Source organism: Amycolatopsis plumensis (assembly GCF_042652605.1).
Taxonomy (GTDB): domain Bacteria; phylum Actinomycetota; class Actinomycetes; order Mycobacteriales; family Pseudonocardiaceae; genus Amycolatopsis; species Amycolatopsis plumensis.
Map to the genome: position 1 here is coordinate 3950107 of NZ_JBHSJY010000001.1, position 53654 is coordinate 4003760.

The following is a 53654-nucleotide window of genomic DNA, read 5'->3' on the forward strand; positions in this document are numbered from 1 at the left end:
GCACCAGGTGCCGAAGAAGGACTTCGAGCGCGAAGGCGTCTACGACGACACGGCCGGGCCCGAGCTGCGGCTGATCACCTGCGGCGGCGTCTTCGACCGGAGCGCGCACAACTACGTCGACAACATCGTCGTCTACGCCCGGCTGGTCCAGGCCTGATTTTCGGGTTTTGTCGGTGCCCGGTGCCAGACTGTGCCCGTCGTCACCGCCAGGTGGCGCGGACGAGGGTTGGGAGTCGACATGGTGTTCCGGGACGAAAGATGGCCCGACGGCACGCCGGGCTGGGTGGACCTGATGGTGCCCGATCAGGCGAAGGCGATCGCCTTCTACGGCGGCCTGTTCGGGTGGGACGTGGAGCGCGGCGGTGCGGAGACCGGCTTCTACGGCATGGCGCAGCTGCGGGGGCGCCCGGTCGCCGGCATCGGGCAGACCCCACCGGGCCAGGACGTCCCGCCGTTCTGGACTACGTACCTCGCGGTGTCCGATGTGGACCGCACGGCCGCGGCCGTCACCGAGGCGGGCGGGCGGATCGTGGTGCCGGTGAGGGAGGTGCTGAAGGAGGGCCGGATGGCGATCGCGGCCGATCCCGCGGGGGCCGTCTTCGGGCTCTGGGAGGCCGGCAACCACATCGGCACGCAGGTCGTGGCGGCCCCGGGCGCCCCGGCCTGGAACGAGTGCCACAGCCGCGACTACGCGGCGGCGAAGCCGTTCTACGAGGAGGTCTTCGGCTACGGCTTCCAGGACATCTCCGGCGACGACTTCACGTACGCGGTACTGCTGCTCGACGGGCGCCCGGTCGGCGGCCTCGGCGCGGTACCCGGCTCGGCGCCACCGGAGGTGCCGTCGTACTGGTCGGCGTACTTCTGGGCGGCCGACGCCGACGCGGCCGCGGCCAAGGTGGCCGAGCTCGGCGGCTCGGTCGAGGGGAAGCCGTTCGACTCGCCGTACGGGCGGCAGGTGCGCGCCACCGACGACCAGGGCGTGCCGTTCATGGTCATCGCGCCCAACGAGCAGTCGGGCGAGCCGGAGGGCTGGGCGGTGTGAGCGGGCGGGCCGGGAGCGCCACGAGGCGGCACCCCCGGCCGTCGCCGGTCCGTCCGCTCAGTCCGCTGAGTCTTCTTCGGAGACCCAGTCGAAGGTCTTGGTGACGGCCTTCTTCCAGTTGCGGTACTCGCGCTCGCGGCGGGCGTCGTCCATCGACGGGTCCCACTGCTTGTCCTGGGCCCAGTTGGTGCGGATGTCGTCCTCGGACTTCCAGAACCCGACGGCGAGACCGGCGGCGTAGGCGGCGCCCAGCGCGGTGGTCTCGTTGACCACCGGGCGGATCACCGGCACGCCGAGGATGTCGGCCTGGAACTGCATGAGCAGCTCGTTGACGACCATGCCGCCGTCGACCTTGAGCGACTTCAGCGGGACTCCGGAGTCGGCGTTCATCGCGTCGATGACCTCGCGCGACTGGAAGGCGGTCGCCTCCAGCACCGCGCGGGCGAGGTGGCCCTTGTTGACGAACCGGGTGAGCCCGACGATCGCGCCGCGAGCGTCGGAGCGCCAGTAAGGAGCGAACAGACCCGAGAACGCCGGGACGAAGTACGCGCCGCCGTTGTCCTCGACGCTGCGCGCGTGCTCCTCGATCTCGGCCGCGGTCGTGATCATGCCGAGGTTGTCGCGCAGCCACTGCACCAGCGAACCGGTGACGGCGATGGAGCCTTCCAGCGCGTAGACCGTGTCGTTCGAGCCGATCTTGTAGCAGACCGTGGTGAGCAGCCCGTTCTGCGACATCACCTTCTCGGTGCCGGTGTTGAGCAGCATGAAGTTGCCGGTGCCGTAGGTGTTCTTGGCCTCGCCGGGCGAGAGGCAGGCCTGGCCGAACGTCGCGGCCTGCTGGTCGCCCAGGATGCCCGCGATCGGGACGCCGGCCAGCGCGCCCTTCTCGCGGACCTTGCCGTACTCCTCGGACGAGGAGCGGATCTCCGGCAGCATCGAAAGGGGGATGCCCATCTCGCCGGCGATCTCGGCGTCCCACTGCAGGGTGTCGAGGTCCATCAGCATGGTGCGGGAGGCGTTGGTCGGGTCGGTGACGTGCACGCCGCCGTCGGCCCCGCCGGTCATGTTCCACAGCACCCAGGTGTCCATGTTGCCGAACAGCAGGTCACCGGCCTCGGCCTTTTCGCGCGCGCCCTCGACGTTGTCGAGGATCCACTTGACCTTGGGCCCGGAGAAGTAGGTCGCGAGCGGGAGGCCGACCTTGTCGCGGTAGCGCTCCTGGCCGCCGCCGAGGTTGCCGAGCTCGGTGACGATCCGGTCGGTGCGGGTGTCCTGCCAGACGATCGCGTTGTACACCGGCTTGCCGGTGGTCTTGTCCCAGACGAGGGCGGTCTCGCGCTGGTTGGTGATGCCGACGGCGGCGATGTCCTTCGCGGTCAGGTCGGCCTTGGCCAGTGCGCCCGCGGCGACCCGGCGCGTGTTCTCCCAGATCTCTTCCGCGTTGTGCTCGACCCAGCCGGCGCGGGGGAAGATCTGCTCGTGCTCGCGCTGGTCGACCGAGACGACCCGGCCCTCGTGGTTGAAGATCATGCACCGGGTGGACGTGGTGCCCTGGTCGATCGCGGCTACGTACGAAGTCATGTGTGCTCCCGGAATTCCGTCGATCGGGCGATCAGGTCAGGTTGTGGACGACGAGGTAGAGGAGGGCGGCGAGCGCGCCGCCGACGAGCGGGCCGACGACCGGGATCCACGAGTAGCCCCAGTTGGCGTTCGCCTTGTTGCGGATCGGCATCAGGAACGCGTACGCGATCCGCGGGCCGAGGTCGCGAGCCGGGTTGATGGCGTACCCGGTCGGACCACCGAGGGAGGTACCGATCACGAGGACGACGAACGAGACACCCGCGTAGCCGAGGGCGGAGTTGCCGAAGTTCGGCGTCCCGCCGTCACCGGCGGCGTAGGTCGGGCTGAGCAGGATCCAGGCGACCAGCACGAAGGTGCCGATGATCTCGGTGACGAGGTTCCAGGCGACGTTCGGGATTTGCGGGCCGGTGGAGAAGATGCCGAGGGTGTTTTCGGGTTCGGGGTGGTCGTCGAACTGCAGCTTGTAGGTGGCCCAGCAGAGCATGGCGCCGATGATGGCGCCGGCGAACTGGCCGATGAAGTAGAACGGGACGTCGGCCCACGGGGTCTTGTCGGCGATGGCGAGGCCCAGCGTCACCGCCGGGTTGAGGTGCGCGCCACTGGGCGCGGCGATGCTGGCACCGGTGAAAACGGCGAACGCCCAGCCGAAGTTGATGAACAGCATGCCGCCGTTGTTGCCGTTGGTTTTCCGGAGGACGTGGTTCGCGACCACACCGTTGCCGAGCAGGATCAGGGCGGCCGTTCCCAGTAGTTCCCAGACGATTATTGCCCCAGCACTCACCGCTGCACCTCCACACTGGACACTCTGCGCAGGGTCGATCACGGCGTGCCACGGCACCGTTGCCGACCCACGTTCGCGCGACGTTACCGGGGCGTAGAAGCTCCTTCCAAGCACCGGAGAGCCGAATTCTTTCAAGATCCCGGTCAAGATCGCGGAGGGTTACGCCACAAGTGTCATCCGTGGACGGGCGGATGATCACCGGGTCGTGCGATGCTGGAGGCCTCGCCGGCACGAGGAGGAATGTCACGTGGCGCAGCACGCAGCGGAGACGAACCCGGCTCGACTGGGCCCGGTCAAGCGGGAAGAGACGTGGCAGCGGCTCGGCGAAGAGACGTTCGACCTCGTCGTCATCGGCGGCGGCGTGGTCGGGGCGGGCACCGCGCTGGACGCCGCGACGCGCGGCCTGCGGGTCGCGCTCGTCGAGGCGCGTGACCTCGCGTCCGGGACGTCGAGCCGGTCGAGCAAGCTCTTCCACGGCGGCCTGCGGTACCTGGAACAGCTGGAATTCGGCCTGGTCCGGGAGGCGCTGCGCGAGCGCGAGCTGATGCTGACGACGATCGCGCCCCACCTGGTGAAGCCGGTCAGCTTCCTCTACCCGCTGACGCACCGCGTGTGGGAGCGGCCGTACACCGCGGCGGGCCTGCTGATGTACGACACGATGGGCGGCGCCCGCAGCGTCCCGGGTCAGAAGCACCTGACCCGCGCCGGCGCGCTGCGCATGGTGCCCGCGCTCAAGCGCTCGGCGCTGATCGGCGGGATCCGCTACTACGACGCGCAGTCCGACGACGCCCGCCACACGATGACGGTGGCCAGGACGGCGGCGCACTACGGCGCGGTCGTGCGCACCTCGACCCAGGTCGTCGGCTTCCTGCGCGAAGCCGACCGGGTGTCCGGCGTGCGCGTGCGCGACGTCGAGGACGGCCGCGAAACGGAGATCTCGGCGGCCGCGGTGATCAACTGCACCGGCGTCTGGACCGACGAGCTCCAGCGCCTGTCGGGCGGCCGCGGCCGGTTCCGGGTCCGGGCGAGCAAGGGCGTGCACATCGTCGTCCCGCGCGACCGGATCGTCTCGGAGTCGGGGATGATCCTGCGCACCGAGAAGTCCGTGCTGTTCGTGATCCCGTGGGGCAACCACTGGATCGTCGGCACGACGGACACGGACTGGGAGCTCGACCTGGCCCACCCGGCGGCGACGAAGCACGACATCGACTACATCCTCGAGCACGTCAACACGGTCCTCGCGACCCCGCTGACGCACGACGACATCGAAGGCGTGTACGCGGGCCTTCGCCCGCTGCTGGCGGGGGAGAGCGAAGAGACGTCGAAGCTGTCGCGCGAGCACGCGGTGGCGCGGGTGGCCCCGGGCCTGGTGGCGATCGCGGGTGGCAAGTACACGACCTACCGGGTGATGGCGGCGGACGCCGTCGACGCGGCGGCGGTGGACCTCCCGGGCCGTTCCCAGCCGTCGATCACGGACAAGGTCCCGTTGCTGGGCGCGGACGGCTACCACGCGCTGGTCAACCAGGCCGACCACCTGGCGGCCGAGCACGGGCTGCACCCGTATCGGGTGAGGCACCTCCTGGACCGCTACGGCTCACTGGTCCACGAGGTCCTGGCTTCGGCGGAGGGCCGCCCGGAGCTGCTGAAGCCGATCGAACACGCTCCGGATTACCTGGGCGTGGAGGTGGTGTACGCGGCTTCGCACGAAGGGGCGCTGCACCTGGAGGACGTCCTCGCCCGCCGCACGCGCATCTCGATCGAGTACGCGCACCGAGGAGTGGACTGCGCTGAGCAGGTGGCCACCCTGGTGGGCGAAGTCCTGGGCTGGTCACCCGAAACGGTGAAGCACGAGGTCGAGGTCTACCGCGCGAGGGTGGAGGCGGAACGCAAGTCCCAGTCCCAGCCGAACGACGAGGCGGCGGACGCGTTGCGGTCGGCGGCTCCGGAGGCCCGCGCGGGGATCGTGGAGCCGGTGAGCTGAGGGGACGTCAGGACGTCCGGTGCCAGCGGATCAGGCGCTCGCCCGTCGGCGCCCGCTCCGCCTCCGGGCCGACCAGCGTGAACCCGCAGCGCTCCGCCACGATCGCCGAGGCCGCGTTGCTCTCCTCGTACCGGTAACTGACCTCGGTCAGGCCCAAGCCGCCGAAGCCGAACCGCAGGGCGGCGTTCAACGCCGTCGTCGCGATGCCCTTGCCGCGCTCCGCCGGGTGGACCCAGATCGTCGCCTCCGCGTACGACGCGTCCAGGTTCAGCTCGCGCAACCCGACCTCGCCCAGCAGCCTGCCCGAGGTCGGCTCGGCGATCGCCCAGGAGCAGCGCTCGTCGCCGGCCCACTGGGCGGCCCGCAGGGCCACGTACTCGGTGGCCTCGTCGAGCGTGCGCAGGCGGTAGTTCAGCACGTACTTGCGGTGCGTCGGGTCGGCGAACGCCTCCATCAACAACGGGCGGTCGTCGATGTGGCGATCGGCGCGCAGCTGGCGCAGGTAGTAGGTGCCCGCGTTGATCTCCACCGGTTCCACTCCGCCCAGCCTAGCCAGGCCGGGAGCACGCCGCTCCCGGCCTGGCGATCACAGCGGGCTCACCGGGTGAAACGCCAGATCACCGGCACTCCGCCCTCGTCGAGCGGGCCGTTCGACGCCGACCCGACGAGCACTCCGTCGTCGCTGACGTGGCTGGGCTGGTAGCCGGTGTAGGTGCCCGGCTGCTTCAGCTCGCCGTCCGGGCTCGTTCCCCGCCACGCCACCGGCTTGCCGCGGAAGGACCCCGGGACCGGGGCCAGCCCGGCCGTCAAGCCGCGCGCGTTCAGGTCGATCGCGTACTCGCCACCGGTCAGCGCGAGCGGCTTCTCCGGCGTGGTCCACCGCACCGCCTGCGACGCGTTGCCGTTCGACGCGAAACCGACCACGACGCCGTTGCGGATCGCCGAACCGTGCGGGTACGAGAAGCCGGCGATGTCGGCCAGCGGCCGGCTCACCCCGTTCTTCCAGACGACGTCGCGTTCGAACCCGCTGAACAGGATCGAGCCGTCGTCGTCGATGTCGATCACGTTGTCCGTGCCCGGCGGCAGCGGGAAAACCGTCGCCGCGCCGGCGCCGGCCGGCCAGATGGCCGCCGCGTTGGCCGCCGGATCGTCGGTGAAGCCCATGCCGACCGCGTCGCCCCGCCGGTTGACCGCCCGCATCTGGAACGTCCGGTAGCCGGGCGGGTTGTCGCGGAGGTGGAACCCCGCGGCGTCGAGCACGAACGTGCGGTCGGCGCCGCTGTCGTAGTCGAGCGCCTGGCCGTAGATCCGGCCCCGGCCGTCCTCCCCTTGGGCCATCGCCCACTCGAAGCCGTCCGGGACGCCGCGCAGCACCGGCTGCCCGCCGCGCCAGCTCACGACCTGCATCTTGCCGTCGACCATGAACGACCCCGTGTACTCGCCCCAGCCGTTCGAAGCCGTCAGGTAGCCGTGTCCCGCGGGGTCGGCTCCGGCCGGCAACGGCAGCACCGTCGGCTGCCAGCCCGGTCGCCCGGCCTCGGCCTGCGCCGGTCCCGCCGCCAAGGCCGCGACGGCGATCGCCACGGTGGCGAGCACCCCCGATCGCGCCCACATCTTTCCCATGGATCCTCCCTTTCCCCCGACCTGCGTGATCACCACGCTGGAGCGCGGGAGCAGGTTGCCCGGCAAAGGGAGCAATCACGAACGGCGGCGGCGAGCCCCGGCGATCATCGCGACGACCAGCGGCAACGCGACCGAAATGATCAGCAGCCTGCCCCGGGAGAGGATCAGCACCGCGATCGCGAGCACGATCGCGATCGGCACCGCGCCCGCGGTCAGGAACCGCACCAGCGCGTTGTCCTCCGAGGACGCCACCGGGACGCCGGGCGCGGAAACCCCGTTCAGCAACGCGCTCGGGCGGGGCGACGGCAGGTCGTCGAACAGCGGGACGAGCTCGCTGACCCGCTTGGCCGCGGTGACCTTCGCGGACCGGGCGCCGTACTCGTCGATGTCGAGCCGTCCGGTGCGGACGTGCTCTTCGAGGACGTCCAGGGCGTCCTGGCGTTCGGCGTCGCTCAACCGCATGTCGCCCACGGCGGGATCAGCGGCCCAGCTCGCGCCGGTAGGAGTCACGCAGCTCGCGGCGGCGCTCGCGGTCACGCAGGTGCCGCTCGTGGCGACGGCGGTGCTCCACGTCGTGGTTCCAGTCGTGACCCCACATCGACTTGCCGAACACCGTCAGCCCGATCGGGACGAAGATGATCGGCCACGCCAGCGTGCCGGTGGCGATCAGCGCGATCGCGGCGATGAAGGCCAGCGGCACGATCGCGGCGAGGAACCGCTGCGGCGGCGACCAGTTGTCCGGCTGCCGCGACGCGGGCGCGGCCGCCGGCTCCGGCGGCGCCGCGACGGGCTGGGGGACGTCCTCGTACCGCGGATGCGGGGCGGGGAGGTCCGCGAAGATCTCGCCGAGCTCGCCGCGCGTCTTGGCCGCGGTGATCCGGGCCGAGCGCTCGCCGTACTCGTCGATGTCGATCCGCCCCGCGCTCATGTGCTCGCCGAGGGCGGACAGCGCGGACTCACGGTTCTGGTCGCTGATCCGCAGCTGCGGAGACGGGACTTCGGTCACGTAGTCGATGGTAGGCCGCCTCGGGGGCGGCCCACCACGACATCGGTCACGAACCGCGCTACTTGATCTCCAGCAGCTGTGTGCCCTGCGTCACGGCGGCGCCGACCTCGACCGCCAGGCCGGTGACGGTGCCCGCTTTGTGCGCGGTGACCGGGTTTTCCATCTTCATCGCCTCGAGGACGACGATCAGCTCGCCGGCTTCGACCGTCTGGCCCTCTTCGACGGCCACCTTGACGATCGTGCCCTGCATCGGCGCCGTGACGGCGTCGCCGCTGACCGCGGCCTTGGTGCCGCCGGCCCGCTTGCGCGGCTTGGCCTTGACGGCGGTGCCGCCGCCCCCGCCGCCGCCTTCGAGCGCGAACCCGCCCGGCAGCGAGACCTCGAGGCGCCGCCCGCCGACCTCGACGACGACGTTCTGCCGCGGTTCTTCTTCGGGCGTCTCGACGTCCGGCGCCACGAACGGCTCGATCCGGTTGTCGAACTCCGTCTCGATCCAGCGCGTGTGCACGCTGAAGCCGTTCTCGTCGCCGATGAACGCGGGGTCGTTGACGATCACGCGGTCGAACGGCAGCACCGTCGCCATGCCCTCGACGACCATCTCGTCGAGCGCGCGGCGGCTGCGCTCCAGCGCGTTGTTCCGGTCCGACCCGGTGACGATCAGCTTGGCCAGCATCGAGTCGAACTGCCCGCCGATGACGCTGCCGGATTCGACGCCGGAGTCGACGCGCACGCCCGGCCCGCTCGGCGCGACGAACTTCGTCACCGTGCCCGGCGCGGGCAGGAAACCGCGGCCGGCGTCCTCGCCGTTGATGCGGAACTCGATCGAGTGGCCGCGCGGCTCGGGGTCCTCGGTGATCCGCAGCTTCTCGCCGCGCGCGATGCGGAACATCTCGCGGACGAGGTCGAGCCCGGTCGTCTCCTCCGACACCGGGTGCTCGACCTGCAGCCGGGTGTTGACCTCGAGGAAGGAGATCGTGCCGTCGGTGGCCACGAGGTACTCGACCGTGCCGGCGCCGTAGTACCCGGCTTCCTTGCAGATCGCCTTCGCGGACTCGTGGATGCGCTTGCGCTGCTCGTCGCTCAGGAACGGCGCGGGCGCCTCTTCGACGAGCTTCTGGTGGCGTCGCTGCAGCGAGCAGTCGCGCGTGCCGACGACGATCGCGTTGCCGTGCATGTCGGCCAGCACCTGCGCCTCGACGTGCCGCGGCTTGTCGAGGTAGCGCTCCACGAAGCACTCGCCGCGGCCGAACGCCGCGACCGCTTCGCGCGTGGCCGATTCGAACAGCTCGGGGATCTCTTCGCGGGTGCGCGCGACCTTCAGGCCGCGGCCGCCACCGCCGAACGCGGCCTTGATGGCCACGGGCAGGCCGTGCTCGTCGGCGAACGCGACGATTTCGGCGGCGTCCTTGGCCGGCTCCTTCGTGCCCGGCACCAGCGGCGCGCCCGCGCGCATGGCGATGTGGCGGGCGGTGACCTTGTCGCCGAGGTCGCGGATGGCCTGCGGGCTCGGCCCGATCCAGGTGAGCCCGGCGTCGAGGACGGCCTGCGCGAAGTCGGCGTTCTCGGAGAGGAAACCGTAGCCGGGGTGCACCGAATCGGCGCCCGACCGCTTGGCCGCGTCCAGCAGCTTGTCGAAGTTCAGGTAGCTCTCGGCGGCCGTCGTGCCGCCGAGGGCGAAGGCTTCGTCGGCCAGCCGGACGTGTGGCGCGTCGCGGTCCGGGTCCGCGTACACCGCGACACTGGCCAAGCCAGCGTCCTTCGCGGCTCTGATGACGCGTACCGCGATTTCGCCACGGTTGGCGACCAGGATCTTGGTCACCGGACCACCCGTGGTTTCGCCGACCTGCTCGGCCACCCCGCACCTCCTGCGTCCGACAGCTGCATTGCTGACCGCCCACGCGGCATCAGGGAAGTCTACGGATATGACGTCGCGAGTCTCTTGAGTGAGAGGTGAACCACGCTCAGACGTGGTGGCGCAGCTCCTCGGGCAGCGGCGAATCGAGCACGATCACGTCGTACGGGTTGGCGGAGTGCACCTTCGGCAGGTGCTCGGTGTTCACCAGCACCCACGGCTGGTGCTCGCCGCAGCAGTCGATCAGCCGGTCCAGCGCGGTGAAGGCGACCAGCGCGGTGCGGCCGTCCGGCGTGCGGCGCAGCTCGATCGACGCGCCTTCGGCCTCGGGGTCGACCGGGCCGGTCGGGAGGTACAGGGCGGGCGGCAGGTTCGGGTTCGTCACCGGGACAACATAGACGGACACTTTCCGCTACTCGTGACCCCGTGGGGTTGAACCCACCACATCGTGCCGGGGCGCTGCCGACACGCGGTCGCGAAGCGGCTTACGCTCTGCTTCATGCGGACTACGGCAGCGCGGACGCCTCGGTCGGCGCTGCTCACCGCGGTGCTGGCCGCGGTGATCACCGTGGGCGCGATCGGTGCGGTGTTCCTGCTGCGGCCGCGCCCCGAGGCCGCTCCCGGGCTCGCCGAACCCGCCGCCACCCCGGTGCCACCCGCGGTGACCTGCGGCGGCGGCCCGTGCCGCCAGCTCGCGGCCGTGACCGTCGGGGGCACCCCGGTGGTCCTGCTGACCGACTCGGCCGGCGGTTCGGCGCGCCTGCGCGTCGGGCCGGAGCCGGGCACGGTGTTCGAGCTGTCGATCGCCCAGCTGGGCGTGCGGCTGGACCAGGACTCGCTGCGCTGCATCGACGGCCCGTCCCCGGCCTGCCTCGTCCGCGGCGACGTCGGCGAGGACGGCACGACCGCGTACGGCGAGCTGCTCGTCGGCAGCGGGGGCGTGTGGCGCGACCCGGGCAAGCCGTTCTACGCGGACGCCGGGACGCTGTCGCTCTACGACGTCACGGCCGACGCGGTCCCCGACGTGATCGTGGTCCGCCACGACTGCCCGGACGCCGCTTCCGGCACCCCGAAATGCGTGGCGGCCCCGGTGCTCGGCGAGGTGTACGACCTGGCCGGCCGGTCGGTGGGCTGCACGCGGCGGGTGACGTCGCCGTCGGACCTGCGCGGCTGGCCGGACATCCGCCTCACCCGCGCCGACCTCCGCGCCTGCCCCTCCTAAGAGCATCACTTTCACGTGAAAGTGACCCGGAGGGGCGGCCTCCGGATCACTTTCCCTATGAAAGTGCAGCGGGTCAGGCGGGGGCGGGTTCGGCGTGCCGGGCCGAGGTGCCGTCGTCGCTGTGCTCGGGGCGGTCGGTGGGGGCGTTGAGGACCTCGTCGTCGAGGAGGCCTTCGCTGCGCGCCACGATCGTCGGCACCACGATCTGGCCCGCCACGTTCGTGGCCGTCCGCATCATGTCCATGATCGGGTTGACCGAGTAGATCAGGGCCAGGCCCAGCGCCACCTGCTTGGCGTCCAAGCCGATGAACGACGTCGTCAGCGTGAACGCCGTCAGCCAGCCCGTGGTCCCGGCGGTCGCCAGCGCACCGACCACGGCCACCACCACGATGCCCACGTACTGCCAGAAGTTCAGCGACACCCCGGCCAGGTTCGCCACGAAGATCGCCGCGATGGCCGGGAACACCGCCGCGCAACCGTCCATCTTGGTCGCGCTGCCGAGCGGGGTCGCGAAGGCCGCGTACGCCGGCTGGACGCCGAGGTTGACCGCCGACTGGCGGGTCAGCGGCAGCGTCGCGGCCGAGGACTGCGAGGCGAACGCGAACTGGATCGCCGTGCCGGCCTTCGCGAAGAACTTCAGCGGGCTGACCTTCGCCACGAACTGCAGCAGGATCGGGTAGACGACGAACAGCACGAGCAAGCAGCCGACGTACACCGCGAGCGTCGTGGAGAACAGCGGCCGGAACAGCGCGTCGCCGTAGTTCGACACCGCCGCGCCGATCAGGCCGATGATGCCGATCGGGGCCAGCCGGACGATCCAGCCGAGGTAGCGCTGGATGATTTCGAACACGCTGGTCGTGAAGTCCACGAACGGCTTGGCCTTGTCACCGAGGCTGTAGGCCGCCGCGCCGATGACCAGCGCGAGGAACAGCACCTGCAGCGTCTCGCCGTCGGAGAACGCTTTCACGAAGTTCTCCGGCAGCAGCCCGTTGACGAAGGCGTCCCACGAGCCCCAGTGGTCGACGCTCTTCGCTGCCTTGTCGGCGTTCTTGGCGGTCGCCTCGACGCCGCCGAGCCCGCCGGCGCCCGGGTTGAAGATCCGGCCGACCGCGATGCCGATCAGCGAGGCGATGAACGACGTGATCGCGAACCACAGCACCGTCTTGCCGCCGAGGCGCGCGGCGGTGCGGCCGCCGCCGAGCTTCCGGAGACTGTTGATGCCGACCACGATCGCCGTGAAGACCAGCGGGATCACCGCGATCTGCAGCAGCGTGGTGAAGATGGTGCCGATCTGGTCCAGGAGATCGGTCAGCCAACCGGCCTCGGTCTGCCGCGCGACGACACCCAGCAGGGCGCCGACGACGAGCGAGCCGAGAACCGCGGCCGCGAACACCCGCGGCTTGGTGTATGTCCGTACGAAAGACACGGGGCGACTCCGGTGCTCGAAAGTGTCTGGTCTTGCCGGGTAAAGAGAACGTCAGGCAAGGGAGCACTCTTCCGGATCACCCGATGGTGTGGTGTCTTTCTCAGGATGCGGGAGGCTGCCAGAGATCCACGACACCCACGCCGACCTCGGCCAGCAGCCGGCGGGTCAGCGGCAGGCTGATTCCGATGACGCTCGTGTGTCCGCCGTCGAGCCCTTCCACGAACCAGCCGCCCCGGCCGTCGATCGTGAAGCCGCCGGCGACGTTGAGCGGCTCGCCGCTGGCGACGTAGGCGTCGATCTCGTGCTCGCTCGGCGTGCCGAACCGCACGGTGGTCGATTCCCAGCCGGCGGTCTCCTTCGCGCGCGTGCCGCCGTCGAGCCGGACGACGGCGTGCCCGGTGAGGAGTTCACCGGATGTCCCCGCCATCGCGGACCACCGCTGGCGCGCGACGTCCGGCGAACCGGGCTTCCCGACCATCTGCCCGTGGATCGAAAGCATCGAATCGCACGCGACGACGACGGCGTCCGGGTGCGCGGCGGCGACCTGGTCGATGACCGCCTCGGCCTTGGCCGCGGCGAGGGCCATGACCAGCTCGGACGGCGACGGATCGGTGAGCGACGCGGCGACCGCGTCCTCGTCGACACCGGAGACGAACACGGCGGGGTCGAGGCCCGCGGCGCGCAGGAGGGCGAGGCGGGCGGGGGACTGGGAGGCGAGGACGAACTGCACGACTGAAACTTACTTGACCAGGCGGTCGTGACCGAATTGTGACCGGCGTCACTCTGCAGGAGAGCTAATTTGTTTTGGCTCGCAACTTATGGATCGACGGATTGTCACGGAGAGAACACATGCCGCTCCTCCGCACCACGAGATCACTGCGCGCCACTCGAACCAGTGTCCTGGCGGGCCTGCTGCTCGCCGGCACCGCCTTCGTCCCGATGGCGTCCGCCACCGCGACGCCGCTGTACCAGAACCCGCGCGCTTCCGTGTCCGACCGCGTCACCGACCTGATGGCGCGGATGACGCTCGACGACAAGGTCGGGCAGATGACGCAGGGCGAGCGGGGCTCCGCGACGCCCACTCAGGCCGCCGCCGCCCGGCTCGGGTCCGTCCTCTCCGGCGGCGGTTCGACACCCACCCCGAACACCCCGCAAGCGTGGGCGGACATGATCGACGCCTACCAGCGGGCCGCGACGTCGACCGGCCTCGGCATCCCGATCATCTACGGCTCCGACAGCGTGCACGGCCACAACAACGCCTACGGCGCCACGATCTTCCCGCACAACATCGGCCTGGGTGCCGCGAACGACCCGGCGCTGGTCCGGCAGATCGGCGCCGTGACCGCCCAGGAGACCGCCGCCACCGGCGTCAAGTGGGCCTTCGCGCCGTGCCTGTGCGTGGCCCGCGACGACCGTTGGGGCCGCACGTACGAGTCCTTCGGCGAGGTTCCCGCCAATCCCGTGGCGAACTCCGTGGTGATCGAGGGCCTGCAGGGCAGTTCGCTCGCCGCCCCGGCGTCGGTCCTGGCCACGGCCAAGCACTTCATCGGCGACGGCGGCACCACCGGCGGTGTCGACCAGGGCAACACCCAGATCAGCCTCGACGAGCTGCGGAAGATCCACCTGCCGCCGTTCCAGGCCGCGATCGCCCATGGCGTCGGCTCGGTGATGATCAGCTTCAACAGCTGGAACGGCGTCAAGGACCATGGCAACAAGTTCCTCATCACCGACCTGCTCAAGGGCGAGCTGCGCTTCTCCGGCTTCGTGGTGTCCGACTGGAACGGCATCGACCAGATCGACGGGCAGGCGGGCTTCACCGCCGCCGAGGTCAAGCAGGCCGTCAACGCCGGCATCGACATGGTCATGGTCCCCAACGACTACGCGAAGTTCGTCAGCACGCTGAAGGCCGAAGTCCTCAACGGACACGTCCCGATGTCGCGCATCGACGACGCCAACCGGCGGATCCTCACGAAGAAGTTCGAACTCGGCCTGTTCGAGCACCCGTACACCGACCGCTCGCTGCAGCAGGACTTCGGCAGCGCGGCGCACCACGCGCTGGCGCGGCAGGCGGCACGCGAGTCGCAGGTGCTGCTGAAGAACGACGGCGTGCTGCCGCTGGCCAAGGCGGACAACCGGATCTTCGTGGCCGGCAAGAACGCCAACGACATGGGCAACCAGGCGGGTGGCTGGACGCTGACCTGGCAGGGCCAGAGCGGCGAGCGGGTCATCCCGGGCACGACGATCCTCGACGGCATCAAAGCGGGTGCCGGGAAAGGCACGGTGGTGACCTATGACCGTGCGGGTGGCGGAATCAACTCGAGCTACAAGGTCGCCGTCGCCGTGGTGGGCGAAACGCCGTACGCCGAAGGGCAGGGAGACCGGCCGGGCGGAGTCGTCCTCGACGCCGAAGACGTCGCCCTCATCGGCAAGCTGAAGGCCTCGGGCGTGCCGTTGGTCGTGGTGACGGTTTCCGGACGGCCGCTGGACATTTCCGCGCAGCTGCCCTCGATCCGGGGCCTGGTCGCCGCGTGGCTGCCCGGCTCGGAGGGCGCGGGTGTCGCGGACGTCCTCTACGGCGACTACAACCCGACCGGGAAGCTGAGCTTCACCTGGCCGAAGAGCGCTTCCCAGCAGCCGATCAACGCCGGCGACGGCAAGCAGGGCCTGTTCCCGTACGGGTACGGCCTGTCCTACAGCCGCCGCCACTGAGCGGGTGGCTCGTGAGTGGGAAACAGGGTTAGAACACTGTTTCCCACTCACGACCAGCCGCGGCAGACCACCGCTCCCGCGGTCCGTGCAGGCCCCCGATCCGGTACCCGACGCCGGAACGGGGGCCTGCGCGGTGCTACGCCGCGGCCGCTTCGGGCACCGGGGCTTCCCAGCGCGGCTTGACCCGCTGCATCACCGCGGCGGAAATCACGCCGAGCAGGAGCACGCCCATCGGCAGCAGCATCGTCACGCGGGCCGCGTCGGTCAGTCCACTGTGGACCGCCGTGGTGGCCAGCTTTCCCGCCTGCGCGGCGATCTCCGCGGGCAGCCCCGGCATCGGCGCCGGGCCGCCGGCCGAGCCGAACTCCCCGGTGCTCGCCGCCGCGTGCGCGATCCCCTCGGCGAACGGCGCCCGGTACGGCTCCGGCAGCTGCGCGGCCGCCTTCGTCGCCTCGTCCGCGATGGACGCGCTGATCCGCGCCTGCAGCAGCACGCCGATCGCCGCGCTGCCGAGCACCCCGCCCACCTGGCGCGCGGTGTTGAAGATGCCGGACGCGGTCCCGGCCAGCCGCGGCTCGACCGAGCCCATGGTCAGGTTGCTCATCGGCGAGAAGATGCAGCCGATGCCGAGCCCGCACACCAGCAGCGCCGGGACGAACGACCACGCGTTGCTGTCCGGCGTCGCCTGCAGCGCGATGATCCCGAGCCCGGCCGCGAGCGCCGCCAGGCCGAACATCACCAGGTACTTGCCGTTCACCTTGTCCGACGCGCGCCCGACGAACGGCGCGATGATCCCGGACAGCAGCGACATCGGCGCGGTGAGCAGGCCGCCCATGGTCGGGCTAAGTCCGAGCACCGACTGGATGTAGATCACCAGCGGCAGGAACATGCCGGTCATCGCGAAGCCGACGGTGGCCGCGGTGAGCGTCCCGGCCGAGAAGTTCCGGTTCGAGAACACCTGCAGCGGCAGCAGCGGCTCCCGCTTGTTGAAGCGCTGCCACACCAGGAACGCGATCATCAGCACCACGCCGGCGCCGATGATCTCGAACACCGTGATGCCGCCGAAGACCGTGCCCCAGTCGTACTGCTGGCCGTTCTGGACGCCGAACACGATGCACAGCAGCGCTGCGCTCGAGAGCACGATCCCCAGCAGGTCGAACGAGTGCGAGTGCTTCGGCTGCCAGTCCGGCACCAGCAACAGCGTGAGCACGACGGCGACCGCACCGATCGGCACGTTGACGTAGAAGATCCACTCCCAGCCGAAGTGGTCGACCAGCACCCCGCCGAGCAGCGGGCCGGCGATCGTCGCCAGCCCGGCGACACCGCCCCACATGCCCATCGCCGGGCCGCGCTTGGCCGGCGGGAACAGGTGCGTGATGAACGCCAGCGTCTGCGGCGTCATCAGCGCGGCGCCGAGCCCCTGCACGGCCCGCGCGGCGATGAGCATCTCGGCGTTGCCGGACAGGCCGCACCACAGCGACGCGCCGGTGAACACGATCAGCCCGGCGAGGAACACGCGCTTCGGGCCGAACCGGTCACCGAGCCGGCTGGTGAACAGCATCGGCACGGCGTAGGTGAGCAGGTAGACGCTGATCACCCAGACGATCGAGTTCAGCCCGGCGCCCAGTTCGCGCAGCATGGTCGGGATCGCGATCGACACGATCGTCGTGTCGAGCAGGATCATGAAGAAGCCGAGGCACAGCGCGCCCAGCGCGGCCCACGGGTTAGCTTGTCTTGCGTTCATCGTCGTCTTCCCTGGTGATGAGCGTGAGCTTGGGTTGTCCGTTGTCCTTGAAGGCGATCCGCCCGGACCGCAGGTCGTCGTGGAGCCGTTCGGTCCACTCGAGCTCGAACTTCCGGTGGTCGCACTGGTAGCGCCAGTCCAGCCAGTAGATCGGCGGCGTCTCGTCCTCGGCCAGCCGCTGCAGCACCGCCTCGTCGCCGGCCACCGCGGCACGCAGCCGGGTGATCCGGTGCTCGAGCTCGATCAGCGAGGCTTCCCGCCCCAGTTCGTCGATCACCCCGAGCCCGGACAGGTAGGCCGGGAACTCCGTGGCGAGGTCGCCGAGCAGTTCGCGGGCGCGCTGGGTGAACTCGTCCAGCCCGGTCTGGGTCATGCCGTAGACCGTCCGTTCGGGCCGCCGTCCGTCACGTTGGGTGTCGACGACCTCGATGAGTCCGTCCCGCAGCAGGCGTTCCACGGTGTGGTAGAGCGAGCCGGCCTTCACGTTGACCCGCATGTGGACGTACCGCTCGCGCATGAGCTGAGCCATCTCATACGGGTGCATCGGCCCCTCGTGGAGCAGCTCCAGCACGGCGATGCCGAGCGGGGTCAGCTTGGGCGAGGCCATGATGAGATCCCTCCACGTCGTTTATTCCACGTGGACTATACGGGGTGGGCTAGGGGGTGGTCCACGGTCATTCTTGTGACGGTCCGTACACAGCGTGCAGGCCCCCAAGCTCTCGTCATGGGGGCCTGCACGGCGTCTCTCAGAACGGCCAGTCGGCCTTCTCGCCCCGCTCGAGCAGCGGGATCATCCGGAAACCCTGGTCGGTCAGGCCGCCGAAGGTGTGCCGGTGCCCGCTGCCGGACGGTGCGTGGCCGGCCCGGTAGCCCGCGAGGTTCCAGGTGTACAGCGGCACGTGGGCGGGCAGCGCCTGCCCGACGTCGCCGTACGCGGCCTGCTCGTCGGTGAGGATCACGACGCGGTCGTGGTTCGCGAAGTGCTTCTTCACCGCGCCCGCCGTGTCGGTGCCGCCGCCGATGAAGAACCCGCCGGACTTCCAGCGCTCGACGTCGCTCAGCAGCGACCCGCCCCGGCGCAGCTTGAACACCTTGGTGCCCTGCCGGTGGTCCCAGTAGCCGTCCGAGAACGACACGACGTCGGCCTTCGCGCAACGCCGGCCGAGCGCCAGTCCGAACACCGCGGCCGCGTCCCAGCGCATCAGGCTGCCGTCCTTGCTGAACCGGTCGTTCATCGACGCCGACGTGTCGACGAGGACGAGCGTCCGGCCGGCCAGCACCGGCACGTTGGCCAGCGCGTGCGCGATCGTTCGCTCGAGCGCCCACGCCCACCGCAGCGACGGCGCCGCGCGGTAGGCCGCGAGGAACCGCATCGGCAGCTGCCGCGACTTGGCGACCTGCACCGGGTCAGCGAGGCGCTCGGCGACCCGCTGGGCGACCTCGTCCGAGACGCCGGCCTCGTCGAAGTTGCGAAGGTTCCGCAGGCAGTTGCCGGTCACCACGCCGTTCGCGACGAAGAGGTGAGAAGGACCGACGGTCACGCAGTAGGCCCGGACCTCCCCGGCAGCCTCGATCGCGACAACCCGATCGAGGGTTACCGAGGGGTCGTACCCGTGCATCTCGCTCGCTGCGGGAGCAACGTGCGCCAGACCGGCCGCGGCGCGGGCAAGAGCCGCCGCCTTGTACCCGATCCGGAGGTCGAGGAGCTCGGCAAGGCGACGGACTCCCACGGCGCGGCTCACTTCGACGGTGAACAGCGGGTGTCGGCCGATGACCTCGCGCCCGGCGATGAGGCTCTTGCCGGTTCGTGGAGCACGTTCGACGATCCTCGACGGGACTCCCAGGCGAAGTAGCGCGTCCGCGACCTGACCGGCGAGCCGTCGGCTGACGGTCGCGTACTCCACTGAGGCGTGGTACGTCTCCTTGGCGTTTCGGCGCTCTCGCACACAGCCGTCCGTGTCGATGAGCCCGGAGAGCACTCCGATCCAGAACTCGCGGCTGAACGCGCGATCCGGAAGGGCCTTCACCTCGGCTCGCTTTCCCCAGACTTCGTAGGCGCGCAGCACGTCGGCCAGCGGGTTGCGGCGCCAGCGGGCGAAGGGGAACCGCATCCGGACGATCTTGCCCCTCGGGTACTCGCGCACCCCACAGCCGTGCTTGCCGGCGTAGTCACGCATGAAGGCACAGGCGCCATCGGCCGGGTCACCGTGGAACTCGGGCGTCACGGACGTCATACCGCCGTCGCCGAGCATCGCTCCGACGAAGTAGCCGTCCCAGGCGTCGCCCTCGGTTCCGAAGTACGACGCACTGAGCGGAGCCGGGATGCGGTCGCCGACTACGAGCTCGGCCGTCGTCGTCCACTCCCACGCCTGTCGGCCGCGAGCCCGCTGACGGACCCAGCGGTGATCGTGCGTCGCCGTGATCTCACGACCTGATGCCAGGCGAACCGTCGACGCGGGGCGTGAACCGGCGTCGATCCAGTCCGACGGCACCGTCGGAACCAGGCGGCCGACGGACCGCTCGCGCGGCTGCTGACCAGGGCCGTAGCGTACCGGGCGCGTGTCCCAGGGACGGTCGTAGGCGAGGACCGGCAAGCGACGGTGCACCACTTCCTCGATCGGAGCCGTGGTCCCGTCCGGGAGCCAGACCGGGGTGCCCTCGGCGAGACAAGCCATGTAGCCCATCGACGGGATCAGCGCCTCCCAGACACGCGCGTCCAGCGGGCCCTGCAGCCACCCGGCGACGGACTCCCACGTCATGCCCGCCGCGCGCAGCACGTCCGCGGCGTCGGGCCGGGTGAACAGCGCCCGACGGCGATCGGCGTCCCAGGACAGCAGCTCGGCGCGGGCGCGCAGGGTCGCCAGGGACTCCGGGATCGCGTTGCCGCGGTCGTGCCGCTCGTCGAGGATGTGCTTGAACAGCTCACCCCCGCCTGCCGGGTGGGTCAGCTCGAGGACGTCGGCGAACCGGAACGCCCGCGCGGCGGAGTCCCACTTGGCGTACGACCGCTCGTCGTAGAGCTTCACCGCGGCGTCGGCGATCCCGCGCTTGACCGGCTTCGGCACGGCGCGGCCGTGCACAGACGTCCAGTACGCGAGCAGCTCACCGGGCTCGTCGGCCCGCTGCAGCACGTCGGCGACGACCTGACGGCTCAGGCCGTCGAGGCCGGCGTCCCGGCGCGCCTTGGCGAACTCGGCCGCGCCGACGAGCGACGCCGTGCGCAGGTTCGCGCCGGAGCGCAGCCAGCGCAGGAACCGGGCCGTCCACTGCGGATCGTCCAGTGTGGACTGGCGGACCAGCTCGGCGTAGCGCGTGTCGCGCGTGTCCGCGGACTCGTAGAAGGCGTTCTCGCCGACCATGTTGGCCACCGCGAGCAGGAAGAGCTCGGACTTGGTGTCGCGCGCGTAGCCGGCACCGCCCTCGTGGGTGACGGTGGACGGCGTGGCCTCGCCGCGGACCGGAGAGGTCGCGGCGGGCGCTCGTGCGGTGTTGAACTTGCTCATTTCTCCCCCTGTTTTTTTGGAGGGAGCCACGGCCACAGCGATGCCCGAGATCGAAGTCGGTGAAGGTTCACAGCTGCTCTAGGCCACTGAGCTACCGGACCGCAGGTGTGGTCCGGGAGGGATTCGAACCCCCGACCTGCCCATTAGGAGTGGAAGTAACCCTCGCCTGCGCACCGGGCACCGGTGTGGCCGTGGCTCCCGAGATCGGTGACGCACCGGGAGTGCGGATGAAGTTGGGTGCCCGAGGTCTCGGGTGGAGAAGGTGCGTTGACCGGCCATGGCCGGTTCCTGGATTCGAACCAAGTGATACCGAAGTAACCTTCCCCGTCGCACCGGGCGGAACCCAAGGTAGCAAGCGATCACCGGGGGTGCGACCGGTTTTCCGGGCGCGGCTCCGGCCCCGCAACGCAAGTAGTTCGTATCAAGAACTACCTGTGATATGTTCGTAGTACGAACTAACTGGGAGGAATCATGACGTACTTCGGCATCGGTGTGTCCACGGCCGTCACCGCCGTCCCGGACACCCTGGAACTTGCCGTCCGGGCCGACCGCGGCGGGCTCGACCTCATCACCGTCTCCGATCACCCCTACCACGCCGACCGGCTCGACGCGTACGCCGAACTCGGTGTCCTGCTCGGCAGGACCGAACGCATCTCCGGCCTGGTGAGCGTCACCAACCTGCCGACGCGGCCGGCGTCGATGCTGGCCCGCACGGTCACGAGCCTGTCCGCGCTGACCGGCGGCCGGATCGTGCTCGGCATGGGCGTCGGCGGGCTGTGGGACGACATCGCGCGGCTCGGCTTCACGAAGCTGACGCCGGGGCAGGCCGTCCGGGCCTTCGAGGAAGGCATCCGGCTCGTGAAGCTGCTCGGCGGAGGCGGCGATCCGGTCACCTTCGACGGCGAGTTCTACCAGGTCACCGACCTCGAACCCGCCGCGGTGGCGATGCCGCCGGTGTGGACCGGGTCCGTCGGGCCGAAGTCCCTGTCCGTCACCGGGCGGGTGGCCGACGGGTGGATGCCCGGGCACGCCGCCGACTGGCTCAGCGAGCGGTACCGGACGTCCCGGCCGCTGATCGACAAGGCCGCCGTGGACGCCGGGCGCGATCCCGCCGAGATCGCCACCGTCTACAACTTCCCGGGCCGCATCACGGCGGAGCCGCTGGCCAGGACCCGCACCGGCGACGGCCGCTGGATCGGCGGCTCGCCGGACCAGTGGATCGAGGAACTCACCGGCGCCGTGCTGGAGCACGGCGCCGCCGGGTTCGTGCTCTTCGGGCCGGGTGGCAGCACTCCCGACGCCGTCGCCACCGCGCGCTGGGCGGAGGAAATCGTGCCCGCGGTGCGGGAAGCCGTAGGCTGATCGGATGGGGAAGAGCGGGGCGGACCTCGGTGTGGTGGCGGGACTCGTGCGGGCGTCGTTCCTGGTGAACGCCGTCTACGCCGAGTCCGCCCGTGAGTACGGGCTGACCGTGCAGCAGGGCCAGCTGCTGTGCGTGCTGATGGGCCGTCCGTACGGCATGGGCGACCTGGGCGCGACGCTCGGCCTCGAAAAGTCCAGCCTCACCGGCCTGGTCGACCGCGCGGTCCGGCGCGGGCTCGTCCGCCGCGAGCCGGACCCGGACGACCGCCGGGCGGTCCAGGTCCTGCTGACCGGCGAAGGCAGCGAGCTCGCGGAGGACTTCTACGCGGCAACGTGCCGCCGGGTCGACGAGCTCGCCGCGAGCCTGAGCACGCCGGAGCGCGACCGGCTCGCGGCGTTGCTGGGCACGATCGTGCGGGACAACGAAGCCCCGACGGTGTTTCTCGACGCCCTTCAGGCCTGAGGCGCCGTTATCGGTGTCGGCGCAGCAGTGACGGCAGGAACCGGCCGAGGATGAAGGTCAAGCGCCGATGCGCTGCCAGCTGATAGGCGAAACGACTCCCGGCATCGATGACCTCGGCCTGTTTCTCCGGTGGGGCTTTGCGCTGGCCTTCGAGGGTGACGTCCTTGGCGGCTTGGGTGTCGCGGCGGCAGACGGAGGCCCAGGCGAGCGCGACTGCGGTGACGGCCATGGCCACCGCGATGATGGTCATGTCGGTCTCCGGGCCGTGCTCGCCCGCACCGATTCGAGCGGTCGCCCGGTATCGGTGACCGTCCAGAACGTCCAGCCGTTTCGGTTGTTGTGGATGTCCGGCTTGACGTGTCGCACGACGGCCATGGCCGCTCCGCTCGGCGATTTGAACGCCTGGCCGGCCAGGGGACCGTCAGTGATCCTCAAGTGGTGTGTCCGCAGGTCGAAGATCCCCTTGGCGATGTGGCCGTCGTAGGAGGCATGGACCTCCAACTGGTCACTGCGTGAAACTTGCTCAGGCGCGGAACGTCCGCCTTGAGCGAAAGAATCGAGCAAGCGGTCGATGACCGCCGCTTCGGAAGTATGCCATGCCGACTGCAGCAGACGGATACGCCCGACAGCCTCGCTTGAGACCTCAATAAAGCTATTTTCGCTCATCACTGCCTTCTTCGCCGCACTTCAGGCCTACGTCACAGGCCTAAGGGAGGAGTGTAGCAGCTTTGAGAGCTTTTTAGCACTCTGCTGAAGGGTCGGCTGGACTGCGGAGGTCTACAAGCACCCGGCAACCAGGTGGTCAGCGTGCAGCTGAAAGGGACCCGCCTCCGCGCCGTGAGGGGATACTAAGCGCCGCTCAGTCTCAGGCCTGAGGCAAACCCGAAGCGCGCCAAGCACCTTCGCCGGGGTGAAGCGGCCGACGCAGCGAAGCAGCGTGGTCACCCCACCACGACGTACGCGGCTTCGGCTTCTCCGGCGCTTTCGCGACCGACGCCGCGGCGACGACCGCCGTCAGCGCCGCCAGTTCAGCGTCGCTCGGGTTTCCGCGGACCACCCTCAGCAGGGGACGGCTCTCCTCGCTCACAGCGGGATGTTCCCGTGCTTCTTGGGCGGCAGCGACTCCCGCTTGTTCCGCAGCAGCGACAGCGCCCGCGCGACGTGCCCGCGGGTGTGCGCCGGCACGATCACCGAGTCGACGTACCCGCGCTCGGCCGCCGCGTACGGGTTCAGGAGCGTGTCCTCGTACTCCTGGATCAGCTCGGCGCGCAGCTGGTCGACGTCGCGACCCTCGTTGGCCGCGTTGGCCAGGGTCTTGCGGTGGACGATGTTCGCCGCGCCCTGGGCGCCCATCACCGCGACCTGCGCGGTCGGCCAGGCCAGGTTGATGTCGGCGCCGAGGTGCTTCGAGCCCATGACGTCGTACGCGCCGCCGAACGCCTTGCGCGTGATGATCGTGACCAGCGGGACCGTCGCCTCCGCGTAGGCGTAGATCAGCTTCGCGCCGCGGCGGATGATGCCGTTCCACTCCTGGTCGGTGCCCGGGAGGAAGCCCGGGACGTCGACGAAGGTGAGCACCGGGATGTTGAACGCGTCGCAGGTGCGCACGAACCGCGCGGCCTTCTCGGACGCGTCGATGTCGAGGCAGCCGGCGAACTGCGTCGGCTGGTTGGCCACCACGCCGACGCTGTGGCCGTCGACGCGGCCGAAGCCGACGATGATGTTCGGCGCGAACAGCTCGTGGACCTCGAGGAAGTCGCCGTCGTCGACGACCCGGGTGATCACCTCGTGCATGTCGTACGGGGTGTTCGGCGAGTCCGGGATGATCGTGTCGAGCTCGCGGTCGGCGTCGGTGACGTCGTCGAAGAACCCGGGCCGGTCGGCCGGCGGGTCGAACACCGGCGCGTCGGACAGGTTGTTCTGCGGCAGGTAGGAAAGCAGTTCCTTGACGTAGGCGATCGCGTCTTCGTCGTCGGAACCCAGATAGTGCGCGACGCCGGACTTCGTGTTGTGGGTGCGGCCGCCGCCGAGCTCCTCGAAGGTGACGTCCTCGCCGGTGACCGTCTTGACCACGTCCGGGCCGGTGATGAACATCTGCGAGGTCTCGTCAACCATTACGATGAAGTCGGTCAGCGCGGGGGAGTAGACGTGGCCGCCCGCGTTCGCGCCCATGATCAGCGAAATCTGCGGGATGACGCCGGACGCCTTGACGTTCCGGTTGAAGATCTCGCCGTACAGGCCGAGCGAGACGACACCCTCCTGGATGCGCGCGCCGCCGCCCTCGTTGATGCCGATGATCGGCCGGCCGGTCTTGATGGCGAGGTCCATCACCTTGACGATCTTCTCGCCGTAGACCTCGCCGAGGCTGCCGCCGAAGACGGTGACGTCCTGGCTGAACACGCACACCGGGCGGCCGTCGACGGTGCCGTAGCCGGTGACGACGCCGTCGCCGTACGGGCGGTTCTTCTCCTGCCCGAAGTTGGTCGAGCGGTGCCGGGCCAGCTCGTCGAGCTCGACGAACGAGTTCTCGTCGAGCAGCAGCTCGATGCGTTCCCGCGCGGTTTTCTTGCCCTTGGCGTGCTGCTTCTCCACCGCGCGGGCCGAGCCCGCGTGCACCGCCTCGTCGTACCGGCGGTACAGGTCGGCCAGCTTGCCGGCCGTGGTGTGGATGTCCGGTTCATCCTCGGGCGGCGTCCCGAGCGGCTCCGTCGCACTGCTCATGCCACGGGAGCTTAACTACTTGTGGGTCACTTGGCGTGTGGCGTAGGCAACGTCCGTGGAGATCCGGAACCTGACCGCCGCCGACCTGCCCGCCTGCTCCGCCCTGGCCGAGTCCCGGTCGTGGCCGCGCGAACCACCGAAGTGGGCCCTGCTCCACGAGGTGGGGACGGTGTTCGGGATCGACGCCCCGGACGGCCGCGGTCTGGCCGCGACCTGCGTCCTCGTGCCGTTCGGTCCGGTGGCGTCGATCTCGATGGTGCTGGTCGCGCCGCGGTACGAGCGGCGGGGGCTGGGCCGGGCGATCACCGCGCACGCGGTCGCGGCCGCCGGTGACCGGGTGGTGTGGCTGCACGCGTCGAAGCTCGGCCGGCCGCTGTACGAGTCGATGGGGTTCGTGGTCGACGGCGGGTGCCAAGGTCACGTCGGGCGCTTTGCCGACGATGGCGGGGTCGGTGCTGTCCCCGGGGCGTTGCCGGAGGTGCTCGCGCTGGATCTCGCGGCTCACGGTGCCGATCGGCGGGCGTTCCTGCAGCGGCTGGGGACGCCGTTCGTGGTCGATGGCGGGTTCGCGTTCGGAACGGACATCGGGCACGTGACGGTGGTCGGGCCGGTGGTGGCGGACTCGGAGGAGCAGGCCAAGGCGCTGATCCGCGGGGTGGCGCGGACGGTTTCCGGCGAGGTGCGGGTGGACCCGGACTTCCGGTTCCCCGCGCTCACGGCGTGGGTCCGGGAGCGCGGGCTGGTCCCGGGTGCCCTGGCGCCCCGGCTCGTTCTGGAGGGCCGCTCGCTGCCCGGCGACGCCTCGATGCGGTTCGCCCCGTTCACGCGGGCGGTGTAGGGCGGACCAGTCCCGACTCGTACGCCGCGATCACCAGCTGGGCGCGGTCGCGGGCCGCGAGCTTGTGCAGCAGCCGTCCGATGTGGGTCTTCACCGTGGCGATGCCCAGGTGGAGGCGAGCCGCGATCTCGTCGTTCGACAGGCCCCGCGCGATCAACGTCAGCACCTCCTGCTCGCGGGCCGTCACCCCGTCCAGGCGGGTCACCGGGCCCGAGGGCAGGCGGGCGAACTCCGCCACCAGCCGCCGGGTCACCGAGGGGGCCAGGAGGGCGTCGCCGGAGGCCACCACCTCGATGGCCGCCAAGAGGTCGGCCGGGCGGGTGTCCTTCAGGAGGAAGCCGCTGGCGCCCGCGCGCAACGCCGAATACACGTACTCGTCGAGGTCGAACGTCGTCAGCATCAGGACGCGGACGTCGGTCTCCGCGCAGATGCGGCGGGTGGCTTCGATGCCGTCCATCTCCGGCATGCGGACGTCCATCAGCACCACGTCCGGCCGCTCGACGCGGGTCAGGGCCACCGCCTCGGCGCCGTCGGATGCCTCGCCGACCACCTCGAGGCCCGGTGCGCTGTCGACCAGGACCCGGAAGCTTCCGCGCAGCAGGGCCTGGTCGTCGGCGATCAGGACGCGGGTCATCGGGCCGCCGCCGGTTCTCCGTAGGGCAGCCGCGCGAAGACGCGGAAGCCGGCTTCGGCGGGGGCCGCGGAGAATTCCCCCTCGTAGACCGCGACGCGCTCGCGCATCCCGATCAGCCCGTGCCCCGGCACGGCTTCGCCGCCGCGGCCGTCGTCGAGCACTTCGATGGTCACCTCGCCGTCGCCGCCCGTGACGTGGATGCGGCACGTTGTCGCGGCCGCGTGCTTGACCACATTGGTCAGTGCCTCCTGGACGATCCGGTACACCGACTGGCCGACTCCGCTCGGCAGCTCGGTCAGGCCGTCGACGACCAGGTCGACGGCGGGGCCCGCCTGCTGCGCGCGTTCGGCGAGCGCCCGCAGGTCGGCGAGCGACGGCGCGGGGGCCAGCGCCGGGACGCCGGTGCCGTCGCGCAGCACGCCGAGCATGCGCCGCAGCTCGGCCAGGGTCTCGCGGCTGGTGTCTTCGATGACGCGCAGCGCGTCGCGGGCCTGGTCGGGCTGCTCGAGGGCGACGTGGTTGCCGACCGCCGCCTTCACCGCGATCAGGCTCATGCTGTGCGCGACGACGTCGTGCATCTCGCGGGCGATCCGCAGGCGCTCGGCCGAAACCGCTTCCCGGGCGTGGTTTTCCCGTTCGATCGCGGCGTATTCGCGGCGGCCGTGGACCGCGATGCCGAGCGCGAAGCCGACGATCAGCGCCGACGCGCCGAAGTTCACCGTCGTCGCCGTGCTCGGGTTCGGCACCGAGACACCGACGAGGCCGACCGCGAGCAGCCCGGCCGCCAACCCGACCCGCGAAGCGCGGCTGCCGCGGCTCACCACGAACGTGTAGAGCGCGCAGCCGGCCGACACGACGGCGACCGCCAGCACCGGCCCGCCGATCGGCACCGCCGCCGCGGTCAGCACCAGCGAAAGGATGTAGGCGGGCCGCGGCCACCAGCGCCGCAGCACGATCGGTCCGGCGCTCAGCACGAGGATGGTCCAGCCGAGCCAGCCGGGCAGCCACGGCGGCAGCGACCACGCGCCGGCGGCGAGGTTGCCGCCGGCCGCCACGGTCAGCACGAGGACGGCCAAGACGTCCAGGACGACGCGAATGCGCATGAACCGACCGTAATGCGGACCTTCCGCCCGCGCGTCAACCTTGGGTCGGATGCTCCGCGTAATGCTTCTTCACGGCTTCGACGCGCTCGGGCGGCCAGCCGGGGAGGCTGACGCCGTGGGTGGCGGCGAACAGCCGGTCGAGTTGTTCGTGCCGCCGCGCCAGCTGCGCCGGGACGTCGTCGCCCGCCGGTTCGGTGAACTCGACGCGGGTGCCTTCGCGGGGGTCGTGGACCAGCTGCCAGCCGGATTCGTCCGGCAGCAGCGGCCGGAGTTCGCCGAGGGGTTTCCAGCCGAGGTCGCGGCGGAAGCGGATCGTGCCGTCGCCGAGGACTTCGCCGTCGGCAAGGCCGAATTCCTCCACATAGGACACCATCCGCTCGTGCCACCGCTGCGGCTGCTCGAACTCCTGCCCGGCCAGGCGCGCGGCGAGCGCGTCGAGGCAGACGTCCCAGCCGGCGGCGGTGCGGCCCCCGGCCAGCTTCGCGATGGCCGGGTCACCGCGGCCGAAGGTGTGGGTGAACTCCAGGAGGCTGCCGTCGCCGTCGGGGGAGATCAGCCAGCGCAGCGTGTCGTCGTTCCAGACGAAGGTGAACTCGCGGGGCGGCTCGACCGTGACGACCTGCCCGGTCGTCGTGCTGTCCTCGCCGGGGAAGGTGAACCGGATCGCGCCGCCGGTTCGCAGCTCGACGTCGACCTTCGCGGGGAACCAATGCGCGAGCTCGGCCGGATCGGTGATGGCGTGCCACACCTTCTCGGGCGCGTGCTTCAGGCGGCGTTCCAGCCGGAGCACCGGGCGTTCGCCGTCGGTCTGCAGTTTCGCGGGCATGCGTGCATATAACCACTGAGGCATATAAGGGTCAAGCGCCGCGGACGGCGGAGACGGCGTCGGCCAGCTCCGGGTCGCTCGCGGCCTTGTCGAGCGCGGTCCGCAGCACCGCGTTGTACGTCGGCTCGGTCTCGGCGTAGCGCTTGCGGCCGGTGTCGGTGATCACCGAATAGACGCCGCGGCGGTCGTCTTCGCACAGGTCGCGGATGGTCAGGCCGGCGTCTTCGAGCCGGGCGCACATCCGGCTGACCGAGCTCTGGTTGAGGCCGATCGCGTCGGCGAGTTCCTGCATCCGCAGGCCGCCGCGGGGGCCCGCGACCAGCTTGCCGAGTGCTCGGTACTCGGACAGGCCGAGCCCGTGGCGGCGCTGCAGGGCCTTGGCCAGTTCCTGTTCGACCCGGGCGTGCAGCACGAGAACGCGCCCCCAGGCCTGTTCGTCGACGGTCATTTTTCGGCCTCCTCTTGACGTCAGGATAGTCCAGGGAGAGTATTTATATGTACATGCAAGTACATCGAAGGGTGAGACATGAGCGATCGCAGCTTCCTGTTCCTGGTGGGTGCCGCGCGGGCCGGGGGCAACACGGAAATGCTGGCCCGCCTGGCGGCCAAGGAGCTGCCCAAGGACGTCGAGCAGCGCTGGATCCGGCTGCCCGAGGTGCCGCTGCCGCCGTTCGAGGACCGCCGGCACGGCGCCGGTTCGCACCCGGAGCCCGGCGAGAACGAGCAGCTGCTGATGGACGCGACCTTCGCCGCGACCGACATCGTCATCGTGTCGCCGGTGTACTGGTACTCGGTCGCGGCGAGCGTGAAGCTCTACCTCGACTACTGGTCGGGCTGGATGCGGCTGCCGGTGGAGTTCAAGCCGCGGATGCGCGGCAAGACGCTGTGGGGCGTGAGCGTCCTGAGCGAGACGCCGCGCGAGGCCCAGCCGCTGATCGGCACGCTGGAACTGTGCGCGGAGTACCTGGGCATGAATTGGGCCGGGGTCCTGCTCGGCAACGGCAGCCGCCCGGGTGACGTGCTCCTGGACGACGATGCGACGGCGGCCGCGCGAACGTTCTTCGCCGGCGCCCAGCTGGTCACCGCCTAGGGGAGGACGTCCTTCGCGACCAGGCGCAGGCCGCGGACCAGGTCGGCGCCCGAGGGGGCGTGGCCCGGGTCGATCAGCCACTGGAGCATCACGCCCGAGAGCAGGGCCTGGTGCACCGTGCCGGCGGCCCGGGCTTCGGCGCTTCCGTCGTCGAGGTCCTGGAGGAGGTGGGCCAGGCCGTGCCGGGCCTGCTCGACGGCGTTCGCCAGCTGGGCGCGGACGTGCTCGTCGAGGTCCGGCTGCGAGCAGGCCTCGAAGCTCACCGCCCACATCCGGCGGTGCTCGCCGAACGACTCGATCACGCGCTGCCAGATCAGCTCGAACCGCTCGGCCGGTGCCGCGCCCGGCGGCGTCTCCACCTGCAGCGTCTTCGCCAGCGTTTCGCCCCACTCCTCGTTCGCCTCGATCAGTGCGGCGTTGAGCAGCGCCTCGCGTGAGCCGAAGTGGTAGCCGATGGCCGCCATGCTCACGTTCGCCGCCGAGGCCAGGTCTCGCACCGTCGTGCGGGCGTAGCCCTTCTCGTACAGACAGCGCTTGGCGCCGGCCAGCAGTGACTCCTTGTTGCCCATGTCCGGAGTCTAGCACGAACGCCTTAGGCAAACGCCTTGCGCGATCGCCCAAATCGGGATTACGGTTCTCGGCATGCAGAACAGACGAGTCCTCATCTCCGGTGCGAGCGTCGCCGGCCCCGCCCTGGCCTTCTGGCTCCGCCGTCACGGCTTCACGGCGACGGTCGTCGAACGCGCTCCCGAACTGCGCGACGGCGGCTACGCGGTCGACTTCCGCGGTGCGTCCCTTCGTGTTCTCGAGAGCATGGGCCTGCTGGAGGCGATCGAAGCGGCGGCGACCCGGATGGGCGACGTGACCTATGTGGACAGTGCGGATCGGCCGCTGGTGGTCACGCCCGCGACCTACCAGAGCGGCGAACTGGAAATCCTGCGCGGCGACCTCGCGCGCATCCTGTACGAGGAGACGCGTGACGGGGTCGAGTACGTCTTCGGCGACTCGATCACCGGTATCACCGAGCACGGCGACGGCGTCACGGTCACCTTCGCCCACGGCGAGCCGCGTGAGTTCGACCTCGTCATCGGGGCCGACGGGCTGCACTCGAACGTGCGGTCGCTGGTCTTCGGCGACGAATCCCGGTTCCGCCACGACCTCGGCTACTACGTCTCGATCTTCACCGTGCCGAACCACCTCGGCCTCGACCGCGCCGGCCGGTTCTACAACGAGCCGAACCGGACCGTCGGCGTCTACAGCGCGCGGGACAACACCGAAGCGAAGGCGCTGTTCTGGTTCGGCTCGGACCGGCTGGACCACGACCACCGCGACGTCGGGCAGCAGCGCCGGATCGTCGAGGAGACCTTCCGCGACGTCGGCTGGGAGACTTCGACGCTGCTCGAAGCCATGCGGGAAGCGCCGGACTTCTACTTCGACTCGGCGAGCCAGATCAAGCTGGACTCGTACGCACGCGGGCGCGTCGCGCTGGTCGGCGACGCCGGGTACTGCGCCGCGCCGCTTTCGGGGATGGGCACGAGCCTGGCGATCGTCGGCGCGTACGTGCTCGCGGGCGAGCTCGCGGCCGCCGGCGGCGACCACACGGCGGCGTTCGACGCCTACTCCCGCGAGATGCGCGGGTTCGTCGACGTCTGCCAGAAACTCGCCGAGGGCAACGGGAAGTGGTTCGTCCCGCCGACGCGCGGGTGGCTGCGGTTCCGCAACCTGAACTACCGGCTGCTGCCGTACCTGCCGTGGCGCAAGCTGATCGAGGAGCTGCCGCTCAAGGCGGGCAACGCGATCACGCTGAAGCAGTATGCGGTGGCGCCGGCGTGACGCCGCGGCGCTTCGCGATGCCGGCCATGTTCTCCTCACCCCAGTCGCCCAGCGGCAGCAACGCGGTGTTCAGCCGCTGACCCAGCTCCGTCAGCGAGTACTCGACCTTCGGCGGGATCTCGTGGAACACCTCGCGGTGCACGATCTCGTCCGCCTCCAGCTCCCGCAGCGCCTGGATCAGCATCTTCTCGCTGATCCCCGCGACCTTCCGCTTCAGCTCGCCGAACCGCAGCGGCTGGGCGTGCAGGGCCCACAGGATCAGCGCCTTCCACCGGCCGCCGATGACGTCGACGGCCGCGTCCAACCCACAGCGGTACGTTCGTGGCTGCATCCAGGATCCTTACGTTTTGGTGGGTACCTGACTTATTAGTCGGTACTTGGCCAGTGTAAAGCGCGCCCGCAGCATGGAAGCCATGGGAGAAAGCAAGAAACAAGTGGGCGTACTCGGCCTGGGGCGGATGGGCACCGCCCTCGCCGGGGCGCTCCTGGGGGCGGGACACGACGTTTCGGTGTGGAACCGGTCGCCGCTGAAGGCGGGACCACTGCTCGACCGCGGCGCCCGGCTCGCGGCCACGCCCGCGGAGGTCGGTTCGGTGGACGTCGTCCTCAGCTGTCTGTCCACTTATGACATTCAGCAGCCGGTGCTCGAGGCCGCTGCGCCGAAAGTGCTCGTCAATCTCACGTCCGGGACGCCGGAGCAGGCGCGCGGTGTCGCTAAGTGGGCCGCGTCCGAAGGCATCGACTATGTGGACGGCGTGATCATGGCCGTGCCGCAGGGCATCGGGACGCCGGCGGCGCAGGTGCTCTACAGCGGCAGCGAGACGGTGTTCGCGGCGCAGCGCGACGTGCTGGAAGTGCTCGGAGCACCGGTGTTCCTCGGCGAAGACGCGGGGCTGGCGGCGCTGTACGACCTGGCGCTGCTCGGCATGATGTGGTCGACCATGGCCGGCTACCTGCACGCGCTGGCGCTGGTCGGGACCGAGGGCGTCACGCCGGCGCAGTTCGCGCCGATGGCGTCGGCGTGGCAGTCGGCCGTCGGCGGGTTCCTGCCGGGCATCGGCGAGCAGGTCGCGAGCGGGAACTACGAGACCGACGTGTCCGCTTTGGACATCAACGCGGCCGGGCTCGCCCTCCTGGTGGAGACGAGCCGTGCGCAGGGGATCAGCCCGGCGGTACCCGCCGCGCTGCAGGAATTGTTCGACCGCACGGTCGCGGCGGGCCACGGCTCGCACGCGATCGCCAGTGTCATCGAGGAGATCCGGTGAAGTACCTCGGGAAGAAGGCCGTCGTCACCGGCGGCACGCACGGAATGGGGCTGGCGGTGGTCCGCGCCCTGCTCGACGGCGGCGCGGAGGTGCTGCTGACCGGCCGGGACGTCTCGCCGCTGGAAGGGAAGCTGCCGGGCAAGGCGCACCTGCTGTCGTCGGACGCGGCCCGCCTCGACGACGTCGCCGAACTGGGTGCGGTGGCCGCCGACACGCTCGGCGAGCTGGACCTGGTGTTCATCAACGTCGGCTTCTCGACACTGACCCCGTACGAGGACGCGACACCGGAGCTGTACGACCGGACGTTCGACATCAACACCAAGGGCGCGTACTTCACGGCCCGGCGGCTCGCCCCGCTGGTCCGCCCCGGCGGCTCGTACGTGTTCACGACGTCGGTCGCGGCCGAGGCGGGGATCGCCGGAATGGGCCTGTATTCGGCGGCGAAGGCGGCGGTGCGCTCGTTCGCCCGCACGTACGCGGCCGAGCTGGCCCCGCGTGGGATCCGGGTGAACGTGGTCAGCCCGGGCTACACCGACACGCCGACGATGGGCGTCACCGGCGTGCCGGACGAGGTGCTGGCGGAGTTCAAGGAGATCGGCGACGAGATCACCCCGCTGAAGAGGCACGCCACGGTGGAGGAAGTCGCGGCGGCGGTGCTGTTCTTGGCCTTCGAGGCGACGTTCACCACGGGAGCCGACCTCCCGGTGGACGGCGGGCTGGGGCAGCGCCTCACTCTGCCCGCGTGAGGTGCGCGCCGAGGGCGGCGGCGCTGGGTGCGCGGTGCCTTACCTTGTCCAGGTGAGGTGCGCGCCGAGGCCGGTGATCCCTGGGGCTCGGTCGGGGCGCAGGACCAGATCTTCGTCGTAGTCGCCGCCGTTCTGCGGGCGGAAGGGGATCGGGTCGGTGGTTTCCATGGCCCGCAGGCGTTCGCGCAGCCGGTCCCGTGCCTCGGCGAACTCGTTGTCCGGCAGGCGATCGGCGCCGTACACCGCGACCGGCGGGAGCACCGACATCCCGGCGTAGAAGAGCGTCCCGTGGTGTAGCGGGAACAGGACCTCGTCCAGTGCGCCGTTCACCCCGCGCGGCCCCATGGCCGGCTCGCGGGCACCCGCGGTGAGCACCACCATCGCGCGCTTGCCCGCGAGCGGTCCCTCGCCGTAGCGGAGGGTCCGGCCGTCCTCCGCCCTGATGCCGTAGCCGAAGCCCTTCACGAAGACGCGGTCGAACCAGCCCTTGAGGATCGCCGGCAGGCCGTACCACCACAACGGGAACTGCACGACGACCGCGTCCGCCCAAGTCAGTTTTTCCTGCTCGGCCACGATGTCCGGGCTCAGTTCGCCGCGCGCGTGCGCCCGGGCCGACGTCGCGCCGACGACCAGCCGTTCGTCCCCGGCTTCGGCGCCGAAGTCCGCGGCGTCGACCACCGGGTTCCACTTCATCGCGTACAGATCCGATTCCCGAACGTCGTGACCGAGCTCGCGGAGCGTCCGGAGCCCATCGTCACGGAGAGCCCCGCTCAGCGAACGCGGCTCGGGATGCGCGAATACCCACAACACGTTCATGCCTTCGATGATCACGCGGCCGCCCGTCGCGATCGAGTGGCCCGATGGCCAACATGTGCAAGAATCGAGCCATGGCCGCATTCCAGCACCCGAACCGTCACCACGTCGCCGTCCTGGTCCGCCACGGCATGCTCGTGATGGAGCTGGGCATCGTCCACCGGCTGTTCGGCCAAGCCCGCTCGGCGGCCGGCGAGCCGCTCTACGAGGTCGTGACCTGCACGCTCGAGCCCGGCCCGGTGCGCACCGACGCGGACGTCACCATCCCGGTCGACCGCGGCCCCGAAGTGCTCGCCGAGGCCGACACGGTGATCGTCCCGGCGTCCCTGGCCGAGTACGAGCCGATGGCGCGCGTGCTGACCCCGCCGCTCAAGGCCGCCCTCGACCGCATCCCGCCGGGCGCCCGCATCGCCTCCATCTGCACCGGCGCGTTCGTGCTCGCCGCGGCCGGGCTGCTCGACGGCCGCCCGGCCACCACCCACTGGCGCTCGGCCGAGGAGCTGCAGGACCGCTTCCCCGAGGTCGACGTCGACCCGTGCGTCCTCTACACCGACGACGGCGACGTCCTGACCTCGGCCGGTGTCGCCGCGGGGATCGACTTGGTGCTGCACATGATCCGCCGCGACCACGGCGCGGCGGTGGCCAACGAGGTCGCCCGCGGCACGGTCGTGTCGCCGCACCGCGAAGGCGGCCAGGCCCAGTTCGTCCGGCGGCCGGTCCCGGAACCCCGCACGTCATCGACCAAGGCGGCACGCGCGTGGGCGCTGGAGAACCTCCATCGGCCGCTGACCCTGCGTGAGCTCGCCGCCCGCGAGGCGATGAGCACGCGGACGTTCACCCGCCGCTTCCGCGAAGAAGTCGGCATCTCAGCCCTGCAGTGGCTGACGCAGCAACGGGTCGAGCGCGCCCGCCAGCTCCTCGAGGAGACGGACCTGCCGGTCGACCGCGTCGCCACGGAGGCCGGCTTCGGCACGGCCGCCTCCCTGCGCCAGCACTTCCAGGCGGCACTCGGGGTGTCGCCGAGCGCGTACCGGTCGACGTTCCGCGGCGAACTGGCTGTTCAATCCGCCTGAAATTTCGCTAGCGTCGGCGGCCATGGACGACTTCTACGTCAGCCACAGCCGCTTCACCGACCCCGGCCCGCACGCGGACTGGCTCGACACCACCCCGGCCGATGTCGCTGTTCTGCGTGAAGCGGCGTCCCAGCTGGTGTTCCACTACTGGGGCGCGGGCGCCATCACCGAACACGGGTTCCCGGCCGCCCGCAACGACGAGATCACCCTGCGGTACGCCGCGGACATGTGGGCGCGCCTGCGCGAGCTCGACCCGACACCGCCCGGCGGGCCGCGGCCGCCACTGCACCGGATCGTCGGCTGCTGCCGCGACTTCACGCTGCTGTTCGTCTCGATGGCCCGCCACCACGGCATTCCGGCCCGCGCCCGCGTCGGCTTCGCGAGCTACCTGGTGCCTGGCTGGTACCTCGACCACGTCGTCGCCGAGGTCCACGACGGCGGCGGCTGGCACCTGGTCGAGCCCCAGCTGTCACCCGGCTTCCGCGACCCGGTGGACGACGTGGAGTTCGACCTCCTCGACGTCCCCCGCGACCGGTTTCTGACCGGCCCCGACGCGTGGACGGCCGCCCGCGCGGGCGAACTCGACCCGGCCCGGCTGGTCGTCTCGCCGGACCTGGACGTGCCGTTCCTGCGCGGGCTCCCATACGCGTGGCACAACCTCGTGCTCGACCTCGCCGCGCTCAACAAGCACGAGATGCTCCAGTGGGACATCTGGGGCGCGCTCGACGATTCCGTCGCGCTCGCCCCGGCCACCGTCACCCGCGCCGACGAGCTCGCCAAGCTGATGGCCGGCGCCGACGTCGAGCAGCTGCGCGCCGCCTTCGAGGCCGACGACGTCCGGGTGCCACCGGTGATCCACACGGTCACCCCGCCGGGACGGCTCCTGGCCGAGGTAGTGCTTCGCTGACCTCGGTGGCGGTCCGCACGAACCGCGCGATCCGCGGATCCCGCGCGCCCGCGGGCCAGGCGAGCGCCAGCGAGTACGGGGTCGCGTCGACGACCGGCCGGTAGACGACGTCGTCCCGCGACCGCAGCTCGGCGACCGACGCGGGCAGCAGCGCGACCGCCTGCCCGAGCGCGACCGTCTCCAGGAGCTGGGCGCTGTCGTGCACGATCGGCCCCGGCGTCACCGGCCCGCCGGTCACGTCCTGCCCGGACCAGTACGCCCGGTCCGCGGCCGAGGACAGCGGCCAGCACGGCGTCGGCCGCCCGGCGAGGTCGGCGCAGGTCAGCACGGCCCGGCCGGCGAGCTCGTGGTCCGACGGCAGCGCGGCCACCCGCGGCTCGCTGAACAGCACCTCGACGTCGAGGCCGTGGTGGGTGCCGCCCTGGCAGCCCAGCACGGCCACGTCGGCCCGGCCGTCGCGCAGCATCTCCGTCTGCTCGCCGAACCCGCTGACCCGGACGTCGACCGGATCCGGGTGCACATCAGCGATCCGCCGCAGCAGATCGGTCGCGACTCCCGGCTTCGCGGTGACGACGAGCGCCGGCGTTCGCTGCGCCGCCCGCCGCGTGCGCCGGACCGCCGCGGTGACGGCGTCCAGCGCCTTCGCCGACTCGGCGAACAGGACCGCTCCGGCGGGTGTCAGCGAGACGTGCCGGCTGGTGCGTTCGAAGAGCTGCACGCCGAGCCGCCGTTCCAGCAGCCGGATCGCACGGGACAGCGGTGGCTGCGCCATCCCGAGCCGCGCGGCGGCGCGGGAGAAGTTCAGCTCTTCGGCGACCGCGCGGAAGTACCGCAGCTCACGGACCTCGACATCGTCCATACCGGGAGAGTATCGCGGCAGAGTCCACAGGTCTTTCCCTTTCTGTTTCGCGCATGGTGGAGTTGGTGTCGATAACTCCACAAAGGACGGAGCGGTGATGACGGAGTTGCAGCGGAACAAGGAAGTGGTCTTGGGGTTTCTTCGGGTGGCCTTCACCGAGAAGCGGCCGGTGGATGCCTTCGCTGAGTTCGTGGGCGATGGGTATGTTCAGCACAACCCGCACGCTCCGGCGGGTGCGGAGGAGTCGGCTCGGTACCTGGCCGGGTTTGTGGGGCGGTTTCCGGAGCTCAGGCTGGATGTGCGGCGGGTGATCGCTGAGGGCGATCTTGTCTTCACGCACAGCCTGCTTCGGTTGGTGGCTGGGGCGCGGGGGAGTGCGATTGCCGATGTGATGCGGGTTCGGGAGGGGCGGATTGTTGAGCACTGGGATGTGGTGCAGGAGGTTCCGGAGGTGACGGTTAGTGGGAACGGGATGATTTAGGGGTGGAGTGATGGGGTGTGGGGCTGGCCTGCCGGGTTCTGCGTTGCTGGGGGAGCGGCCTGCCGGATTCTGCTCTGCCGGATCTTCTCTGCCGGGTTCTTCCCGCCGGCCCGAACGCCGGATTGTTCAACGGCCTGCCGGCCGCTGATGCGGCTGCGTATCGGGTCGGCAGGGGGGGTGTGGCCGAGGCGGTTGTTGTTCACCGAGCTGGTGTGGGGGTGGCCTTGGTCGGCTTGGTTGGTGTGGCGAGCCGCGCCTTGGCAGTCGCCGTCGGCTTGGGCGGGTGGGGGTGTCGCTTTTCGGCGACAGCGCGCCCCTTGGCCACCCGGCTTGGTGACCGTGCGAGCTTGTCGCCGGGCCGGGCGAGGCGTCAGTTGTCGGCGTCTGGGGCCGGTGGTTCGGGTTCCGTTGGGGCGATTCCGTGGAGGGCGGCGCTCACCACTGCGTCCACCGGCGGTGGGTCCAGGGGGGCCGTGTGGGGGAAGACCGTTGTCAGTACCGAGGCGTGGCAGTAGCCGACCAGCATTGCTGCTGTTGCGTCTACTTCGGACTCTGGGCGTAGGCGGCCCAGTGCCCGCTCCTCTTCGAGGTAGGCCACCAGCCGGTCGCGCCAGTAGCCGGATCGCTCGCTGATTTCCGCGAAGCGCTCCAGGACCCTGGGTTGCCCCACCAGGCCGCTGAAGGCCGGCACCAGCACCTTGTGCAGGGCCAAGCCGAACTCCAGGTGGCGGCGGAGGTTGCCGGTGAGGGTGCCTTCGCCGGGCACCGGCAGCTCGCCCAGCTCCGCCTCCGTCGTGCGCACGTGCTCCAGCAAGGCCCGGGCCACCAGCTCCTCCTTGTCGGAGAAGTGGTTGTAGAGCACGCCGTCGGCGACGCCCGCCATGCGCGCTATCTCGCGCACGGTCATGCCTGTTGTTCCGTGCGTGGCGATCATCTTCTGCGCGGTCTCGAGCAGCAGGTCGTGCAGTGACTGCCCGTCCTGCTGAGCGGCGGCTTTCCTCGGTGACATCCCCGCCATCGTACGGGCGCCCCGGTTACCGCCTCCTTCCCGTGACCAGCCACGCCGTGCCGTGCAGGCGGACCGCCTCCGGGCCCGCGAACTTCTCGAGTGCCACCCTCAACGCTTCGGTCGCCTTCGCCGCCCTCGTGCTGTCCACCTGACCCAGGTGGTGGCGGACCGGGCCCCAGTCCGCGATGAACCCGGCAGCGTCGGGGACGTCGCGGCCCCAGATCTGGTCGGCCTCGACGTGGGTGCAGGCCACGTCTTCGAAGCCGGCCTCCGACAGCACCGCCCGGGTGTGGTCCGGGTCCGCGAACGATGTCGGCCCGCTGCCGTCCGGCCCGGTCGGCTGGGGCAGATAGGCCGCCATCGCGCCGAAGATCCGGCCGAGGTCGGTGCCCGCCAGGGCCGTCATGCAGAGGAACGCGAGCCGGCCGCCGGGGGAGAGGGCGCGGCGGATGTTGGCGAACGCCGCCACCGGGTCGGCGAAGAACATCACCCCGAACCTGCTGACCGCCAGGTCGAACGCGCCTTCGGCGAACGGGTGGACTTGGGCGTCACCCTGCTCGAACGACACGTTCGACACTCCGGCCGCCCGCGCCCGCGCGGTCGCGAGCATCGGCCCGGACAGGTCGACGCCGATCGTCGACCGGGCCCGCGCCGCGGCGAGTCTCGTCAGCTGGCCGTTGCCGCAGCCGATGTCGAGCACTCGGTCTTCTGCGCGCATTTGGTCGAGCAAGTAGCCGTTGAAACCGCTGTTCACGGCGTCGTAGCGGTCGGCGTTGGTCGCCCAGTGTTCCCCTTCGTACCCGTTCCACGCCTCGGCTTGTGCGGTTTTGACGATCCCGGTCATCCTCATCCCTCCGTTGTGAACACACGTTCATGAACACGTGTTCATGGTGCCGTCACGCTCATCCGCTGTCAAGGCATCGGCCACCCGGCCACGGATGTCGGCCAGGTGGCAGATCTTCCGGCCGGGCGAACGCGGAAGACTTCTCGTCAGCAGGGCAAAGCGCCTCTGACCAGCAAAAAGGAGTTCGAAATGGCCGACGTCATCGCCAACATGTCCATGTCCCTCGACGGCTTCGTGGCCGACCCGGAGGACCGCATCGACCACCTGTTCGAGTGGTTCGGCAACGGCGATGTCGAGGTGCCCACCGCCGTCGACTGGGCCACCTTCAAGACCTCCGAAGCCAGCGCGAAGATGCTGCGCGCGGCGATGGAGAACGTCGGCGCGCTGGTCACCGGCCGCCGCCTGTTCAACCTCACCCAGGGCTGGGGCGGCGCGCACCCGATGGGTGTCCCGGTCTTCGTCGTCACCCACGAAGAGCCCGCGGACTGGCCGCACCCGGACGCGCCGTTCACCTTCGTCACCGACGGCCTCGAAAGCGCCGTCGAGCAGGCCAAGAAGACCGCCGGCGACAAGAACGTCGCGGTCGCCAGCACGACGATCGCCCAGCAGTGCCTCAACCTCGGCCTGCTGGACGGCATCCAGGTCGACCTGGTCCCCGTGCTGCTCGGCTCCGGCGTCCGCTTCTTCGACCACCTCGACGCCACCACGAAGCTGACCGACCCCGAGGTCACCGAGGGCACGGGCGTGACGCACCTGTCCTACCGGATCAAGCGCTGAGGAGCGTGACGTGCAGCGCGGCGAGGCGGGCGGGATCGGCGATCACCTCATACGCCGCCACCCGCTCGCCCTCGACGGTCACGGCCAGGGCCAGCGCCAGCCGTCCGCGCGGCGCCACGACGACGCCGACCGCGCCGTCGACCAGGGCCGCTTCGGCGAACCGGGCCCGTTTCCCGAACACCCGGGTCTCCTCGGCGACCGCGCGGGCCCCCCGTGTCTCGAGCGGTGCGCCCGCCGGCAGCGCGACGGCGTCGGCGCGGCGGACGACGTCCGGGGCCAGCACGTCGAGCAGCGCGGCGAGGTCGCCGCCGCGGGCCGCGGCCAGGAACGCGTCGACCACCCGGCGGTGCCGGGCCAGGTCGGCCGGGGGCAGCGGGGAAGTGCCCCGGACCCGCTGCCGCGCGCGGCTCGCCAGCTTCTTCGCCGCCACCGGCGTGCGGTCCAGCACCGGGGCGATCCGGTCGAAGGGCACCGCGAAGAGGTCGTGCAGCACGAACGCGATCCGCTCGGCCGGCCCGAGCGCGTCCAGCACGACCAGCAGCGCGCGGCCGACCGAGTCGGCGAGCGCGGCTTCGGCCGCCGGATCGGCGTCGGCCACCGGCTCCGGGAACACCTCGAACGGCTCCTCCCGGCGGATTTTCCGCGACCGCAGGACGTCGAGGCAGACGCGGGAGACGACGGTCGTCAGCCAGGCCGCCAGGTTGTCGACCGAGTCCACCCGGTTCAGCCGCAACCACGCTTCCTGCACGGCGTCGTCCGCTTCGGCCGCCGAGCCGAGCATCCGGTAGGCCAGCCCGCGCAGCCGGCCGCGTTCGGCCTCGAACTCCGCCGCCAGGTCGTCCATCGGTCACCTTTCGCTCGCGTCCACCGTCGCCTCCTCGACGTATCCCCGCGACCGGAGGTGACCGGATGAGCTTGCTGACCCCTGCCGACCTGGACGGATGGCACCTGCCGAACCGGGTCGTCGTGGCGCCCACGACGCGGGCGCGCGTGCCCGGCGGAGTGCCCGGCGACCTCCAGGCCGCCTACTACGCGCAGCGCGCCGGCGCCGGGCTCATCGTGGCCGAAGGTACCTGGGTGAGCGAAGAGGCCGTCGGCTTCTCGGACGTTCCGGGCCTGTACACCGAAGCCCAAACCGACGGGTGGCGACGGGTCACGGACGTCGTGCACGCGCTCGGCGGCCGGATCGTGGTGCAGCTGTGGCACACCGGAGCCGTCTCGCACCCGGACTTCCTCGGCGGGTGCCCGGCCGGGCCGTCGGCGGTGAACCCGGACGAGCCGGTGTACCCGGCGTCCGGGCGGTGTCGCACCGGCACACCGCGCGAGCTGAGCGTGGCCGAGATCCGGGCCACGATCGCCGATTACGGCGCGGCGGCGGAGAACGCGCGCAGGGCTGGGTTCGACGGCGTCGAGATCGCGGCCAACGGCGTGTACCTGCTCGCCCAGTTCCTGCACCCGCGGCTCAACCACCGCACCGACGCCTACGGTGGCTCCCCGGCGAACCGGCGCAGGCTGCTCGCCGAGGTCGTCGACGCCGCCGCCGCGCACGGTCGCGTCGGTGTGCGGCTTTCGCCGTGGTGGACCGGTGGGCTGTTCACTGTGGACGACGCGCTCCGCGCCGAGTACGACCAACTGGTCGCCGGGCTCGGTGCGGACTACCTGCACCTCCGGGGGCCTGACGCCGGACCGGACTTCGCGGCCTTCGCTCGTTATCGCGAATTGTTCGACGGCCTCCTGATCGTCAACAACGGCTTCGACCGCGAGACCGGCGACGCGGTGATCGAGGCCGGTATCGCCGACGCGGTGTCGTACTCGCGGCCCTTCATAGCAAATCCGGACCTGGTGACGCGGTTCGCGCTCGGCCTGCCGATCGCGGAGGCCGACCCTTCGACGTACTACGGCGGCGGGGCTGCCGGTTATGTGGAGCAGGCGGCCGCGATGGCGGCGCTGTCCCAGTAGAACGGCCGGACCTCGGTGATGCGCTCGCCGGCCACGGTGATCGTCTGGAGGATCGGGAACTCCGGCTCGCGACCGGTGGCGCGGGCGCGGGCGTGCACGTTCGTCAGCACGACGAGCGGGGACGTCGTGGCGAGGAACGTCTGGTCCACGAAGTCGAAGGCAGCCCACGTGCGGCTCATCGCCGCGAAGAACCGCTGCAGGCCGTCGTGGCCGCGCCAGACTCCGCCGTACGGCAGGCCCTCGGCCTGGTGCAGCACGAAATCCGGAGCGAAGAACTGCTGTAGCGGGGCGAAGTCGCCGGTGGCGAAGTACTCGGCTTCGGCGGCGTACATGCCTTCGAGAACGGAGATGCTCATGATGATCACCATGGCCGTCCGGCCGCAGTGGCACCGGCGGAAACCGGACGTCGCGCTAGGCGTCCGGGCACCACACCGCCAGCTCGCTGCCGCCCGGCTCGCGGAAGTGGAAGCGCCGCCCACCAGGGAAAGCGAACGGTTCCTTCGTCACCTCCCCGCCCGCGGCCGCCACCGCTTCCTGAGCCGCCGCCAGGTCGTCCGTGCGGATCGTGAGCAGGGGCGCGCGGGCCTGTTCGGCCGGGTCCGCCTGGAAGCCCAAGGTCAGCCCCGCGGCCCGGACGTCGGTGTAGTCCGGGCCGTACGGTGTCGCCGGCCAGCCGAACGCGCGCTCGAAGAACCGCCCGGACGCCTCGGCGGACGTGGACGGGAACTCGGCGAAGTCGATTTCGAACATGCTCCCGACGCTAGCGGCGACCACCGACAAAACCGCGCGAGCGCGCCACCGCCAGGCCGTCGAGGGCGAGCGCGACCGCACCGATCACCAGGTCCAGGTAGCCGCCGACGATTCCGTAGCCGGTGCCGGGCCCGCCCTTCGCGGCGGCCACGACCCATCCTCCGATGACGACGCAGACCAGCCCGCCGACCAGTGCCACGACGGCTCCCCGGCCGCGGCGCAGGGCCAGTACGCCCGCGACCACCCCGGCCGCGCCGAACACGACGGCGATCAGCGACCAGAGCCGTCCGGGCGTCAGGTCGTAGGAACTGGTGGCGGCAAGGATGTTCATGAGGGACTCCTTCGGTTCCGGATCGGACGCCGGAAGCATGTCCGCCCGATCCGAAGCCCGTCGTTGTGCGCGAGCAGACACTTCGCGCTGCCGCCGGCGCCGCAGGAACCGCCCGGCTACTGCGCGCGCAGTAGCCGGGAAATGCTCTTCTCGCGGGAATTCGCCGAGCGGGCACCCGGTTAGGGTGCAGGGATGAGCCGGGCGCAGGTCGTGGACGGGGTGATCGCCGTCGGGGTCGCGGCGGCCCTGGTGGTCGCCGGGCGGTCCGCGAAGCATGTGCCGGCAGACCTCGACGTCCTGGGGTATGCGGCGCTGGCCGCCGGTGGGCTGGCGCTGGCCGCACGCCGCCGGGCGCCGATCGCCGTACTGGCAGCGACCGCGGTCTGCGCGCTCGCGTACCAGGTCGCCGGGTTCGAAGTGCCGGTCGTCGCTTACCTCTTCGCCGTGTACGCCGCCGTCCGGGCGGGACACCGGATCGCCGCGGTGGTCGCTTCGGTGCTCATGCTGGCCGCGATTCCGCTGGCGCTCCTGGCTTCCGGCGTCCACGACACCGGCGCGGCGTTCACGCAGTCGCGGGACGTCCTCCAGCTGGCGTGGCTGATCGCCGCCGGGGCGGCGGGGGAGGCGTTGCGCCAGGCCGAGCGCCGGGCCGACGAAGCCGAGCGCACGCGCGAGGAAACCGCGCGGCGGCGCGCGGACGAGGAGCGGCTGCACATCGCGCGGGAGCTGCACGACTCGCTCACCCACCAGATCTCCGTCATCAAGGTGCAGGCCGAAGTCGCCGTCCACCTGGCCCGCAAGCGCGGCGAAGACGTGCCCGACGCGTTGCTGGCCATCCGCGACGCCGGTCGCGAGGCGACCCGGGAACTGCGCGCGACCCTGGAGGCGCTGCGCGACGACGACAAGGACCCGCCACGCGGGCTCGACGACGTCCCCGACCTCGTGCGCCAGGCCCGGACCACCGGCCTCGACGCGCAGCTGACCGTCGAGGGCCCGCGCGACGCCGTACCGGACGCGGTCGGCCGGACCGCCTACCGGATCGTCCAGGAGTCCCTGACCAACATCGCCCGGCACGCCGCCGCGGACACCGCCTCGGTCCGGATCGACCACCGGCCCGGCGCACTGGTCATCCGCGTCGACGACGACGGAAAGGCCACAGTGGACAGTCTCCCGGGCGTCGGCCTCACCGGGATGCGCGAGCGCGTCACGGCGCTGGGTGGCCGGCTCGAAGCCGGGCCTCGCCGCGAAGGCGGGTTCCGGGTCCGGGCCGAACTCCCGGTGGACCCGGCGTGATCCGCGTCCTGCTGGCCGACGACCAGCCGCTCATCCGCAGCGGGTTCCGCGCGCTGCTCGATGTCGAGGCCGACATCGAGGTGGTCGCCGAAGCGGGTGACGGCGGCGAGGCGGTGCGGCTCGCGCTGGAGCACCTTCCGGACATCGCGCTCGTCGACGTCCAGATGCCCGGCGTCGACGGCATCGAGGCGACCCGGCGCATCGCCGCGGACCCGGCGCTGGCCGCGGTGCACGTCGTCATCCTGACCAACTACGGCCTGGACGAGTACGTCTTCGAGGCGCTGCGCGCGGGCGCGGCCGGGTTCCTGGTCAAGGACATCCAGCCGGAGGACTTCCTGCACGCGGTGCGCGTCGCGGCCCGCGGAGACGCCCTGCTGGCGCCGTCGATCACCCGCAAGCTGATCGACCGGTACGTGACCCAGCCGCTCGTGCCCGGCGCCGGGCTGGCGGAACTGACGAACCGGGAACGCGAAGCCGTCACGCTGGTGGCGCGGGGGCTGTCGAACGAGGAGATCGCCCGGCGGATGGTGATCAGCCCGCTCACCGCGAAGACGCACGTCAACCGGGCCATGATGAAGCTGGGGGCGCGGGACCGCGCGCAGCTGGTGGTGTTCGCGTATGAGTCGGGGCTAGGGCCTGTATCGAAGTCGGCTCGGGCAGTTGAGCTGGAGTCGGCTGGGTTGGGCGTGTTGGTGACCGGAAATGGGTGAGGTCTCCGGTAGTTGGTTCGTCGACCAAGAAGAACCTAAGTACTACCGGAGACCTCGTGGACACCTTAGCGGTGGCGGGGCGGTTCGACCTGACTGACGAGCAGTGGGCGGTGCTGGAGCCGTTGCTGCCGGTGCCGTCGCGGCCGGGTCGGCCGTCGTTGTGGAGCAGACGGCAGTTGATCGATGGGATCCGGTGGCGGGTGCGCACCGGTGCGCCGTGGCGGGACATGCCCGAGGTTTATGGGTCGTGGGCGGCGGTTTATGGGTTGTTTCGGCGGTGGCAGCGGGCGGGGGTCTGGCAGCGGATTTTGACCGCGTTGCAGGCTCTGGCCGAAGCCCAGGGGCGGATCACGTGGGATGTCAGCGTGGATTCCACGATCGCGCGGGCTCATCAGCATGCCGCGGGGGCGCGGAAAAGGGGGATCTGCAGGTCGAGCCGCCGGGCGGGGTCACCGTCGAGCCGGAGGATCATGCGTTGGGCCGGTCTCGCGGTGGCCTGACCACGAAGCTGCATCTGGGCTGTGAGCAGGGCCAGAAGCCGTTGTCGATCGTGCTGACCGCCGGGCAGCGCGGCGACAGCCCGCAGTTCATCCCCGTCCTGGCCGGGATCCGGGTGCCCCGGCTGACCGGTGGTGGGCGGCCGCGGACGCGTCCGGACCGGGTCCTGGCGGACAAGGCTTACACCTCGAAAGCCAACCGGGCTCACCTGCGCGGACGTGGGATCAAGGCGACCATTCCGAGCAAGGCTGATCAGGACGCGCACCGCAAGGCCAAGGGGTCGAAGGGCGGCCGGCCACCGGCCTTCGACCCCGAAACCTACAAACAGCGGCACGCCGTGGAATGCGGCATCAACCGGCTCAAACGCCACCGTGGCGTGGCCACCCGCTACGACAAACTCGCCGTCCGCTACGAAGCCACCGTGCACGTCGCCGCGATCAACGAATGGCTCTGACCCACTTCGATACAGGCCCTAGTGGTACCGCAGTGAGTGACGTGGCCGAGGTGCCGCGTCAGGCCGGGCGGCCCGCGCCCGCGTAGTCGTCGCCCTTCGAGTGGTACGTGTGGATCTGGATGGCCTGGCCCTCGGTCGGTGCGTTGATCATCAGGCCGTTGCCGAGGTACAGGCCGACGTGGTGGATGCGCGTCGCCGGGCTGCCGTAGAACACGAGGTCGCCCAGGCGAGGCTCCTGGGTGGCCGGCACCGGCGGGAGCGCGCGGAACTGGCTGTCCGCCGTCCTCGGCAGGGCCACGCCCGCGCTGTCGTACGACGCCTTCGTCAAGCCCGAACAGTCGAAGCCCGCCGCACCCGCGTCGGGGCCGTTGCCGCCCCAGACGTACGGGAGGCCCAGCTGGCCCAGCGCGAAACGGGTCGCGCGGACTCGCGGGGAGTCCGCCGATGCCGGGTCGAGGGACAGCGTGGCGTACAGCTGCGCCATGCCGAGCACGCGCTGGCGGAACAGCTCGGTCCCGTCGCCCGGGTGGTAGGCCGCGATCGCCTTCCACCAGCCGGGGCCCGCGCCGAGGTCCGTGCCGCCCGCGCACAGCGCCCGCCCGGCCGCGATCGGCGCGTCGGCGCCGTACTTCTTGGTTTGCGCCGCCGTGAGGCCCAGCAGGTTGCCGCCGCTGCGGCCGTGGTTCGACGCCGCCGAGCCGACGCCCGCCAGGGTGACCCACGAGAGGTGGCACGACGGGTCTTCGCCGCGCAGGGCCAGCTCGCCGTTCGCGTAGCCGATCAGCGCCTCCGCCGGGATGTCGAGCGGGCCGGACAGCTGGTCGGCCCACTGCTGCAACGGGCTCTTGCCGCCCTGGCCGGACGCGCCCTGGCCCGGCTCCTGCGCCTTCACCGGTGCGCTGACTTCGAGGACCGACGGGCCGGACACCGCGTCACGCACCACCGGCGGGGGAGCCGGGACGGCCGCGGGTTCCGGCGAGCGGTCGGCGAGCAGCCAGCCCGCCGTGACCAGCCCGGCGACGAGGGGCAGCGCGACCAGGCCGCGCAGCGCAGCGCCGCGGGCCCACGAAGTCTGCTTCGTCGTCACAGGTTCCAATTTAGAAGAGCGCACCCTTTAGTGAACGAGCGAGTAGCTTGCACGATAGGGGGACTCCCATATTGTGGGCACATGATTGAGCCAGTGGAGCGAAGCGACTCGATTGAGGGCGGTGGCGGGGGCATGGATGGAGAGATCGACGTTGCCCGGCTCACCTCCGCGCTCCAGGATCGGTACGCGCGGGTCGACGTCGTCGAGCGCACCGGCTCCACCAACGCCGACCTGCGGAAAGCCCTCGAAGACGGCGCCGCGGACCGGACAGTCCTGCTCGCCGAAGAGCAGACCGCGGGAGTCGGCAGGCGGGCGCGTTCGTGGAGCTCGCCGAAGGGTGCCGGGCTGTACCTGAGCGTCGCCCTCCGGCCGGGTGTCCCCTTCGCGGTGCTCGGCTCACTGTCCGTCGTCGCCGGGCTGGCCGTCCGGGCCGCCGCTGCGTCCGTCGGGGTGGACGCCGTGCTCAAGTGGCCCAACGACGTCCTCGTCGACGGCGCCAAGTGCGCCGGCATCCTCGCCGAGGCCGTCGCCGGGGACGAGCCGTCGATCGTGCTCGGCATCGGCCTCAACGTGCTGCCCCTCGGCGACGTCCAGCCCGGCCCGGGCGGGCTGCCCGCGACGTCGCTGGCCGAACAGGGCGCCACGAACACCGACCGCACCGACGTCGCCGTCGCGCTGCTCACCGGGTTCGCCGACCTCGAACGGCGCTGGCGGCTGGCCGGCGGCGACCTCACCGAAGCCGGGCTGCTCGGCGACTACCGCGCCCACTGCGCCACCCTCGGCCAGGACGTCGAGGTGCAGCTGCCGGACGGGACGTCCCTGACCGGCCGCGCGGCCGACATCGACGCCGCCGGGCAGCTCCAGGTCGACGTGGCGGGCGGGCAGCGCCACACCGTCTTCGCGGGTGACGTGGTCCACGTCCGTCCTGCCTGATTCTCCGGGTGTTGCGCCCACCGCCTCCTCGCTCGCCGGTACGGTGAGACGACACCGCCGCACCGACCTTGGGAGCGTCCGCCGTGGCCTATCCGGACGATTTGCTCAGCGAGCAAGAGCACGTCGTGGTGCACAGTCACCCGCACTTCAAGATGCTGATCTTCCCGACGCTCGCGTTCCTGGTCACCCTGGGTGCCGGCATCTGGCTGGCGATCCTCGCGAAGGACGCCGGCTCGCCGTGGAACACCGTCGGGCTGATCGCCATCGGGGTCGTCGCGCTCGTGCTGATCGTGTGGCTGTTCCTGGCGCCGCTCGTGCGCTGGCGGACCACCCACTTCATCGTGACGACCGACCGGCTGATCGCCCGCGAGGGCGTCCTCAGGCGCACCGGCATCGACATCCCGATGGGCCGGATCAACAGCGTCCAGTTCGAGCACGGCCTGCTCGACCGGGTCTTCGGCTGCGGCACGCTGATCATCGAGTCGGCGTCGGACGAGCCGCTGCGCTTCGAGGACATCCCGCACGTCGAGAAGGTGCACACGGTCATCTACCGCGAGGTCAACGACAACCCGTACGACGACTACCGGCCGGGCACGCAGCCGACCACGCCGCTGCCGCCCCAGGGCGGCGGGCGCCCGCCGCGCGGCGAGAGACGCCGCTGATGGGCACCCGTGAACTGGGCCTGCCCGAGCGCGTCCCCTCGACGGGTGAGCTGCCGGAGCGGGTCACGATCTGGGAGGTCGGCCCGCGCGACGGGCTGCAGAACGAAAAGGCGATCGTCCCGGTCGAGGTCAAGCTGGAGTTCCTCGACCGGCTCGCCGGCGCCGGGCTCACCACGCTGGAGGCGACCAGCTTCGTCCACCCGAAGTGGGTGCCGCAGCTGGCCGACGCCGAGCAGCTGCTGGCCCGGCTCGACCGCCGCGAAGGCGTCCGGTACCCGGTGCTGGTCCCGAACGAGAAGGGCCTGAACCGGGCCCTCGACGCCGGCGTCGAGCACATCGCGATCTTCGCCAGCGCGACCGAGACGTTCGCGCGCAAGAACCTCAACTCGTCGCTGGACGAGCAGTTCGCGATGTTCGAGCCGGTCGTCACGCGGGCCCGGGAAGCGGGCCTCGACGTCCGCGGGTACCTCTCCATGTGCTTCGGCGACCCGTGGGAAGGCGTCGTGCCCGCGAAGCAGGTCGCCGACGCCGGCCGCCGCCTGCTGGACATGGGGTGCTCGCAGCTTTCGCTGGGCGACACCATCGGCGTCGCGACGGCCGGGCAGGTCGAAACGCTCATCGGGCTGTTCGGCGACGTCGGTACGTTGGCCGTGCACTTCCACGACACCTACGGCCAGGCTCTCGCCAACACCCTCGCGGCGCTCCGATGTGGAGTGTCGACTGTGGACTCCTCGGCGGGCGGGCTCGGCGGCTGCCCGTACGCCGAATCGGCGACCGGGAACCTGGCGACCGAAGACCTGGTGTGGATGCTGGAGGGCCTCGGGGTGGCCACCGGCGTCGACTTGGACGCGCTGGTGGCGGCCAGCACGTGGATGGCGGGACAGCTCGGCCGCCCGAGCCCGTCGCGCGTGGTCGCCGCATTGGGTTGACCTCGCCGCGCCCCGGGGGATGGGGTGCGGTATCAAGGGGGACCGGCAGCGCCGCGGCCGCGTCGAACAGCGTGTGCCCGCCGGGCACCGACCGAGCCGGAGGATGGGTGTGACCGAGCCTTCCGAGGCGGGCTCCGAACCGGTCGAGGCCGACCTCGACACCGGGCCGGTGCAGCTGCCCGGGTACGGCCTGGCGGATGCGGGCGCCTTCGAGGATGCGCCGACCCCGCCCTCGGGCAACCCCGCGGCCTGGCCGCACGCGGTGTCGCCGCTGCTGCCGCCGTTCCAGCTGCCCCCGGCCCCGCCGCCCCCGCCGACGCCGGTTCCGCCGCTGCCTCCGCCGCCGGTGGCCGGGCCGCCGCCGGTCGCGGGCCCGCCGCCGAACCCGGGGTCACCCTTGCCGCTGCCGCCGCTCGGCTCGCCGCGCACGGAACGGGAAAGCATCGTCGCCCTGTTCCTGGTGCACATGTTCCCGATCGGGCACCTGCCGGTGGCGATGGACAAGCCGGCGCGCCAGCTGCCGCTGCCCGACGACCCGGACGGCTTCCCGCCGAACGACCACCCGGACGCCCGGCTGATCTTCGACGACCAGGCCCTCACCAACGTCACCGCGGGCTTCCGCCGGTCGCCGACCGCGCCGTCGCGGCCGGTGCCGCGGCACCTGAAAGAGGGGTACGTGCCGTACGCGCGGGCGACGCAGGCGGTGTGGATCCGCCGGTTCGTCGTCGGGCACAGCGAGCTCGGCCCCGAGTACGCCTGGCCGCCGGGCGAGCAGTTCCCCGAGGGCAGCGTGGACTGGCCCGAGCCGGTGATGGTCCCGGCCAACACGGTCCTCGACCGCTTCGGCCCGGCCTACGGGCGCGTTCTCTACGAGGACGGCACGCGGTTCGCGGAACGCTCGCTGCCGCCGGCGTTCCTGGACGCCGAGTACCGCCGGTACGTCGTGGTGCGCAAGGTGCCGATGTGGCGCTCGGAGACCGCGAACTGGTTCGGCCAGGTCGGCGGCGGCACCCGGTACCGTGCCCTGCTGGCGGCCGACGAACTGGTGACCCTCGGCTACCTCGCCGAGGCCAAGGGGGAAGAGGACTGATGAACACCCAGTCGATCCAGCGGTGGCTCGGCGTGCTGGGCGTGCCGCCGGAGGTCGTCTCGCTCGGCGCCGAGGTCGACAACGCCTGGTGCCTGATGCAGGGCGAGGACGAGGCGTGGGAGGTGTTCTGGCGCGAGCAGGGCAACCGGTACGACTGGGCCCGGTTCACCAGCGAACAGGTCGCGTGCCACTACCTGTTCGGCCGGCTGGCCTGGGCCCAGGTCGCCCGCGGCGCCGTCGGCCTGCTCCCGGGCTCGTGAGTGAGAAACAGTGTTCTAACCCTGTTTCCCACTCACGAGGGGGTCAGCGCTTGAGGATGGCCAGGGTCTCCTCGTGGAGGCGGCCGTTCGTCGACAGGGCGCTTCCGTTGTCGTAGCGGCCGACGCCGTCCAGGTCGCTGAACCGGCCGCCCGCCTCGGTGACGATCACCTGCGCGGCCGCGACGTCCCACGGGTTGACGATGCACTCCGCCGCCACGTCGATCGCGCCCTCGGCCACCAGGACGTGGTGCCAGAAGTCGCCGAACGCGCGGGTCTCCCAGCACGCGTCCACCAGGTCCAGGTACTTCGAGCGCGAGTGGTACTCGACCCACGAGTTCAGGTCCGTTGTGGACAGATAGGCGTCCGAAAGGGACGAAACCTTCGAAACCGACAGCCGCCGGGTGCCGGCGGCGTCCGACGAAAAGGCGCCGTCACCCGAAGCCGCCCACCACCGGCGGCCCAGCAAGGGCGCGCTGATCAGGCCGACGACCGGGTCGCCGTCCGAAACCAACGCGATGAGGGTCGCCCAAACGGGTACTCCGCGGAGGAAGTTCTTGGTCCCGTCGATCGGGTCCAGGACCCACGCGCGGCCCGTCGCGGCCGAGCCGCCGCGTTCTTCGCCGAGCACGGCGTCGCCGGGACGTTCCGCAGCCAGCAGCGCCCGGATCGCGTCCTCCACCGCGGTATCGGCGTCGGTCACCGGGGTGCGGTCGGGCTTGCGCTCCACCGCCAGGTCCAGGGCGCGGAACCGCGCCGTCGTGATCGCGTCGGCGGCGTCGGCCAGCCGGACGGCGAGAGCCAGATCATCTTCGTAGCCAGGCACGGTCACGATGGTTTCACGCCCGCGAGCCGTAGAGTTGGCCAGGTGAGCATGGTCCTACTTGCCGAAGACGATCCGGCCATCGCCGAACCGCTCTCCCGCGCCCTCGAACGCGAGGGGTACGAGATCCACGTCGTCACCGACGGCCCTTCGGTGCTCGACGCCACCGCCGCCCAGCGCGTCGACCTGCTCGTGCTGGACCTCGGCCTGCCCGGGATGGACGGTCTCGAGGTCTGCCGCCGTCTGCGCGCGGCCGGCACCGAGCTGCCGGTCCTGATGCTCACCGCCCGCACCGACGAGGTCGACTTCGTCGTCGGCTTGGACGCGGGCGCCGACGACTACGTCGCCAAGCCGTTCCGGCTCGCCGAACTGCTCGCCCGGATCCGCGCGCTGCTGCGCCGCCGGGTGCCCGAGGTGCTGGAGGCCGGCGGGGTGCGGATGGACCTCGGCGCCCGGCTGGTCACCGTGGACAACCACGAGGTCCAGCTGGCGAACAAGGAGTTCGAGCTGCTGCGCGTGCTGATGACCCGGGCCGGGCAGGTCGTCAGCCGCGACGAGATCCTCGCCGAGGTCTGGAACGACCTCGAGTCGAAGACGTCCAAGACGCTCGACATGCACATGTCGTGGCTGCGCCGAAAGCTCGCCATCGCCGCCGACGAGGCCGCCGGCCGCACCAGCAAGACCCACGACGGCGAGCGGCGGATCGCGACCGTCCGCGGCGTCGGTTTCCGCTTCAACGCCGAATAAGCCCGTGCGCCGCCGCATCCTGCTGGCCATCCTGCTGGCCGTCGCCGTCAGCGCGGTGGTGCTCGGCATCCCGCTGGGCATCGTGGCGAGCTGGCAGATCGAGTCGAGCTACCGCGAGACGCTCGCGGAGAACGCCCGTGCGGCGGCGGCCATCCTGGACACCGAAATCGCCAACGGCCAGGAGATCGACCTCGACCAGGTGCGCGCGGCGGTGCCGGCGAACGGGCTGCTGACCGTCCGGGCCAGCGGCCAGGACGAGAAGCGCTACGGCAGCAGTCCCGGTCCGGACACCGTCACCGAGTCGGCCGACCTGGCCCGGGACGGCAAGGTCGAGATCGCCGTCCCGGCCGGCCCGATGCACGAACGGCAGACGACGGTGACGCTGGTCGTCGTGCTGCTGGTGCTGCTGTCGGTGGGCACCGGCGCGGTGGTGGCGATCGCGACGGCCCGGCGGCTCGCGAAGCCGCTGCGGCACGTGGCCGAACGCGCGGCCCGGCTCGGCGGCGGCGACTTCCGGCCCGACCCGAGCCGCTACGGCGTGGGAGAACTCGACATGGTCGCCGAAGCGCTGGACGCGTCCGGCACCGCGCTGGCCCAGCTCGTGCAGCGGGAACGACAGCTCGTCGGGGACGTCTCGCACCAGCTGCGCAGCCGGCTGACGGCGTTGCAGCTGCGGCTGGAACCGCTCACCGTGCACCCGGACGACGAGGTGGCCGACGAATCGAAGGCGGCCCAGGAGCAAGCGGATCGGCTCGCCGAGGCGCTCGACGAGCTGCTGGCGGCGGCCCGCGCGGCCCGCGAGGTCGGCGCGGAACCGGTGGACCTGCCGACGCAGCTGCCGGCGATGGCGCAGGAGTGGCGCGAGCTGCTCCGCTCGGAGGGCCGCAACCTGCGCACGCGCGTGGCCGACGGCCTGATGGCCCGGGCCACGCCGGGCCGGCTCCGCGAGGTCATCGGCGTGCTGCTGGACAACGCCCTGCGGCACGGTTCCGGCACGGTCACGCTCATCGGCCGCCG

The 53654-nt window shown here is 71.0% G+C and carries 60 protein-coding genes (2 of these 60 only partly in view); 27 read left to right on the forward strand and 33 right to left on the reverse strand.

What is annotated here, in order from left to right; translation table 11 throughout:
• Window positions 1-157: the 3' end of a class F sortase gene (locus ACFPLC_RS19155; protein ID WP_378204060.1), read on the forward strand. It extends 497 nt beyond the left edge of the window; 157 of the gene's 654 nt are visible here — the last part of the coding sequence; its start codon lies off the left edge, out of view; it ends in the stop codon at window positions 155-157.
• Between the two features lie 81 nt (window positions 158-238).
• A complete protein-coding gene (locus ACFPLC_RS19160) occupies window positions 239-1042 on the forward strand; it encodes a VOC family protein (protein ID WP_378204063.1) in 804 nt (267 codons plus the stop codon).
• A 57-nt stretch (window positions 1043-1099) separates the two neighbouring features.
• Here ACFPLC_RS19160 and glpK read toward each other — a convergent pair whose 3' ends face one another.
• Together glpK and ACFPLC_RS19170 are read right to left on the reverse strand one after the other, a co-directional pair.
• Complete coding sequence (gene glpK / locus ACFPLC_RS19165; protein ID WP_378204066.1) at window positions 1100-2623, reverse strand: glycerol kinase GlpK; 1524 nt, start codon at window positions 2621-2623, stop codon at window positions 1100-1102.
• A 31-nt stretch (window positions 2624-2654) separates the two neighbouring features.
• Window positions 2655-3404, reverse strand: a complete 750-nt coding sequence (locus tag ACFPLC_RS19170; RefSeq protein WP_378204069.1) for an MIP/aquaporin family protein — start codon at window positions 3402-3404, stop codon at window positions 2655-2657.
• Window positions 3405-3651: 247 nt separating this feature from the next.
• On the opposite strand from ACFPLC_RS19170, the gene ACFPLC_RS19175 reads away from it, so the two are divergent.
• On the forward strand, window positions 3652-5385 hold the full coding sequence (locus tag ACFPLC_RS19175) for a glycerol-3-phosphate dehydrogenase/oxidase (protein WP_378204072.1): 1734 nt from the start codon (window positions 3652-3654) through the stop codon (window positions 5383-5385).
• 7 nt (window positions 5386-5392) lie between these two features.
• Here the strand turns inward: ACFPLC_RS19175 and ACFPLC_RS19180 are convergent, their stop codons facing one another.
• The 6 genes from ACFPLC_RS19180 to ACFPLC_RS19205 all read right to left on the reverse strand — a co-directional run bounded on the left by ACFPLC_RS19180 (window position 5393) and on the right by ACFPLC_RS19205 (window position 10251).
• Window positions 5393-5923: a GNAT family N-acetyltransferase gene (locus tag ACFPLC_RS19180; RefSeq protein WP_086849764.1), complete on the reverse strand. Its 531-nt coding sequence runs from the start codon at window positions 5921-5923 to the stop codon at window positions 5393-5395.
• 59 nt (window positions 5924-5982) lie between these two features.
• The gene (locus ACFPLC_RS19185; protein WP_378204076.1) at window positions 5983-7008 is read right to left on the reverse strand and encodes a hypothetical protein; all 1026 of its coding nucleotides are present in this window, start codon (window positions 7006-7008) and stop codon (window positions 5983-5985) included.
• 75 nt (window positions 7009-7083) lie between these two features.
• Window positions 7084-7479: a DUF1707 SHOCT-like domain-containing protein gene (locus tag ACFPLC_RS19190; protein WP_378204079.1), complete on the reverse strand. Its 396-nt coding sequence runs from the start codon at window positions 7477-7479 to the stop codon at window positions 7084-7086.
• Between the two features lie 7 nt (window positions 7480-7486).
• Window positions 7487-8014: a DUF1707 SHOCT-like domain-containing protein gene (locus ACFPLC_RS19195; RefSeq protein WP_378204082.1), complete on the reverse strand. Its 528-nt coding sequence runs from the start codon at window positions 8012-8014 to the stop codon at window positions 7487-7489.
• Between the two features lie 58 nt (window positions 8015-8072).
• Window positions 8073-9869 carry an acetyl/propionyl/methylcrotonyl-CoA carboxylase subunit alpha gene (locus ACFPLC_RS19200; RefSeq protein ID WP_191312092.1) on the reverse strand — a complete coding sequence of 599 codons (1797 nt, stop codon included), beginning with the start codon at window positions 9867-9869 and terminating at the stop codon, window positions 8073-8075.
• A 106-nt stretch (window positions 9870-9975) separates the two neighbouring features.
• Entirely contained in the window at window positions 9976-10251 is a 276-nt protein-coding gene (locus ACFPLC_RS19205) for an SAV_915 family protein (protein ID WP_310971029.1), read from the reverse strand.
• A 114-nt stretch (window positions 10252-10365) separates the two neighbouring features.
• On the opposite strand from ACFPLC_RS19205, the gene ACFPLC_RS19210 reads away from it, so the two are divergent.
• Window positions 10366-11088 (forward strand): hypothetical protein, encoded by a 723-nt coding sequence (locus ACFPLC_RS19210; RefSeq protein ID WP_378204086.1) that lies wholly within the window; start codon window positions 10366-10368, stop codon window positions 11086-11088.
• Between the two features lie 73 nt (window positions 11089-11161).
• Here ACFPLC_RS19210 and ACFPLC_RS19215 read toward each other — a convergent pair whose 3' ends face one another.
• Together ACFPLC_RS19215 and ACFPLC_RS19220 are read right to left on the reverse strand one after the other, a co-directional pair.
• Complete coding sequence (locus ACFPLC_RS19215) at window positions 11162-12514, reverse strand: dicarboxylate/amino acid:cation symporter (RefSeq protein WP_378204089.1); 1353 nt, start codon at window positions 12512-12514, stop codon at window positions 11162-11164.
• Window positions 12515-12614: 100 nt separating this feature from the next.
• The gene (locus ACFPLC_RS19220; RefSeq protein WP_378204092.1) at window positions 12615-13244 is read right to left on the reverse strand and encodes a Maf family protein; all 630 of its coding nucleotides are present in this window, start codon (window positions 13242-13244) and stop codon (window positions 12615-12617) included.
• A 119-nt stretch (window positions 13245-13363) separates the two neighbouring features.
• On the opposite strand from ACFPLC_RS19220, the gene ACFPLC_RS19225 reads away from it, so the two are divergent.
• Entirely contained in the window at window positions 13364-15223 is a 1860-nt protein-coding gene (locus tag ACFPLC_RS19225; RefSeq protein WP_378204095.1) for a glycoside hydrolase family 3 protein, read from the forward strand.
• A gap of 136 nt (window positions 15224-15359) precedes the next feature.
• Here ACFPLC_RS19225 and ACFPLC_RS19230 read toward each other — a convergent pair whose 3' ends face one another.
• The 3 genes from ACFPLC_RS19230 to ACFPLC_RS19240 form a co-directional block, all read right to left on the reverse strand.
• Window positions 15360-16967, reverse strand: coding sequence for a DHA2 family efflux MFS transporter permease subunit (locus ACFPLC_RS19230; RefSeq protein ID WP_378204098.1), 1608 nt, complete (start codon window positions 16965-16967; stop codon window positions 15360-15362).
• Window positions 16948-17574 carry a helix-turn-helix transcriptional regulator gene (locus ACFPLC_RS19235; protein WP_378204100.1) on the reverse strand — a complete coding sequence of 209 codons (627 nt, stop codon included), beginning with the start codon at window positions 17572-17574 and terminating at the stop codon, window positions 16948-16950. Before ACFPLC_RS19235 ends, ACFPLC_RS19230 begins: the two co-directional genes overlap by 20 nt.
• Before the next feature lie 139 nt (window positions 17575-17713).
• The gene (locus ACFPLC_RS19240; RefSeq protein ID WP_378204103.1) at window positions 17714-20470 is read right to left on the reverse strand and encodes an LAGLIDADG family homing endonuclease; all 2757 of its coding nucleotides are present in this window, start codon (window positions 20468-20470) and stop codon (window positions 17714-17716) included.
• Window positions 20471-20941: 471 nt separating this feature from the next.
• Here ACFPLC_RS19240 and ACFPLC_RS19245 point away from each other — a divergent pair, with 471 nt between their 5' ends.
• Both ACFPLC_RS19245 and ACFPLC_RS19250 read left to right on the forward strand, forming a co-directional pair.
• Entirely contained in the window at window positions 20942-21832 is an 891-nt protein-coding gene (locus ACFPLC_RS19245; protein WP_378204106.1) for an LLM class flavin-dependent oxidoreductase, read from the forward strand.
• A gap of 4 nt (window positions 21833-21836) precedes the next feature.
• Complete coding sequence (locus ACFPLC_RS19250) at window positions 21837-22295, forward strand: MarR family winged helix-turn-helix transcriptional regulator (RefSeq protein ID WP_191312074.1); 459 nt, start codon at window positions 21837-21839, stop codon at window positions 22293-22295.
• Between the two features lie 7 nt (window positions 22296-22302).
• On the opposite strand, the gene ACFPLC_RS19255 is transcribed toward ACFPLC_RS19250, so the two are convergent.
• The 4 genes from ACFPLC_RS19255 to ACFPLC_RS19270 form a co-directional block, all read right to left on the reverse strand.
• On the reverse strand, window positions 22303-22545 hold the full coding sequence (locus ACFPLC_RS19255) for a hypothetical protein (protein ID WP_378204109.1): 243 nt from the start codon (window positions 22543-22545) through the stop codon (window positions 22303-22305).
• Window positions 22542-22796: a hypothetical protein gene (locus tag ACFPLC_RS19260; RefSeq protein WP_378235877.1), complete on the reverse strand. Its 255-nt coding sequence runs from the start codon at window positions 22794-22796 to the stop codon at window positions 22542-22544. Before ACFPLC_RS19260 ends, ACFPLC_RS19255 begins: the two co-directional genes overlap by 4 nt.
• 364 nt (window positions 22797-23160) lie before the next feature.
• Window positions 23161-23382, reverse strand: a complete 222-nt coding sequence (locus tag ACFPLC_RS19265; protein ID WP_378204115.1) for an acyl-CoA carboxylase subunit epsilon — start codon at window positions 23380-23382, stop codon at window positions 23161-23163.
• Window positions 23379-25016: an acyl-CoA carboxylase subunit beta gene (locus ACFPLC_RS19270; protein ID WP_378204118.1), complete on the reverse strand. Its 1638-nt coding sequence runs from the start codon at window positions 25014-25016 to the stop codon at window positions 23379-23381. Before ACFPLC_RS19270 ends, ACFPLC_RS19265 begins: the two co-directional genes overlap by 4 nt.
• Before the next feature lie 55 nt (window positions 25017-25071).
• On the opposite strand from ACFPLC_RS19270, the gene ACFPLC_RS19275 reads away from it, so the two are divergent.
• A complete protein-coding gene (locus tag ACFPLC_RS19275; protein ID WP_378204121.1) occupies window positions 25072-25854 on the forward strand; it encodes a GNAT family N-acetyltransferase in 783 nt (260 codons plus the stop codon).
• Here ACFPLC_RS19275 and ACFPLC_RS19280 read toward each other — a convergent pair.
• The 4 genes from ACFPLC_RS19280 to ACFPLC_RS19295 are packed head-to-tail and all read right to left on the reverse strand — an operon-like array spanning window position 25838 to window position 28865.
• Window positions 25838-26488, reverse strand: a complete 651-nt coding sequence (locus ACFPLC_RS19280; RefSeq protein ID WP_191312066.1) for a response regulator — start codon at window positions 26486-26488, stop codon at window positions 25838-25840. The two genes, ACFPLC_RS19275 and ACFPLC_RS19280, sit on opposite strands and share 17 nt — an antisense overlap.
• The gene (locus ACFPLC_RS19285; protein ID WP_378204125.1) at window positions 26485-27591 is read right to left on the reverse strand and encodes a sensor histidine kinase; all 1107 of its coding nucleotides are present in this window, start codon (window positions 27589-27591) and stop codon (window positions 26485-26487) included. The genes ACFPLC_RS19280 and ACFPLC_RS19285 overlap by 4 nt, the downstream gene beginning before the upstream one ends.
• A gap of 34 nt (window positions 27592-27625) precedes the next feature.
• Window positions 27626-28417 carry an SRPBCC family protein gene (locus tag ACFPLC_RS19290; protein ID WP_378204128.1) on the reverse strand — a complete coding sequence of 264 codons (792 nt, stop codon included), beginning with the start codon at window positions 28415-28417 and terminating at the stop codon, window positions 27626-27628.
• A gap of 31 nt (window positions 28418-28448) precedes the next feature.
• On the reverse strand, window positions 28449-28865 hold the full coding sequence (locus ACFPLC_RS19295) for a MarR family winged helix-turn-helix transcriptional regulator (RefSeq protein WP_378204131.1): 417 nt from the start codon (window positions 28863-28865) through the stop codon (window positions 28449-28451).
• Between the two features lie 78 nt (window positions 28866-28943).
• On the opposite strand from ACFPLC_RS19295, the gene ACFPLC_RS19300 reads away from it, so the two are divergent.
• On the forward strand, window positions 28944-29507 hold the full coding sequence (locus tag ACFPLC_RS19300) for a flavodoxin family protein (RefSeq protein ID WP_378204134.1): 564 nt from the start codon (window positions 28944-28946) through the stop codon (window positions 29505-29507).
• Here the strand turns inward: ACFPLC_RS19300 and ACFPLC_RS19305 are convergent.
• Entirely contained in the window at window positions 29504-30076 is a 573-nt protein-coding gene (locus ACFPLC_RS19305) for a TetR/AcrR family transcriptional regulator (protein ID WP_378204137.1), read from the reverse strand. The two genes, ACFPLC_RS19300 and ACFPLC_RS19305, sit on opposite strands and share 4 nt — an antisense overlap.
• A 73-nt stretch (window positions 30077-30149) precedes the next feature.
• Here ACFPLC_RS19305 and ACFPLC_RS19310 point away from each other — a divergent pair, with 73 nt between their 5' ends.
• Window positions 30150-31340: an FAD-dependent monooxygenase gene (locus ACFPLC_RS19310; protein ID WP_378204140.1), complete on the forward strand. Its 1191-nt coding sequence runs from the start codon at window positions 30150-30152 to the stop codon at window positions 31338-31340.
• Here the strand turns inward: ACFPLC_RS19310 and ACFPLC_RS19315 are convergent.
• Complete coding sequence (locus ACFPLC_RS19315; protein WP_378204143.1) at window positions 31306-31671, reverse strand: winged helix-turn-helix transcriptional regulator; 366 nt, start codon at window positions 31669-31671, stop codon at window positions 31306-31308. The two genes, ACFPLC_RS19310 and ACFPLC_RS19315, sit on opposite strands and share 35 nt — an antisense overlap.
• 82 nt (window positions 31672-31753) lie before the next feature.
• Between ACFPLC_RS19315 and ACFPLC_RS19320 the strand changes: the two genes are divergently transcribed.
• Entirely contained in the window at window positions 31754-32605 is an 852-nt protein-coding gene (locus tag ACFPLC_RS19320; protein WP_378204146.1) for an NAD(P)-dependent oxidoreductase, read from the forward strand.
• A complete protein-coding gene (locus ACFPLC_RS19325; protein ID WP_378204149.1) occupies window positions 32602-33351 on the forward strand; it encodes an SDR family NAD(P)-dependent oxidoreductase in 750 nt (249 codons plus the stop codon). The genes ACFPLC_RS19320 and ACFPLC_RS19325 overlap by 4 nt, the downstream gene beginning before the upstream one ends.
• A gap of 39 nt (window positions 33352-33390) precedes the next feature.
• On the opposite strand, the gene ACFPLC_RS19330 is transcribed toward ACFPLC_RS19325, so the two are convergent.
• Window positions 33391-34167 (reverse strand): NAD(P)H-dependent oxidoreductase, encoded by a 777-nt coding sequence (locus ACFPLC_RS19330; protein WP_378204152.1) that lies wholly within the window; start codon window positions 34165-34167, stop codon window positions 33391-33393.
• 71 nt (window positions 34168-34238) lie between these two features.
• On the opposite strand from ACFPLC_RS19330, the gene ACFPLC_RS19335 reads away from it, so the two are divergent.
• Together ACFPLC_RS19335 and ACFPLC_RS19340 are read left to right on the forward strand one after the other, a co-directional pair.
• Window positions 34239-35237: a GlxA family transcriptional regulator gene (locus ACFPLC_RS19335; RefSeq protein WP_229902797.1), complete on the forward strand. Its 999-nt coding sequence runs from the start codon at window positions 34239-34241 to the stop codon at window positions 35235-35237.
• Window positions 35238-35259: 22 nt separating this feature from the next.
• Complete coding sequence (locus tag ACFPLC_RS19340) at window positions 35260-36144, forward strand: transglutaminase-like domain-containing protein (protein ID WP_378204156.1); 885 nt, start codon at window positions 35260-35262, stop codon at window positions 36142-36144.
• Here ACFPLC_RS19340 and ACFPLC_RS19345 read toward each other — a convergent pair.
• Complete coding sequence (locus ACFPLC_RS19345; RefSeq protein WP_378204159.1) at window positions 36101-37003, reverse strand: LysR family transcriptional regulator; 903 nt, start codon at window positions 37001-37003, stop codon at window positions 36101-36103. The two genes, ACFPLC_RS19340 and ACFPLC_RS19345, sit on opposite strands and share 44 nt — an antisense overlap.
• A gap of 97 nt (window positions 37004-37100) precedes the next feature.
• Between ACFPLC_RS19345 and ACFPLC_RS19350 the strand changes: the two genes are divergently transcribed.
• Window positions 37101-37484 (forward strand): nuclear transport factor 2 family protein, encoded by a 384-nt coding sequence (locus ACFPLC_RS19350; RefSeq protein ID WP_378204162.1) that lies wholly within the window; start codon window positions 37101-37103, stop codon window positions 37482-37484.
• Window positions 37485-37854: 370 nt separating this feature from the next.
• Here ACFPLC_RS19350 and ACFPLC_RS19355 read toward each other — a convergent pair whose 3' ends face one another.
• Window positions 37855-38502, reverse strand: coding sequence for a TetR/AcrR family transcriptional regulator (locus tag ACFPLC_RS19355; protein ID WP_378204165.1), 648 nt, complete (start codon window positions 38500-38502; stop codon window positions 37855-37857).
• A gap of 16 nt (window positions 38503-38518) precedes the next feature.
• The gene (locus ACFPLC_RS19360) at window positions 38519-39337 is read right to left on the reverse strand and encodes a class I SAM-dependent methyltransferase (RefSeq protein WP_378204168.1); all 819 of its coding nucleotides are present in this window, start codon (window positions 39335-39337) and stop codon (window positions 38519-38521) included.
• Window positions 39338-39526: 189 nt separating this feature from the next.
• Here ACFPLC_RS19360 and ACFPLC_RS19365 point away from each other — a divergent pair, with 189 nt between their 5' ends.
• Complete coding sequence (locus tag ACFPLC_RS19365) at window positions 39527-40114, forward strand: dihydrofolate reductase family protein (RefSeq protein ID WP_191312039.1); 588 nt, start codon at window positions 39527-39529, stop codon at window positions 40112-40114.
• Here ACFPLC_RS19365 and ACFPLC_RS19370 read toward each other — a convergent pair.
• Window positions 40104-40958 carry a sigma-70 family RNA polymerase sigma factor gene (locus ACFPLC_RS19370; protein WP_378204172.1) on the reverse strand — a complete coding sequence of 285 codons (855 nt, stop codon included), beginning with the start codon at window positions 40956-40958 and terminating at the stop codon, window positions 40104-40106. The genes ACFPLC_RS19365 and ACFPLC_RS19370 overlap by 11 nt on opposite strands.
• Window positions 40959-41023: 65 nt before the next feature.
• On the opposite strand from ACFPLC_RS19370, the gene ACFPLC_RS19375 reads away from it, so the two are divergent.
• On the forward strand, window positions 41024-42073 hold the full coding sequence (locus tag ACFPLC_RS19375) for an alkene reductase (protein WP_378204175.1): 1050 nt from the start codon (window positions 41024-41026) through the stop codon (window positions 42071-42073).
• On the opposite strand, the gene ACFPLC_RS19380 is transcribed toward ACFPLC_RS19375, so the two are convergent.
• Genes ACFPLC_RS19380 through ACFPLC_RS19390 form a run of 3 tightly spaced genes read right to left on the reverse strand, consistent with a single transcriptional unit; the run spans window position 42031 to window position 43154 of the window.
• Window positions 42031-42429 (reverse strand): nuclear transport factor 2 family protein, encoded by a 399-nt coding sequence (locus ACFPLC_RS19380; RefSeq protein WP_378204178.1) that lies wholly within the window; start codon window positions 42427-42429, stop codon window positions 42031-42033. The genes ACFPLC_RS19375 and ACFPLC_RS19380 overlap by 43 nt on opposite strands.
• 55 nt (window positions 42430-42484) lie before the next feature.
• Window positions 42485-42823, reverse strand: coding sequence for a VOC family protein (locus ACFPLC_RS19385; protein WP_378204181.1), 339 nt, complete (start codon window positions 42821-42823; stop codon window positions 42485-42487).
• Between the two features lie 10 nt (window positions 42824-42833).
• The gene (locus ACFPLC_RS19390) at window positions 42834-43154 is read right to left on the reverse strand and encodes a DUF6223 family protein (protein WP_378204184.1); all 321 of its coding nucleotides are present in this window, start codon (window positions 43152-43154) and stop codon (window positions 42834-42836) included.
• Window positions 43155-43346: 192 nt separating this feature from the next.
• Here ACFPLC_RS19390 and ACFPLC_RS19395 point away from each other — a divergent pair, with 192 nt between their 5' ends.
• The 3 genes from ACFPLC_RS19395 to ACFPLC_RS19405 all read left to right on the forward strand — a co-directional run bounded on the left by ACFPLC_RS19395 (window position 43347) and on the right by ACFPLC_RS19405 (window position 46109).
• Window positions 43347-44447, forward strand: a complete 1101-nt coding sequence (locus ACFPLC_RS19395; RefSeq protein WP_378204187.1) for a sensor histidine kinase — start codon at window positions 43347-43349, stop codon at window positions 44445-44447.
• Window positions 44444-45157 (forward strand): response regulator, encoded by a 714-nt coding sequence (locus ACFPLC_RS19400; protein WP_378204190.1) that lies wholly within the window; start codon window positions 44444-44446, stop codon window positions 45155-45157. The genes ACFPLC_RS19395 and ACFPLC_RS19400 overlap by 4 nt, the downstream gene beginning before the upstream one ends.
• Before the next feature lie 71 nt (window positions 45158-45228).
• Window positions 45229-46109, forward strand: a protein-coding gene (locus ACFPLC_RS19405; RefSeq protein ID WP_417281639.1) for an IS5 family transposase whose coding sequence is annotated in 2 segments (ribosomal slippage) — window positions 45229-45622 and window positions 45622-46109 — 882 coding nt in all. Because the reading frame shifts where the segments join, the coding sequence is not laid out codon by codon here.
• Window positions 46110-46167: 58 nt separating this feature from the next.
• Here the strand turns inward: ACFPLC_RS19405 and ACFPLC_RS19410 are convergent.
• Entirely contained in the window at window positions 46168-47196 is a 1029-nt protein-coding gene (locus tag ACFPLC_RS19410) for a C40 family peptidase (RefSeq protein WP_378194988.1), read from the reverse strand.
• A 132-nt stretch (window positions 47197-47328) separates the two neighbouring features.
• Between ACFPLC_RS19410 and ACFPLC_RS19415 the strand changes: the two genes are divergently transcribed.
• The 5 genes from ACFPLC_RS19415 to ACFPLC_RS19435 all read left to right on the forward strand — a co-directional run bounded on the left by ACFPLC_RS19415 (window position 47329) and on the right by ACFPLC_RS19435 (window position 51070).
• Window positions 47329-48129 (forward strand): biotin--[acetyl-CoA-carboxylase] ligase, encoded by an 801-nt coding sequence (locus ACFPLC_RS19415; RefSeq protein ID WP_378194991.1) that lies wholly within the window; start codon window positions 47329-47331, stop codon window positions 48127-48129.
• Window positions 48130-48212: 83 nt separating this feature from the next.
• Window positions 48213-48791, forward strand: coding sequence for a PH domain-containing protein (locus ACFPLC_RS19420; RefSeq protein ID WP_378194994.1), 579 nt, complete (start codon window positions 48213-48215; stop codon window positions 48789-48791).
• Entirely contained in the window at window positions 48791-49720 is a 930-nt protein-coding gene (locus ACFPLC_RS19425) for a hydroxymethylglutaryl-CoA lyase (protein ID WP_378194997.1), read from the forward strand. Before ACFPLC_RS19420 ends, ACFPLC_RS19425 begins: the two co-directional genes overlap by 1 nt.
• Window positions 49721-49823: 103 nt before the next feature.
• A complete protein-coding gene (locus tag ACFPLC_RS19430) occupies window positions 49824-50810 on the forward strand; it encodes a TNT domain-containing protein (RefSeq protein WP_378195000.1) in 987 nt (328 codons plus the stop codon).
• Complete coding sequence (locus tag ACFPLC_RS19435; protein ID WP_003105220.1) at window positions 50810-51070, forward strand: hypothetical protein; 261 nt, start codon at window positions 50810-50812, stop codon at window positions 51068-51070. Before ACFPLC_RS19430 ends, ACFPLC_RS19435 begins: the two co-directional genes overlap by 1 nt.
• Before the next feature lie 43 nt (window positions 51071-51113).
• On the opposite strand, the gene hisN is transcribed toward ACFPLC_RS19435, so the two are convergent.
• On the reverse strand, window positions 51114-51899 hold the full coding sequence (hisN, locus tag ACFPLC_RS19440; protein ID WP_378195005.1) for a histidinol-phosphatase: 786 nt from the start codon (window positions 51897-51899) through the stop codon (window positions 51114-51116).
• 42 nt (window positions 51900-51941) lie between these two features.
• Here hisN and ACFPLC_RS19445 point away from each other — a divergent pair, with 42 nt between their 5' ends.
• Window positions 51942-52637, forward strand: a complete 696-nt coding sequence (locus ACFPLC_RS19445; RefSeq protein ID WP_086852369.1) for a response regulator transcription factor — start codon at window positions 51942-51944, stop codon at window positions 52635-52637.
• A gap of 4 nt (window positions 52638-52641) precedes the next feature.
• A protein-coding gene (locus ACFPLC_RS19450; protein WP_378195008.1) for an ATP-binding protein crosses the window boundary here: on the forward strand, window positions 52642-53654 show its 5' portion. Its footprint extends 271 nt past the window's final position; only the first 1013 of its 1284 coding nucleotides appear in the window; its start codon is at window positions 52642-52644; its stop codon lies off the right edge, out of view.

What these genes read in the sequence shown, in the direction of transcription:
- ACFPLC_RS19160 (WP_378204063.1), top strand. Translation starts at nt 239, where the DNA reads ATGGTGTTCCGGGACGAAAGATGGCCCGACGGCACGCCGGGCTGGGTG.
- glpK (WP_378204066.1), bottom strand. Translation starts at nt 2,623, where the DNA reads ATGACTTCGTACGTAGCCGCGATCGACCAGGGCACCACGTCCACCCGG.
- ACFPLC_RS19185 (WP_378204076.1), bottom strand. Translation starts at nt 7,008, where the DNA reads ATGGGAAAGATGTGGGCGCGATCGGGGGTGCTCGCCACCGTGGCGATC.
- ACFPLC_RS19210 (WP_378204086.1), top strand. Translation starts at nt 10,366, where the DNA reads ATGCGGACTACGGCAGCGCGGACGCCTCGGTCGGCGCTGCTCACCGCG.
- ACFPLC_RS19225 (WP_378204095.1), top strand. Translation starts at nt 13,364, where the DNA reads ATGCCGCTCCTCCGCACCACGAGATCACTGCGCGCCACTCGAACCAGT.
- ACFPLC_RS19230 (WP_378204098.1), bottom strand. Translation starts at nt 16,967, where the DNA reads ATGAACGCAAGACAAGCTAACCCGTGGGCCGCGCTGGGCGCGCTGTGC.
- ACFPLC_RS19235 (WP_378204100.1), bottom strand. Translation starts at nt 17,574, where the DNA reads ATGGCCTCGCCCAAGCTGACCCCGCTCGGCATCGCCGTGCTGGAGCTG.
- ACFPLC_RS19240 (WP_378204103.1), bottom strand. Translation starts at nt 20,470, where the DNA reads ATGAGCAAGTTCAACACCGCACGAGCGCCCGCCGCGACCTCTCCGGTC.
- ACFPLC_RS19245 (WP_378204106.1), top strand. Translation starts at nt 20,942, where the DNA reads ATGACGTACTTCGGCATCGGTGTGTCCACGGCCGTCACCGCCGTCCCG.
- ACFPLC_RS19250 (WP_191312074.1), top strand. Translation starts at nt 21,837, where the DNA reads ATGGGGAAGAGCGGGGCGGACCTCGGTGTGGTGGCGGGACTCGTGCGG.
- ACFPLC_RS19255 (WP_378204109.1), bottom strand. Translation starts at nt 22,545, where the DNA reads ATGACCATCATCGCGGTGGCCATGGCCGTCACCGCAGTCGCGCTCGCC.
- ACFPLC_RS19270 (WP_378204118.1), bottom strand. Translation starts at nt 25,016, where the DNA reads ATGAGCAGTGCGACGGAGCCGCTCGGGACGCCGCCCGAGGATGAACCG.
- ACFPLC_RS19280 (WP_191312066.1), bottom strand. Translation starts at nt 26,488, where the DNA reads ATGACCCGCGTCCTGATCGCCGACGACCAGGCCCTGCTGCGCGGAAGC.
- ACFPLC_RS19285 (WP_378204125.1), bottom strand. Translation starts at nt 27,591, where the DNA reads ATGCGCATTCGCGTCGTCCTGGACGTCTTGGCCGTCCTCGTGCTGACC.
- ACFPLC_RS19290 (WP_378204128.1), bottom strand. Translation starts at nt 28,417, where the DNA reads ATGCCCGCGAAACTGCAGACCGACGGCGAACGCCCGGTGCTCCGGCTG.
- ACFPLC_RS19295 (WP_378204131.1), bottom strand. Translation starts at nt 28,865, where the DNA reads ATGACCGTCGACGAACAGGCCTGGGGGCGCGTTCTCGTGCTGCACGCC.
- ACFPLC_RS19300 (WP_378204134.1), top strand. Translation starts at nt 28,944, where the DNA reads ATGAGCGATCGCAGCTTCCTGTTCCTGGTGGGTGCCGCGCGGGCCGGG.
- ACFPLC_RS19305 (WP_378204137.1), bottom strand. Translation starts at nt 30,076, where the DNA reads ATGGGCAACAAGGAGTCACTGCTGGCCGGCGCCAAGCGCTGTCTGTAC.
- ACFPLC_RS19310 (WP_378204140.1), top strand. Translation starts at nt 30,150, where the DNA reads ATGCAGAACAGACGAGTCCTCATCTCCGGTGCGAGCGTCGCCGGCCCC.
- ACFPLC_RS19315 (WP_378204143.1), bottom strand. Translation starts at nt 31,671, where the DNA reads ATGCAGCCACGAACGTACCGCTGTGGGTTGGACGCGGCCGTCGACGTC.
- ACFPLC_RS19320 (WP_378204146.1), top strand. Translation starts at nt 31,754, where the DNA reads ATGGGAGAAAGCAAGAAACAAGTGGGCGTACTCGGCCTGGGGCGGATG.
- ACFPLC_RS19330 (WP_378204152.1), bottom strand. Translation starts at nt 34,167, where the DNA reads ATGAACGTGTTGTGGGTATTCGCGCATCCCGAGCCGCGTTCGCTGAGC.
- ACFPLC_RS19335 (WP_229902797.1), top strand. Translation starts at nt 34,239, where the DNA reads ATGGCCGCATTCCAGCACCCGAACCGTCACCACGTCGCCGTCCTGGTC.
- ACFPLC_RS19340 (WP_378204156.1), top strand. Translation starts at nt 35,260, where the DNA reads ATGGACGACTTCTACGTCAGCCACAGCCGCTTCACCGACCCCGGCCCG.
- ACFPLC_RS19345 (WP_378204159.1), bottom strand. Translation starts at nt 37,003, where the DNA reads ATGGACGATGTCGAGGTCCGTGAGCTGCGGTACTTCCGCGCGGTCGCC.
- ACFPLC_RS19350 (WP_378204162.1), top strand. Translation starts at nt 37,101, where the DNA reads ATGACGGAGTTGCAGCGGAACAAGGAAGTGGTCTTGGGGTTTCTTCGG.
- ACFPLC_RS19355 (WP_378204165.1), bottom strand. Translation starts at nt 38,502, where the DNA reads ATGGCGGGGATGTCACCGAGGAAAGCCGCCGCTCAGCAGGACGGGCAG.
- ACFPLC_RS19360 (WP_378204168.1), bottom strand. Translation starts at nt 39,337, where the DNA reads ATGACCGGGATCGTCAAAACCGCACAAGCCGAGGCGTGGAACGGGTAC.
- ACFPLC_RS19365 (WP_191312039.1), top strand. Translation starts at nt 39,527, where the DNA reads ATGGCCGACGTCATCGCCAACATGTCCATGTCCCTCGACGGCTTCGTG.
- ACFPLC_RS19370 (WP_378204172.1), bottom strand. Translation starts at nt 40,958, where the DNA reads ATGGACGACCTGGCGGCGGAGTTCGAGGCCGAACGCGGCCGGCTGCGC.
- ACFPLC_RS19375 (WP_378204175.1), top strand. Translation starts at nt 41,024, where the DNA reads ATGAGCTTGCTGACCCCTGCCGACCTGGACGGATGGCACCTGCCGAAC.
- ACFPLC_RS19380 (WP_378204178.1), bottom strand. Translation starts at nt 42,429, where the DNA reads ATGAGCATCTCCGTTCTCGAAGGCATGTACGCCGCCGAAGCCGAGTAC.
- ACFPLC_RS19385 (WP_378204181.1), bottom strand. Translation starts at nt 42,823, where the DNA reads ATGTTCGAAATCGACTTCGCCGAGTTCCCGTCCACGTCCGCCGAGGCG.
- ACFPLC_RS19390 (WP_378204184.1), bottom strand. Translation starts at nt 43,154, where the DNA reads ATGAACATCCTTGCCGCCACCAGTTCCTACGACCTGACGCCCGGACGG.
- ACFPLC_RS19395 (WP_378204187.1), top strand. Translation starts at nt 43,347, where the DNA reads ATGAGCCGGGCGCAGGTCGTGGACGGGGTGATCGCCGTCGGGGTCGCG.
- ACFPLC_RS19415 (WP_378194991.1), top strand. Translation starts at nt 47,329, where the DNA reads ATGGATGGAGAGATCGACGTTGCCCGGCTCACCTCCGCGCTCCAGGAT.
- ACFPLC_RS19425 (WP_378194997.1), top strand. Translation starts at nt 48,791, where the DNA reads ATGGGCACCCGTGAACTGGGCCTGCCCGAGCGCGTCCCCTCGACGGGT.
- ACFPLC_RS19430 (WP_378195000.1), top strand. Translation starts at nt 49,824, where the DNA reads ATGGGTGTGACCGAGCCTTCCGAGGCGGGCTCCGAACCGGTCGAGGCC.
- ACFPLC_RS19435 (WP_003105220.1), top strand. Translation starts at nt 50,810, where the DNA reads ATGAACACCCAGTCGATCCAGCGGTGGCTCGGCGTGCTGGGCGTGCCG.
- ACFPLC_RS19445 (WP_086852369.1), top strand. Translation starts at nt 51,942, where the DNA reads ATGGTCCTACTTGCCGAAGACGATCCGGCCATCGCCGAACCGCTCTCC.